General features: G+C 70.1%; 49 protein-coding genes and 1 pseudogene (1 of these 50 only partly in view). 17 read left to right on the top strand and 33 right to left on the bottom strand.

Going from position 1 to position 53,583, the window contains the following annotated elements:
• Nucleotides 1-114 precede the first annotated feature (114 nt).
• Together ACIA8E_RS17030 and ACIA8E_RS17025 are read right to left on the bottom strand one after the other, a co-directional pair.
• A complete protein-coding gene (locus ACIA8E_RS17030; protein WP_399298693.1) occupies nucleotides 115-447 on the bottom strand; it encodes a hypothetical protein in 333 nt (110 codons plus the stop codon).
• A gap of 135 nt (nucleotides 448-582) precedes the next feature.
• Nucleotides 583-1,737 (bottom strand): adenosine deaminase, encoded by a 1,155-nt coding sequence (locus ACIA8E_RS17025; RefSeq protein ID WP_399298691.1) that lies wholly within the window; start codon nucleotides 1,735-1,737, stop codon nucleotides 583-585.
• 103 nt (nucleotides 1,738-1,840) lie between these two features.
• Here ACIA8E_RS17025 and ACIA8E_RS17020 point away from each other — a divergent pair, with 103 nt between their 5' ends.
• Nucleotides 1,841-2,602 (top strand): alpha/beta hydrolase, encoded by a 762-nt coding sequence (locus ACIA8E_RS17020; RefSeq protein ID WP_399298689.1) that lies wholly within the window; start codon nucleotides 1,841-1,843, stop codon nucleotides 2,600-2,602.
• A gap of 124 nt (nucleotides 2,603-2,726) precedes the next feature.
• Here the strand turns inward: ACIA8E_RS17020 and ACIA8E_RS17015 are convergent, their stop codons facing one another.
• The gene (locus tag ACIA8E_RS17015) at nucleotides 2,727-3,680 is read right to left on the bottom strand and encodes a LysR family transcriptional regulator (RefSeq protein WP_399298687.1); all 954 of its coding nucleotides are present in this window, start codon (nucleotides 3,678-3,680) and stop codon (nucleotides 2,727-2,729) included.
• A 62-nt stretch (nucleotides 3,681-3,742) separates the two neighbouring features.
• On the opposite strand from ACIA8E_RS17015, the gene ACIA8E_RS17010 reads away from it, so the two are divergent.
• The 3 genes from ACIA8E_RS17010 to ACIA8E_RS17000 all read left to right on the top strand — a co-directional run bounded on the left by ACIA8E_RS17010 (nucleotide 3,743) and on the right by ACIA8E_RS17000 (nucleotide 6,950).
• Nucleotides 3,743-5,053: an MFS transporter gene (locus ACIA8E_RS17010; RefSeq protein ID WP_399298685.1), complete on the top strand. Its 1,311-nt coding sequence runs from the start codon at nucleotides 3,743-3,745 to the stop codon at nucleotides 5,051-5,053.
• Between the two features lie 118 nt (nucleotides 5,054-5,171).
• Nucleotides 5,172-5,855: a L,D-transpeptidase family protein gene (locus ACIA8E_RS17005; RefSeq protein ID WP_399298683.1), complete on the top strand. Its 684-nt coding sequence runs from the start codon at nucleotides 5,172-5,174 to the stop codon at nucleotides 5,853-5,855.
• A 105-nt stretch (nucleotides 5,856-5,960) separates the two neighbouring features.
• Nucleotides 5,961-6,950, top strand: a complete 990-nt coding sequence (locus tag ACIA8E_RS17000) for a sigma-70 family RNA polymerase sigma factor (RefSeq protein WP_399298681.1) — start codon at nucleotides 5,961-5,963, stop codon at nucleotides 6,948-6,950.
• A 60-nt stretch (nucleotides 6,951-7,010) separates the two neighbouring features.
• Here the strand turns inward: ACIA8E_RS17000 and ACIA8E_RS16995 are convergent, their stop codons facing one another.
• The 20 genes and pseudogenes from ACIA8E_RS16995 to ACIA8E_RS16900 all read right to left on the bottom strand — a co-directional run bounded on the left by ACIA8E_RS16995 (nucleotide 7,011) and on the right by ACIA8E_RS16900 (nucleotide 29,302).
• Nucleotides 7,011-7,328: an STAS domain-containing protein gene (locus tag ACIA8E_RS16995; RefSeq protein ID WP_399298679.1), complete on the bottom strand. Its 318-nt coding sequence runs from the start codon at nucleotides 7,326-7,328 to the stop codon at nucleotides 7,011-7,013.
• 61 nt (nucleotides 7,329-7,389) lie between these two features.
• A pseudogene (locus ACIA8E_RS16990) lies at nucleotides 7,390-7,491 on the bottom strand (Uma2 family endonuclease); the annotation flags it as partial.
• A 46-nt stretch (nucleotides 7,492-7,537) separates the two neighbouring features.
• Nucleotides 7,538-8,815, bottom strand: a complete 1,278-nt coding sequence (locus ACIA8E_RS16985; RefSeq protein WP_326817635.1) for a thymidine phosphorylase — start codon at nucleotides 8,813-8,815, stop codon at nucleotides 7,538-7,540.
• A 112-nt stretch (nucleotides 8,816-8,927) separates the two neighbouring features.
• Nucleotides 8,928-9,326 carry a cytidine deaminase gene (locus ACIA8E_RS16980; protein ID WP_399298677.1) on the bottom strand — a complete coding sequence of 133 codons (399 nt, stop codon included), beginning with the start codon at nucleotides 9,324-9,326 and terminating at the stop codon, nucleotides 8,928-8,930.
• Nucleotides 9,323-10,609 (bottom strand): ABC transporter permease, encoded by a 1,287-nt coding sequence (locus ACIA8E_RS16975; protein WP_399298675.1) that lies wholly within the window; start codon nucleotides 10,607-10,609, stop codon nucleotides 9,323-9,325. The genes ACIA8E_RS16980 and ACIA8E_RS16975 overlap by 4 nt, the downstream gene beginning before the upstream one ends.
• On the bottom strand, nucleotides 10,606-11,721 hold the full coding sequence (locus ACIA8E_RS16970; protein WP_030914597.1) for an ABC transporter permease: 1,116 nt from the start codon (nucleotides 11,719-11,721) through the stop codon (nucleotides 10,606-10,608). The genes ACIA8E_RS16975 and ACIA8E_RS16970 overlap by 4 nt, the downstream gene beginning before the upstream one ends.
• Nucleotides 11,718-13,310: an ABC transporter ATP-binding protein gene (locus ACIA8E_RS16965; protein WP_399298672.1), complete on the bottom strand. Its 1,593-nt coding sequence runs from the start codon at nucleotides 13,308-13,310 to the stop codon at nucleotides 11,718-11,720. Before ACIA8E_RS16965 ends, ACIA8E_RS16970 begins: the two co-directional genes overlap by 4 nt.
• Nucleotides 13,311-13,567: 257 nt before the next feature.
• Nucleotides 13,568-14,608 (bottom strand): BMP family ABC transporter substrate-binding protein, encoded by a 1,041-nt coding sequence (locus ACIA8E_RS16960; RefSeq protein ID WP_354393635.1) that lies wholly within the window; start codon nucleotides 14,606-14,608, stop codon nucleotides 13,568-13,570.
• Between the two features lie 138 nt (nucleotides 14,609-14,746).
• On the bottom strand, nucleotides 14,747-16,012 hold the full coding sequence (locus tag ACIA8E_RS16955; protein ID WP_399298721.1) for an amidohydrolase: 1,266 nt from the start codon (nucleotides 16,010-16,012) through the stop codon (nucleotides 14,747-14,749).
• 245 nt (nucleotides 16,013-16,257) lie between these two features.
• Nucleotides 16,258-18,072 carry an ABC transporter substrate-binding protein gene (locus ACIA8E_RS16950; RefSeq protein ID WP_399298670.1) on the bottom strand — a complete coding sequence of 605 codons (1,815 nt, stop codon included), beginning with the start codon at nucleotides 18,070-18,072 and terminating at the stop codon, nucleotides 16,258-16,260.
• Nucleotides 18,069-18,428, bottom strand: a complete 360-nt coding sequence (locus tag ACIA8E_RS16945) for a hypothetical protein (RefSeq protein ID WP_399298667.1) — start codon at nucleotides 18,426-18,428, stop codon at nucleotides 18,069-18,071. The genes ACIA8E_RS16950 and ACIA8E_RS16945 overlap by 4 nt, the downstream gene beginning before the upstream one ends.
• Entirely contained in the window at nucleotides 18,425-19,246 is an 822-nt protein-coding gene (gene ddaH / locus ACIA8E_RS16940) for a dimethylargininase (RefSeq protein WP_399298665.1), read from the bottom strand. Before ddaH ends, ACIA8E_RS16945 begins: the two co-directional genes overlap by 4 nt.
• Before the next feature lie 56 nt (nucleotides 19,247-19,302).
• The gene (locus ACIA8E_RS16935; protein ID WP_399298663.1) at nucleotides 19,303-20,562 is read right to left on the bottom strand and encodes an ATP-grasp domain-containing protein; all 1,260 of its coding nucleotides are present in this window, start codon (nucleotides 20,560-20,562) and stop codon (nucleotides 19,303-19,305) included.
• A gap of 16 nt (nucleotides 20,563-20,578) precedes the next feature.
• Complete coding sequence (locus ACIA8E_RS16930) at nucleotides 20,579-21,922, bottom strand: MFS transporter (RefSeq protein WP_399298661.1); 1,344 nt, start codon at nucleotides 21,920-21,922, stop codon at nucleotides 20,579-20,581.
• 59 nt (nucleotides 21,923-21,981) lie between these two features.
• A complete protein-coding gene (locus ACIA8E_RS16925) occupies nucleotides 21,982-23,571 on the bottom strand; it encodes a class I tRNA ligase family protein (protein WP_399298659.1) in 1,590 nt (529 codons plus the stop codon).
• Nucleotides 23,568-23,957: a cupin domain-containing protein gene (locus ACIA8E_RS16920; RefSeq protein WP_399298657.1), complete on the bottom strand. Its 390-nt coding sequence runs from the start codon at nucleotides 23,955-23,957 to the stop codon at nucleotides 23,568-23,570. Before ACIA8E_RS16920 ends, ACIA8E_RS16925 begins: the two co-directional genes overlap by 4 nt.
• Nucleotides 23,958-23,994: 37 nt before the next feature.
• Complete coding sequence (locus ACIA8E_RS16915; RefSeq protein WP_399298655.1) at nucleotides 23,995-25,284, bottom strand: SidA/IucD/PvdA family monooxygenase; 1,290 nt, start codon at nucleotides 25,282-25,284, stop codon at nucleotides 23,995-23,997.
• 30 nt (nucleotides 25,285-25,314) lie between these two features.
• Nucleotides 25,315-26,565 (bottom strand): ATP-grasp domain-containing protein, encoded by a 1,251-nt coding sequence (locus ACIA8E_RS16910; protein WP_399298653.1) that lies wholly within the window; start codon nucleotides 26,563-26,565, stop codon nucleotides 25,315-25,317.
• Nucleotides 26,562-29,054 carry an aminopeptidase N gene (gene pepN / locus ACIA8E_RS16905; protein ID WP_399298651.1) on the bottom strand — a complete coding sequence of 831 codons (2,493 nt, stop codon included), beginning with the start codon at nucleotides 29,052-29,054 and terminating at the stop codon, nucleotides 26,562-26,564. Before pepN ends, ACIA8E_RS16910 begins: the two co-directional genes overlap by 4 nt.
• A gap of 59 nt (nucleotides 29,055-29,113) precedes the next feature.
• A complete protein-coding gene (locus tag ACIA8E_RS16900; RefSeq protein WP_399298649.1) occupies nucleotides 29,114-29,302 on the bottom strand; it encodes a hypothetical protein in 189 nt (62 codons plus the stop codon).
• A gap of 213 nt (nucleotides 29,303-29,515) precedes the next feature.
• Between ACIA8E_RS16900 and ACIA8E_RS16895 the strand changes: the two genes are divergently transcribed.
• From ACIA8E_RS16895 to ACIA8E_RS16885, 3 genes are read left to right on the top strand one after another with little or no spacing between them, the layout of a single operon-like run.
• Entirely contained in the window at nucleotides 29,516-29,938 is a 423-nt protein-coding gene (locus tag ACIA8E_RS16895) for an MmcQ/YjbR family DNA-binding protein (protein ID WP_399298647.1), read from the top strand.
• Entirely contained in the window at nucleotides 29,916-30,254 is a 339-nt protein-coding gene (locus ACIA8E_RS16890; protein WP_399298645.1) for a cupin domain-containing protein, read from the top strand. Before ACIA8E_RS16895 ends, ACIA8E_RS16890 begins: the two co-directional genes overlap by 23 nt.
• Nucleotides 30,251-30,667: a VOC family protein gene (locus ACIA8E_RS16885; RefSeq protein WP_399298643.1), complete on the top strand. Its 417-nt coding sequence runs from the start codon at nucleotides 30,251-30,253 to the stop codon at nucleotides 30,665-30,667. Before ACIA8E_RS16890 ends, ACIA8E_RS16885 begins: the two co-directional genes overlap by 4 nt.
• Here ACIA8E_RS16885 and ACIA8E_RS16880 read toward each other — a convergent pair.
• Nucleotides 30,652-31,011, bottom strand: a complete 360-nt coding sequence (locus ACIA8E_RS16880; protein ID WP_399298641.1) for an NIPSNAP family protein — start codon at nucleotides 31,009-31,011, stop codon at nucleotides 30,652-30,654. The genes ACIA8E_RS16885 and ACIA8E_RS16880 overlap by 16 nt on opposite strands.
• A gap of 55 nt (nucleotides 31,012-31,066) precedes the next feature.
• Between ACIA8E_RS16880 and ACIA8E_RS16875 the strand changes: the two genes are divergently transcribed.
• Nucleotides 31,067-31,735: a hypothetical protein gene (locus tag ACIA8E_RS16875; protein WP_399298639.1), complete on the top strand. Its 669-nt coding sequence runs from the start codon at nucleotides 31,067-31,069 to the stop codon at nucleotides 31,733-31,735.
• Here ACIA8E_RS16875 and ACIA8E_RS16870 read toward each other — a convergent pair.
• Nucleotides 31,681-32,988: a cation:proton antiporter gene (locus ACIA8E_RS16870; RefSeq protein ID WP_399298637.1), complete on the bottom strand. Its 1,308-nt coding sequence runs from the start codon at nucleotides 32,986-32,988 to the stop codon at nucleotides 31,681-31,683. The two genes, ACIA8E_RS16875 and ACIA8E_RS16870, sit on opposite strands and share 55 nt — an antisense overlap.
• Before the next feature lie 22 nt (nucleotides 32,989-33,010).
• Entirely contained in the window at nucleotides 33,011-34,381 is a 1,371-nt protein-coding gene (locus tag ACIA8E_RS16865; RefSeq protein ID WP_399298635.1) for a hypothetical protein, read from the bottom strand.
• A 237-nt stretch (nucleotides 34,382-34,618) separates the two neighbouring features.
• Between ACIA8E_RS16865 and ACIA8E_RS16860 the strand changes: the two genes are divergently transcribed.
• The 5 genes from ACIA8E_RS16860 to ACIA8E_RS16840 are packed head-to-tail and all read left to right on the top strand — an operon-like array spanning nucleotide 34,619 to nucleotide 39,433.
• The gene (locus ACIA8E_RS16860) at nucleotides 34,619-35,635 is read left to right on the top strand and encodes a 3-oxoacyl-ACP synthase III family protein (protein ID WP_399298633.1); all 1,017 of its coding nucleotides are present in this window, start codon (nucleotides 34,619-34,621) and stop codon (nucleotides 35,633-35,635) included.
• 21 nt (nucleotides 35,636-35,656) lie between these two features.
• Nucleotides 35,657-37,555 (top strand): HAD-IIIC family phosphatase, encoded by a 1,899-nt coding sequence (locus ACIA8E_RS16855; protein ID WP_399298631.1) that lies wholly within the window; start codon nucleotides 35,657-35,659, stop codon nucleotides 37,553-37,555.
• Entirely contained in the window at nucleotides 37,552-37,818 is a 267-nt protein-coding gene (locus ACIA8E_RS16850; RefSeq protein ID WP_399298629.1) for an acyl carrier protein, read from the top strand. The genes ACIA8E_RS16855 and ACIA8E_RS16850 overlap by 4 nt, the downstream gene beginning before the upstream one ends.
• Nucleotides 37,808-38,266: a hypothetical protein gene (locus ACIA8E_RS16845; protein ID WP_399298628.1), complete on the top strand. Its 459-nt coding sequence runs from the start codon at nucleotides 37,808-37,810 to the stop codon at nucleotides 38,264-38,266. The genes ACIA8E_RS16850 and ACIA8E_RS16845 overlap by 11 nt, the downstream gene beginning before the upstream one ends.
• Before the next feature lie 39 nt (nucleotides 38,267-38,305).
• Nucleotides 38,306-39,433 (top strand): FAD-dependent oxidoreductase, encoded by a 1,128-nt coding sequence (locus ACIA8E_RS16840; RefSeq protein WP_399298626.1) that lies wholly within the window; start codon nucleotides 38,306-38,308, stop codon nucleotides 39,431-39,433.
• Here the strand turns inward: ACIA8E_RS16840 and ACIA8E_RS16835 are convergent.
• Nucleotides 39,351-40,100, bottom strand: coding sequence for a LuxR family transcriptional regulator (locus ACIA8E_RS16835; RefSeq protein ID WP_399298624.1), 750 nt, complete (start codon nucleotides 40,098-40,100; stop codon nucleotides 39,351-39,353). The genes ACIA8E_RS16840 and ACIA8E_RS16835 overlap by 83 nt on opposite strands.
• Before the next feature lie 160 nt (nucleotides 40,101-40,260).
• Between ACIA8E_RS16835 and ACIA8E_RS16830 the strand changes: the two genes are divergently transcribed.
• Nucleotides 40,261-40,716, top strand: coding sequence for a hypothetical protein (locus ACIA8E_RS16830; RefSeq protein WP_399298622.1), 456 nt, complete (start codon nucleotides 40,261-40,263; stop codon nucleotides 40,714-40,716).
• Between the two features lie 420 nt (nucleotides 40,717-41,136).
• Here ACIA8E_RS16830 and ACIA8E_RS16825 read toward each other — a convergent pair whose 3' ends face one another.
• From ACIA8E_RS16825 to ACIA8E_RS16810, 4 genes are read right to left on the bottom strand one after another with little or no spacing between them, the layout of a single operon-like run.
• The gene (locus tag ACIA8E_RS16825; RefSeq protein WP_399298620.1) at nucleotides 41,137-42,192 is read right to left on the bottom strand and encodes a hypothetical protein; all 1,056 of its coding nucleotides are present in this window, start codon (nucleotides 42,190-42,192) and stop codon (nucleotides 41,137-41,139) included.
• Nucleotides 42,193-42,203: 11 nt separating this feature from the next.
• Nucleotides 42,204-43,130 (bottom strand): N-acetylneuraminate synthase family protein, encoded by a 927-nt coding sequence (locus ACIA8E_RS16820; RefSeq protein WP_399298618.1) that lies wholly within the window; start codon nucleotides 43,128-43,130, stop codon nucleotides 42,204-42,206.
• A gap of 12 nt (nucleotides 43,131-43,142) precedes the next feature.
• Nucleotides 43,143-44,387, bottom strand: a complete 1,245-nt coding sequence (locus ACIA8E_RS16815; RefSeq protein ID WP_399298616.1) for a cytidylyltransferase domain-containing protein — start codon at nucleotides 44,385-44,387, stop codon at nucleotides 43,143-43,145.
• Between the two features lie 20 nt (nucleotides 44,388-44,407).
• A complete protein-coding gene (locus ACIA8E_RS16810; protein ID WP_399298614.1) occupies nucleotides 44,408-45,766 on the bottom strand; it encodes a DUF6716 putative glycosyltransferase in 1,359 nt (452 codons plus the stop codon).
• 209 nt (nucleotides 45,767-45,975) lie between these two features.
• On the opposite strand from ACIA8E_RS16810, the gene ACIA8E_RS16805 reads away from it, so the two are divergent.
• Complete coding sequence (locus tag ACIA8E_RS16805; protein ID WP_030969095.1) at nucleotides 45,976-46,959, top strand: glycosyltransferase family 2 protein; 984 nt, start codon at nucleotides 45,976-45,978, stop codon at nucleotides 46,957-46,959.
• Nucleotides 46,956-48,329 (top strand): polysialyltransferase family glycosyltransferase, encoded by a 1,374-nt coding sequence (locus tag ACIA8E_RS16800; protein WP_399298612.1) that lies wholly within the window; start codon nucleotides 46,956-46,958, stop codon nucleotides 48,327-48,329. Before ACIA8E_RS16805 ends, ACIA8E_RS16800 begins: the two co-directional genes overlap by 4 nt.
• A 148-nt stretch (nucleotides 48,330-48,477) precedes the next feature.
• Here the strand turns inward: ACIA8E_RS16800 and ACIA8E_RS16795 are convergent, their stop codons facing one another.
• Both ACIA8E_RS16795 and ACIA8E_RS16790 read right to left on the bottom strand, forming a co-directional pair.
• A complete protein-coding gene (locus tag ACIA8E_RS16795; RefSeq protein ID WP_399298610.1) occupies nucleotides 48,478-50,826 on the bottom strand; it encodes a glycosyltransferase in 2,349 nt (782 codons plus the stop codon).
• On the bottom strand, nucleotides 50,823-52,376 hold the full coding sequence (locus ACIA8E_RS16790) for a hypothetical protein (RefSeq protein WP_399298608.1): 1,554 nt from the start codon (nucleotides 52,374-52,376) through the stop codon (nucleotides 50,823-50,825). Before ACIA8E_RS16790 ends, ACIA8E_RS16795 begins: the two co-directional genes overlap by 4 nt.
• Before the next feature lie 212 nt (nucleotides 52,377-52,588).
• Here ACIA8E_RS16790 and ACIA8E_RS16785 point away from each other — a divergent pair, with 212 nt between their 5' ends.
• A protein-coding gene (locus ACIA8E_RS16785; RefSeq protein ID WP_399298606.1) for an acyltransferase family protein crosses the window boundary here: on the top strand, nucleotides 52,589-53,583 show its 5' portion. 196 nt of this gene lie beyond the right edge of the window; only the first 995 of its 1,191 coding nucleotides appear in the window; the start codon lies at nucleotides 52,589-52,591; the stop codon falls past the right edge of the window.

The raw sequence follows: 53,583 nt of genomic DNA, 5'->3' as shown, positions 1-53,583 counted from the left end.
CCCCCCCCCCCCGCCCCCCCCCCCCCCCCCCCCCCCCCCCCCCCCCCCCCCCCCCCCCCCCCCCCCCCCCCCCCCCCCCCCCCCCCCCCCCCCCCACTCACGTATGTGCGAGGGTCAGCCGCCGAGCGGAAGACCGTTGGTCGACAGACCGCTGGTGGACACACCACCGGCGGGCAGCCCGCCGAGCAGGCCCTTGGCCGGGGCGGTGGCGTCGTTGAGGATCTCGGTCTGGCCACTGCCGAGGAGCTTCGTGGCCGTGTCCTGAACCGGCAGGGACTGCGTGGCGCTCCCCAGTGCGGCGCCGGCGATCGGCAGGGCCGCGGTCGGCAGAGCGGAGGTCGCGGCGTCGAGGGGAAGCGCGGCGGCGGAGGCCGTACCGGCGGCGGCAGCGGCGAAAGCGGCACCGAGAGCGGCGACACCGAGAGTCCTGGCAGCAGACTGCTTCATGTGAAATTCATCCTTGGGGAAGGGGATGCGAGCGGCTCTGCAAACTAGCCAGCGCGCTACCCGTCCCGCAAACATGGCGGACGCGGCAAACGGCCGGGATCTGATCTTCCCGGCCGTTTGTCACAGAAGCGTGATTCAGCCCGCGGAAGCGGAAGATGCGCTGGTCGCAGCGGTCTGCTCGAAAAGCCATTCCGACTTCAGCTCGGCGTATCCAGGCTTGATCACGTCATTGATCATCGCCAGACGTTCATCGAAAGGAATGAATGCTGATTTCATCGCATTGACTGTGAACCACTGAATGTCGTCGAGCGTGTATCCGAAGGTCTCGGTCAGCCGCTCGAATTCCTGGCTCATGCTCGTACCGCTCATCAGCCGGTTGTCCGTATTCACGGTGGCCCGGAAGTGCAGCCTTCGCAACAGCCCGATCGGGTGCTCGGCGTACGAGGCGGCGGCGCCGGTCTGGAGGTTGGAGGTCGGGCACATCTCCAGCGGGATGCGCTTGTCCCGTACGTACGAGGCAAGACGGCCGAGCGTCACACTGCCGTCCTCGGCGACCTCGATGTCGTCGATGATGCGGACGCCGTGGCCGAGCCGGTCGGCGCCGCACCACTGGAGCGCCTGCCAGATCGACGGCAGACCGAAGGCCTCGCCCGCGTGGATGGTGAAGTGGTTGTTCTCGCGCTTGAGGAACTCGAAGGCGTCGAGGTGACGGGTGGGCGGGTAGCCCGCCTCGGCACCCGCGATGTCGAAGCCCACGACGCCCAGATCCCGGTAGCGGTTGGCGAGTTCGGCGATCTCCAGGGCGCGGGCGGCGTGCCGCATCGCGGTGAGAAGGGCGCCCACCCGGATCCGGTTGCCGTCCAGCCGGGCCCGGCGCTCACCCTCGCGGAAGCCCTCGTTGACCGCCTCGACGACCTCTTCGAGGGTCAGCCCGGCTTCCAGGTGCTGCTCGGGGGCGTACCGCACCTCCGCGTAGACGACGCCGTCCGCGGCGAGGTCCTCGGCGCACTCCGCGGCCACCCGGACCAGGGCCTCGCGGGTCTGCATGACGGCACAGGTGTGGGCGAACGTCTCCAGGTAGCGCTCCAGCGAGCCGGAGTCGGCCGCCTCGCGGAACCAGATGCCGAGCTTGTCCGCTTCGGTCTCGGGAAGGGCTTCGTAGCCCGCGTCACGGGCCAGGTCGATGATCGTGCCGGGACGCAGACCGCCGTCGAGGTGGTCGTGGAGCAGCACCTTGGGGGCGCGCCGGATCTGGTCGGGGCCGGGCACATGGAGGGTCGGGCTCATCATCTGGGCACTCTAGCGCCTACGCGCGTAGAGCGTCGCACGCCGATACGTAACAGTGACCGCGAATACGGGTGGAGTACACCTGCCCTTCTGACACTGTTCTGTCATGGCACAGCGCGCACTCCCCCTGCCTGCTGCGAGGCTGGGACGGGCCGTGAAGACGGCCGGAGCACAACCTGCGGTCAGCGGCGTGGTCCTGCTGCTCCCGGACGGCGAGGCCGACTCGCACCGCCGCCCCTCCTCTCTGTCGTACGCGCTCCAGTTGCCGCTCGCCCGCACCCTGGCCCGCGCCGGCCAGGACGACGGGCTGGCCGCGCATGTCGTGCACTACCGCTGCCGCGGCTGGAACGCCACGGACGCGCAGTTCGCGGCGGACGCCGAGTGGGCGGTGGAGGAGGTCGTACGACGGTACGGCGACGTCCCCGTCTGCCTGGCCGGGCACGGCATGGGCGGCCGTGCGGCGCTGCGCGCGGGCGGCCATCCAGCGGTCAACTCGGTGCTGGCGATGGCCCCTTGGCTGCCCGAGGACCCGTCGGCGGAGCAGGAGCCGGTGAAACATCTGCTGGGCCGCCAGGTATTGCTCGTCCACGGCACGAACGACGCACGCTCCGACCCCGAGTTGTCGTTCCGCCTGGCCCAGCGCGCCAAGAAGGCCAATCGGAACACCTGCCGCTTCGAGGTCCACTCGGACGGCCACGCCCTGCGCCAGCACCGCGCCGAAGTGGTGGCGCTGGCGGTGGACTTCATACGGGGATCGCTGTTCGGGCGGACCTACGCCCGCCCGGTCGCCGACGCCCTGGCGGCGCCCCCGCCGCTGGGGCTGCGGATGCCGTTGGCCGCGGGGTTCGGGCGGTCGTTGAAGTCCTAGGGCGCGCGGGACGCCCGAGGTGTCAGGGGCGGCAGAGCAGCACTCCCCTCGAAAGGGCTTCACGCCGCGGCCCGATCCTGGACACCCGGAATGCGCTGCATGACTTCGCACGCACTACCGCCCGTCAGTCGGGCAGCAGATGCCCCCGGCGCGACAGCAGGAACTGTTTGAACGCCGCCACCGGGGGTGTGTCCGGGTGGCCGTCCAGCCAGGCCACGCCGATCTCGCGGGCCGCACGCGGGGCCGTGACCGTCAGTTCGACGACGCCCGGGCGGGCCACCGCGGGCGGCGGCAGCAGGGCCACGCCGAGGCCGGCGGCCACCAGGCCGCGCAGGGTCTCCGCCTCCTCACCCTCGAACGCCACGCGGGGCGTGAAGCCCGCCTCCGCGCACAGGTCGTCGGTGATCCGCCGCAGGCCGTACCCCGGTTCCAGGGTCACGAACGCCTCATCGGCGGCCTCGGCCAGGCGGACACGCCTGCGGGAGGCGAGGCGGTGGTCGTCGGGGACGACGAGGCGCAGCCGCTGCTCGTCGAGGCGGCGGGTGACGAGGTCGGGGGCGTCCGGGACGGGCGAGGTGAGGCAGAGGTCGAGGCCGCCGGCCCGGAGCCGCTCGATCATCGCCTCGCCGTAGTTCTGCACGAGCTGGAATCGCACGCGGGGGTGGTCGGCGCGGAAGGCGCGGATCAGCGCGGGAACGGTCTCGGAGCCCATCGTGTGCAGGAAGCCGAAGGCCACCTTGCCCGCCGTCGGGTCGGCGTCGGCCCGTACCGAGTCCGCGGCCCGCTCCACCTCGGCGAGGGCCCGCTCGGCGGAGCCCAGGAAGGTGCGGCCCGCGGGGGTGAGGGAGACCGTACGGCCCTTGCGGGCGAACAGGGCGACGCCCAGGTCCTGTTCCAGCCTGGCCATCGCCCGCGACAGCGTGGACTGCGGGACGCCGAGCTCGTGCGCGGCGCGGGTGACGTGCTCGTGGCGGGCCACCGCCTCGAAGTACGCGAGCCGCGGCGCGAGGACCGCGCGAATGTCTTCTTCGTAACTACTCGGTGACAGCCGAGGCTGTGAGCTGCGTTCATGCACCATGGGATTGATTATCGCAAGTTCGTGCATTGGACGCATGAATCGGAGCGATCTACTTTCGAGGTATGCCTCCTGCCAGTACCAAGGCGTCCACCCTCACGCTGGACGCCTCAGCCCCGTCATCACCCGTCGTGCCCGCTGCCGCCGCCGTTCCGGGCCGGCTGGAGCCCGGCGGTCCCGGCTACCGCCGGATGAGCTTCGCGCTCTTCGCCGCCGGTGTCGCGACGTTCGCACTCCTCTACTCCACCCAGGCGCTGCTGCCCGCCGTCTCCGCCGGTTTCGGCGCCTCGGCCGGCCAGGCCAGCTGGACGGTCTCCGCGGCGACGGGTGCGCTGGCACTGTGTGTGCTGCCGATGAGTGCGCTCTCCGAGCGGTTCGGACGGCGGCAGCTGATGACCGCGTCGCTGACGGTCGCCGTACTGGTGGGCCTGCTCGTGCCGTTCGCCCCCTCGCTCGGCTGGCTGATCGCCCTGCGCGCCGTCCAGGGCGCGGCCCTGGCCGGGCTGCCCGCCTCCGCGATGGCGTACCTGGCCGAGGAGGTACGGCCGAAGGCACTCGTCGCCGCGATCGGACTGTTCGTGGCGGGCAACAGCATCGGCGGCATGAGCGGCCGCATCCTCACCGGCTGGATCGCCCAGCTGTGGGGCTGGCGGGCGGCCCTCGGCGCGGTCGGACTGCTGGCCGTGGCCTGCGCGGTCGTCTTCCACTTCATGATCCCGAAGGCCCGTAACTTCACGCCCGGCACGCTGAACCCCAAGGCCCTGGCGAAGACGGTGGGCGGACACCTCGCCGATCCGCTGCTGCGCAGGCTGTACGCGATCGGCGCCCTGTTCATGACGGTGTTCGGCGCGGTCTACACGGTGATCGGCTACCGGCTGATCGGCGAACCGTTCAATCTCCCGCAGGGCGTCATCGGCTCGATCTTCCTGGTCTACCTCGTCGGTACGGTGTCGTCGGCCGCGGCCGGCCGGCTCGTCGCCCGGCTCGGCCGCCGGGGCGCGCTCTACCTGGCCGTCTCCACCACGGCCACCGGTCTGCTGCTCTCGCTCGCCGACCAGCTGACCGCCGTGCTGCTCGGCCTGGTCCTGATCACGGCGGGCTTCTTCGCCGGGCACGCGGTCGCCTCGTCGTCCGTGAGCCGGACCGCGACGAAGGGCCGAGCGCAGGCGTCGGCGCTCTACCAGTCCGCGTACTACCTGGGCTCCAGCGCGGGCGGCACGCTCGGCGCGATCGCCTTCCACGCCGGTGGCTGGGCGGGCACGGTGTCGATGGGACTGCTCGCGGTCCTCGGCGTCGTCTCGATCACGCTGTACGGGTCGCGGGTCGCCCGCGCCGAACGACGCCGGCTCGTACCGGTGGCGTCCGTACAGAACTGAGACATAGGGCGCACAACCATCCACTCCCCGACGCGCGTCTAGCAGGCGGAACCACCGCACAGCGCGCGAAGGGGAGTTGGCGTACATGGGAGTCGTAGGGAACATACGGGGAGTCCGGATGCGGCGCGCGGTCGCGCTGTCCGTCGCCGGACTGATGGCAGCACCGGCGCTCGTGCTCGGATCGGGCGCCTCCGCGCAGGCGGCATCCTGCACCACGTCCACCGGGCCGTACCAGAAGCAGGTCGAGAAGTACCTGCACCGGACGGTCGACGGCAAGCAGTCGTCGGCCGACTGCAAGGCGATCCAGTCGTTCCAGCGCACCTACGGGATCACCCCGGACATCGGGTACGCGGGGCCGATCACCTGGCAGACGATGAAGACGCTCACGGCCCAGAAGGCGGCCGGCAAGAACCCCGACAAGGACAAGAAGTGCCCCACCAACAAGGGGCGCATCGCGTGTGTGGACCTGACCCGGCAGCTGAGCTGGATCCAGGACGGCGCCAAGCTGAAGTACGGTCCGGTGCCGATCCGCAGCGGGCGGAACGGATACGAGACCCGCACCGGGGCGAAGAAGATCTACCTGCGGCACATCAAACACTGGTCGTCGCTGTACCACGTGTGGATGCCGTACTCGCAGTTCTTCGACGGCGGGCAGGCGTTCCACTCGGTCGGTCTGAAGATGTGGAACCCGCCGGGGTCGCACGGCTGCGTCAACATGCGGGACGCGGACGCGAAGGCCTACTGGAATCTGCTGAAGAACGGCGACGACGTGTACGTGTACGGGCGCAAGCCCGGAACGTGACCGGAACACACGCCGCTTCGCTCCTTCCCACCCCCGTTGTCAGTGCCCTCCTGTAGCTTCCGAAGTGCCGAGTGAGTGGTGTCTCAGTGCAACAGGGGTGGAGCAATGAGTGATCTGACGGCAGCAACGGACATCGACAGCCGTCTGGAGGGACACCGGGTCGAGCTGACCGGTTACTGCTACCGGATGCTCGGCTCGGCCTTCGAGGCGGAGGATGCCGTACAGGACACGCTGGTGCGTGCCTGGCGCAACTTCGAGAAGTTCGAGGGCCGTTCCTCGCTGCGCTCCTGGCTGTACCGGATCGCCACCAACGTCTGCCTGGACATGCTGAACGCGGGGAAGAAGCGGGCCCGCCCGGTCGATCTGACGGGCCCGACACCGCTCGCCCAGGCCGCGCTCAACCCACTGCCGGAGAACATCTGGCTGGAGCCGATGCCGGACGGGCGGATCCTGCCGTCGGTGGCCGACCCGGCGGAGGCCGCAGTGGCACGGGAGTCGGTGCGCCTCGCATTCGTCGCCGCGCTGCAGCATCTGCCGCCCAAGCAGCGGGCCGTGCTGATCCTGCGCGAGGTGCTGGCCTGGAAGGCGAGCGAGGTCGCCGAGCTGCTCGACACCTCGGTCGCCTCGGTCAACAGCGCCCTGCAGCGGGCCAGGGCGACCCTCGGCGAGAACGGGGGACTGACCGCCGACACCGCGGACCCGCTCGACGAGGAGCAGCGCAAGCTCCTCGAGCGGTACGTGGCGGCGTTCGAGGGCTACGACATGGCAGCGCTGACCGCGCTGCTCCATGAGGACGCCGTGATGACGATGCCGCCGTTCGACCTCTGGCTCCAGGGACACGACGACATCACCGGCTTCATGGTCTCCCTCGGCGCGAGCTGCGAGGGCTCCCGCCTGGTGGCGACCGTGGCGAACGGCACCCCGGCGTTCGCCCACTACAAACCGAATCCGGACGGCCCGGGCTTCGTGCCATGGGCGGTGCAGGTCATCGACATCTCGGACGGTGCGATCACCGGACTGCACTGCTTCCTGGACACGCCACGCTGGTTCCCGCTCTTCGGTCTGCCGGACCACCTCGAGGCCGACGCGGCGTGAGGCGCGGCATACGGCTGCGGGCTGCGCCGGAGGCGGACTGAGCGGTGCGGGGCCGGGGGCTCAGTCCCGGCACCGCTCCTCCACGTTCACGACGTCGGCCAGCCCCACCAGGTCCAGCAGCTTGCGCAGTTCGGGCGGCACATTGCGCAGCCGCAGCCGCCTGCCGCCCGCCCGGCGCGCGACGAGCCCCAGTCGCGCTATCGCCTCGACCAGGACCAGATCCACCTGTACGACCCCGCCCACGTCGCAGTCCACCCCGGCGTCCGGCTCACGGGCCCTGCCCCCGGGGTCGTACAGCAGGGACTCCAGCTCGGCGCAGAGCGCCGGCACGTCGGGCCCGGTGACGCGACCGGCGATGACCAGAGCCTTCGGGGTCATGGGATCCACACGAAGGAGACCGCCGCAACGGCCGGAACTCATCGCTGCGCGACGCGGCTTCTCAGCTGACCGGGAAGACCCCGGTGTCCAGATCCGGCCGGAACGGCTCCGGCAACGTCAGCCTCTCGCCGTACTCCACCGCGTCCAGGACCCGGACGGGACCGGCGGCAGTCCACCGGTCCCGTTCACCCGTACGAGCAATCCGCAGGTCAGGCGATACGTTCCCGCACCACCGGGGTGGCGGTGAACTCCGTGCCGGCCGGGGCGATGTCGAACGACCCGGGCAGGGCCTTCAGCGCGTACTCGAACTTCTCCGGGGTGTCCGTGTGCAGCGTCAGCAGCCGCTGGCCCTTGGTCACCGTGTCGCCCGGCTTGGCGTGCATTTCGATGCCCGCGCCCGCCTGCACCGGGTCCTCCTTGCGGGCCCGGCCTGCGCCGAGGCGCCAGGCGGCGACGCCGATGTCGTACGCGTCGAGACGGGTCAGTACGCCGGAGGTGTGGGCCGCCACCACATGCTGTTCCCGGGCGACCGGGAGCGTGGCGTCCGGGTCGCCGCCCTGGGCGGAGATCATCCGGCGCCAGACGTCCATCGCGGAGCCGTCGGCCAGGGCCTTCTCCGGGTCGGCGTCCTTGAGTCCGGCCGCGTCGAGCATCTCGCGGGCCAGGGCGAGGGTGAGGTCGATGACGTCCCTGGGGCCGCCGCCGGCCAGGACCTCGACCGACTCGCGGACCTCCAGGGCGTTGCCCGCGGTCAGGCCGAGCGGGGTGGCCATGTCGGTGAGGAGCGCGACCGTCCGTACGCCGCTGTCGGTGCCCAGCGCGACCATGGTGGAGGCCAGTTCACGGGCGTCCTCGATGGTCTTCATGAAGGCGCCGGAGCCGACCTTGACGTCCAGGACCAGCGCGCCGGTGCCCTCGGCGATCTTCTTGGACATGATCGAGCTGGCGATCAGCGGGATGGCCTCGACGGTGCCGGTGACATCGCGGAGCGCGTACAGCTTCTTGTCGGCGGGGGCCAGACCGTCACCGGCGGCGCAGATCACGGCGCCGGTGGTGTCCAGGACGTCGAGCATCTCGGCGTTCGAGAGGTGGGCGCGCCAGCCGGGGATGGACTCCAGCTTGTCGAGGGTGCCGCCGGTGTGGCCGAGACCGCGGCCGCTGAGCTGGGGCACGGCGGCTCCGCAGGCCGCGACGAGCGGGGCGAGCGGCAGGGTGATCTTGTCGCCGACGCCGCCGGTGGAGTGCTTGTCGGTGGTGGGGCGGGAGAGCGAGTCGAAGTTCATCCGCTCGCCGGAGGCGATCATGGCGGCGGTCCAGCGGGCGATCTCCGTACGGTTCATACCGTTCAGCAGGATCGCCATGGCCAGTGCGGACATCTGCTCGTCGGCGACCTCGCCGCGGGTGTAGGCGTCGATGACCCAGTCGATCTGCTCGGGGGTCAACTCGCCCCGGTCGCGCTTGGTGCGGATGACGGAGATGGCGTCCATGTCCTGGGAGTCCTTCCGGCCGGTACGTACGCAGGAGTCCCGAATGACTCTACGCGCATAGAGGGTGGATACGGGTGTGGCCCTCCCAACGGACGGGAGGGCCACAGCGGTTCTACTTCAGATGGTCCGGGCCGAAGGCCTGCGGCAGCATCTCGTCGAGCGTGCGGAGGCCGTCCGGGGTCTCCAGGACGAGCTCCGGTCCGCCGAACTCGTACAGCAGCTGCCGGCACCTGCCGCACGGGACCAGGATCGAGCCCGTCCCGTCGACACAGGTGAAGTGGGTCAGACGGCCACCGCCCGTGGCGTTGAGCTGCGAGACCAGGCCGCACTCGGCGCACAGGCTCAGTCCGTACGAGGCGTTCTCGACGTTGCAGCCGACCACCGTGCGGCCGTCGTCGACGCGCGCCGCGACGCCTACCGGGTAGCCGGAGTAGGGGGCGTACGCCCGGGACATGGCGTCCCGGGCGGCGACGCGCAGGGCGTCCCAGTCGACGTCAGCGGCCGCGGTCACTTGCCCTGGCCCTTCCGGTACCGCATGCCGTCCGCCTTCGGCATCCGCAGCCGCTGCGCGGAGAGCGAGAGGACGAGCAGCGTGACGATGTACGGGGTGGCGCTCACGAACTCGGTGGGCACCGTGTCCGTGGCGAGGTACCACACCAGCACAGCTGCGGCGATGACGGCGCTGACCGTGCCCTGGACGAAGCTCTTGCGGTAGAGCTTCCAGGCGGCGAGCACGGCCAGCACGACGAACAGCAGGAGCAGCAGCGCGTGGACGGACTCGCCGCCGTTGCGCAGCTGGAGCGCGTCGGCGAAGCCGAACAGGCCCGCTCCCATGGCGAGTCCGCCGGGCCGCCAGTTGCCGAAGATCATCGCGGCGAGACCGATGTATCCGCGGCCGCCGGTCTGGCCCTCGTTGTAGATGTGCGAGGTCACCAGGGAGAGGAACGCACCGCCGAGTCCGGCCATGCCGCCCGAGATGATCACCGCGATGTACTTGTAGCGGTAGACGTTCACGCCGAGCGACTCGGCGGCGACCGGGTTCTCGCCGCACGAGCGCAGCCGCAGCCCGAACGGGGTCTTCCACATGACGAAGAAGGTCACGACGAAGAGGACCGCGGCCAGGATCGTCAGCAGCGACACATTGGTGATCAGACCGCCGATGACACCGGCCACGTCGGAGACGAAGAACCAGTGGTGCTTCTCGATCGAGTGCAGCCAGTCCGACAGGCCGGGGATCGTCACCGAGGTGATGTCGTCGGCAGGCGGTGACTGCTTGGGGCTGCCACCCTTGGCCGCCGCGTCACCCGTGTTGAACCAGAGCTTGGCGAAGTAGGTGGTGAACCCGAGCGCCAGGATGTTGATGGCGATACCGGAGATGATGTGGTCGACGCCGAAGGTGACGGTCGCGACGGCGTGCAGCAGCCCGCCGAGCATGCCGCCGATGACCCCGGCAAGCACGCCGAGCCAGGGGCTGGTCTGCCAGCCGGCCCAGGCGCCGAAGAACGTGCCGAGGATCATCATGCCCTCGAGGCCGATGTTGACCACACCGGCTCGCTCGGCCCACAGGCCGCCGAGACCGGCGAGCCCGATCGGCACGGCCATCGCGAGCGCCGCGCTGATCTGCCCGGCGGAGGTGACGTCCTGGGCGCCGGTGATGGCGCGCACCGCGGACAGCGCGAGCAGCGCGCCCGCGACGATCAGCAGGACGACGGGGAAGGAGAGGCGGGTGCGGCCGCTGCCACCGGAGACCTTGGGGGCCGCGGGTGGCGTGGTGGAAGTCGCCGTGGCGGTCACGCCGACACCTCCTGCTGGTCGGAGTTACGGGCGGCCTGTGCGGCGAGTTCCGCGCCGACCTTGCTCTGCTGGCGCTTGAGTCCGTAGCGGCGGACGACTTCGTACGCGATGACGACGCACAGGACGATGACGCCCTGGATGACGCCGACGATCTCCTTGTCGTACCCCTCGAACTCGAGCTTTCCGGTGCCGCGCTCCAGGAAGCCCCAGAGCAGCGCGCCGAGCGCGATGCCGACGGGGTGGTTGCGGCCGAGGAGGGCGATGGCGATGCCGGTGAAGCCGATACCGATGGGGAAGTCGCCGCTGTACTCGTAGCTGTCGTTGAGCAGCGTCGGCATGCCGATGAGGCCGGCCACCGCGCCGGAGATCAGCATCGACGTGACGATCATCTTCTTGACGTCGACACCGCTGGCCTCGGCCGCGGAGCCGGACTGGCCGACGGTACGCAGATCGAAGCCGAACCGGGTACGCGAGAGCGTGAACCAGTAGGCGATGCCCGCGACGACCGCGACCACGATGAAGCCCCAGACGGGCGTCGGGGTGGTCGGGAACTCGAAGAAGTGCGAGGACTCCGGGAGCGGCTTGGTGGAGATCTTCGTGCCGGCCTCGTCGAGGTGACCGAGGCGGCCTTGCTGGAGCAGGTAGCCGATGACGGCGGTCGCGATGGCGTTCAGCATGATCGTCGAGACGACCTCGCTGACACCTCGGGTGACCTTGAGGACACCGGCGATGCCGGCCCACATCGCGCCGACGATCATCGCGGTGAGGATGATCAGCGGGATCTGGAGGGCGCCCGGCAGGGTCAGCGCGCCGCCGACGGCGGCGGCGAAGAAGGCGGCGAGGCGGTACTGGCCGTCGACGCCGATGTTGAAGAGGTTCATCCGGAAGCCGACGGCCACCGCGAGACCTGCGAGGTAGTACGTCGTCGCCTTGTTGAGGATGTAGACCTGGCTGTCCGACTTCACCCCGTAGTCGAACATGATGCCGAACGCGCTGAACGGTTCCTTGCCGGTGGCGGCCAGCACGAGAGCGGTCACCAGGAACGCGACCACGATCGCGAGTACGGGGGCCGCGATCCCCAGGAGCAGCCGCTCCTTGTCGAACTTCTTCATCGGTCCTCTCCCCCGTCCCGGGGGTCGGTGTCGGCGGAGTCCGGACCGGACTCCGCATCCGTACCGGACTCGGCCGGCGCCTCGAGATGGCCGCTGGCCGCTCCCGTCATCGCCGAGCCGAGCTCTTCCGGGGTGATGGTCGCCGGGTCGGCGTCCGCGACCAGCCGGCCGCGGTACATGACGCGCAGGGTGTCGGAGAGCCCGATCAGCTCGTCCAGGTCGGCGGAGATCAGCAGCACTGCCAGACCCTCGTGGCGCGCCTCGCGGATCTGGTCCCAGATCTGCGCCTGCGCGCCGACGTCCACGCCCCGGGTGGGGTGCGCGGCGATCAGCAGCTTCGGGGAGTGACTCATCTCGCGGCCGACGATCAGCTTCTGCTGGTTGCCGCCGGAGAGCGAGGCCGCGGTGACCTCGATGCCGGGGGTGCGGACGTCGTACTCGCGCACGATCCGCTCGGTGTCGGCGCGGGCCGCCTTGAGGTCGAGGAACGCGCCCTTGCTGTTGGGCCGCTCGGTGACATGACCGAGGATGCGGTTCTCCCAGAGCGGGGCCTCCAGCAGCAGTCCGTGCCGGTGGCGGTCCTCGGGGATGACGGCCATACCGTCCTCGCGGCGCTTGCGCGTCGGGGTACGGGAGATGTCGGCGCCGTCCAGGGTGAGCACCCCGTGGTCCAGGGAGCGCATCCCCATGACGGCGTCGACCAGTTCGGACTGGCCGTTGCCCTCGACGCCCGCGATGCCGAGGACCTCGCCCTTGTGGATGGTGAAGGTGATGCCGTCGAGCACGGCACGCACCACCCCGTCCGGGTCGGTGGCGGTCAGCCGCAGGTCGTCGACGGTGAGCATCGGCGTGTCGGTGACGGTCGACTCGCGGGTCTCCGGCGACGGCAGTTCGCTGCCGACCATCAGCTCGGCGAGCTGCTTGGTCGTGGTGTTCGCCGGGTCGGCGGTACCCACCGTCGTACCGCGCCGGATCACCGTGATCTCGTCGGCGACGGAGAGGACCTCGCCGAGCTTGTGCGAGATGAAGATGACGGTCAGGCCCTCGGCCTTGAGCTCGCGCAGGTTGTCGAAGAGTGCGTCGACCTCCTGCGGCACGAGGACGGCGGTCGGCTCGTCGAGGATCAGCGTGCGGGCACCGCGGTAGAGGACCTTGAGGATCTCCACGCGCTGGCGGTCGGCGACGCCGAGGTCCTCGACCATGGCGTCCGGGCGGACGCCGAGGCCGTACGCGTCGGAGATCTCCTTGATCCGGGCGCGGGCCCGGTCGCCGATCCCGAACAGCTTCTCGGAGCCGAGGACGACGTTCTCCAGGACGGTCAGGTAGTCGGCGAGCATGAAGTGCTGGTGCACCATGCCGATGCCGCGTGCGATGGCGTCTCCGGGGTTGTGGAACGAGACCTGCTCGCCGTCCACCGCGATGGTGCCCTCGTCCGGCTTCTGCATGCCGTACAGGATCTTCATCAGAGTGGACTTGCCGGCGCCGTTCTCGCCGACAAGAGCGTGGACGGTGCCGCGGCGCACGGTGATGTCGATGTCGTGGTTGGCCACGACCCCGGGGAACCGCTTGGTGATGCCGCGGAGCTCCACGGCATGGGGACTGCTGGACGCGTTGATGACGCACTCTCCTTGGCAGGAGCGGAGGGCGGAGGCGGTGGGGGCGAAAAAAGGTACCGCGTCCGGCGGACGCTACGCGCGTAGCGCCACCGAATCGTTGGCCACCCGATAGCGGGTGGCGGACGGTGTCGGTACGACTACGGAGACGTGCTGCCGAAGGCCGTACGCGAAATCGGGGCCCGGGCGAGCAACCGAAGCAGCTCCCCCCGGGCCCCGATCGACGGGCTGGATCAGGTCGTGGTCTTGACCGTGATCGTGCCGTCGACGATCTTCTTCTTCGCCTCGTCGAGCTTGGCCTGGATGTCCGCGAGGTGGTCACCCGTGGTGGTCAGCGAGACGCCGCCCTTGGCCAGGGAGTACGTCTGGACGCCGGTCAGCGGCTTGCCGTCCTTGACGGACTTGATCAGGTCGTAGACACCGGCATCGACGTTCTTGACGACCGAGGTCAGGATCGTGTCCTTGTACTTCGCCAGCGCCGGGTCCAGGGCCTGGTCGGAGTCGACACCGATGGACCAGGCACCCTTCTGGCCCGCGACGGCCTCGATCGCACCGGCACCGGAACCGCCCGCGGCGGCGAAGATGACGTCCGCACCCTTGTCGAGCATGCCCTTGGCGGCGGCCTCACCCTTGTCGGGGCTGCCGAAGCCGGACAGGTCCGAACCGGTGGACAGGTACTGGATCTGCACCTTGGCCTTCGGGTTCGTGTCCAGGACACCCTGCTGGAAGCCCGCGGCGAACTTCTTGATCAGCGGAAGGTCCACACCGCCGATGAAGCCGACCTGGCCGTCCTTCGACTTCAGCGCCGCCGCGACACCGGCGAGGTACGAGCCCTGCTCCTCGGTGAAGACGATGGAGGCGACGTTCTTGGCGTCGGAGACCGAGTCGACCAGACCGAAGTTGACCTTCGGGTACTTCGGGGCGATCTTGTCGACCGCGTCCTTGTACGCGAAGCCGATCGCGATGACCGGGTTGTAGCCGCCCTCGGCGAGCGACTGCAGGCGCTGCTCGCGGTCGGCCGGGGTCTCACCGTTCTTGGCGGTGAGCTCCTTCGTCTGGGCCTTGAACTCGGCCTTGGCCTTGTCCAGGCCGCGAGCGGCGGAGTCGTTGAACGAGTTGTCGCCACGGCCGCCCACGTCGTAGGCCATGCCGATCTTCATCTGGCCCTTGTCGGAGCTGGTGCTCTCGTCGGACGACTCGCCACACGCGGTGGCGGTGAGCGCGAGAGCCGCAGTGACGGCACACGCGGCGGTGATCTTGGATACCCGGCGCAAGGGAAGGCTCCTTCAAACCTGACCGAAGCGCCTCTTCCGGCGCTGGTTTCGCCGCGATCGTAACGCGCGTAGATGTCAGATAAAGCCCTGTACGGAAGCCGTTATCGGATCGTCGCGAACCGGCGGCGACCTGTCCGGTTACGAACGGTTGCCGTCGAGCAAAGCCGCGGCGGTGAACAGCTCCACGCCAACAGTGATCGCCTCCTCGTCCGCATCGAAGTCTCCGCGGTGCAGGTCAAGACGCCGGGTGTCTCCGGACGTACGCACTCCGAGCCGTGCCATGGCCCCGGGAACGCGCTCCAGATACCAGGAGAAGTCCTCCCCGCCGAGGCTCTGCTCGGTGTCCTCGATCGCATACGATCCGCGGCGCCCGGCCATGGCGGCGGCCAGCAGCTCGGTCGTCCCCGGGTCGTTCACGACCGGCGGGACCCCACGGACGTAGTTGATCACAGACTTGGCCCGATGCATTCCGGCCACCTCGTCGATGGCGGCATGGACCAGATCCGGCGCCTCCCGCCACGCCGCCAGATCCAGGCAGCGGACCGTCCCGGACAGTTCGGCGTGCTGCGGGATCACATTGCACGTGTGCCCGGCCACCAGCCGCCCCCAGGTGACCGCGAGCCCCCAGCGGGCGTCGACCCGGCGGGCGAGCAGCGCGGGCACCTCGGTGGCCACCTTCGCGGCGGCGGTGACCAGGTCGGTGGTCAGATGCGGACGGGCGGTGTGACCGCCGGGTCCGTCCAGGGTGACCTCCAGTCGGTCGCAGGCCGAGGTGATCGGCCCGGCCCGCAGCCCGATCCTCCCCACATCGACCCTCGGGTCGCAGTGCACCGCGATGATCCGCCCGACGCCTTCCAGCACCCCTGCCTCGATCGCATCGGCCGCCCCACCGGGCAGCACCTCCTCGGCCGGCTGGAAGATCAGCCGAACGGGGTGCGGCAGCAGCCCCTGCCGGTCGAGCTCGGCGAGGACGAGCCCGGCGCCGAGGACGGTGGTGGTGTGGATGTCGTGCCCACAGGCGTGCGCCCGGTCGGGGACGGTGGACCGGTAGGGGACGCCGGTCTTGGTGTCCGGGATGGGCAGGGCGTCGATGTCCGCGCGCAGGGCGAGCATGGGCCGCGGGTCGCCCGCCCGCCGGCCATCGCCCTCGTCCGAGCTCCGCACCACTCCCGATGTGCCCACGTCGCAGATCAGCCCGGTCCCGGTGGAGAGCACCCGGGGTTCGAGCCCGGCCTTCTCCAGCCGGGCCTTGATCGCCGCGGTGGTACGGAACTCCTGGTTGCCGAGCTCGGGGTGCATGTGCAGATCACGCCGGAAGGCGATCAGCTCGGCCCGCAGGGGTTCGGGCAGCGTGCCGGGCAGGGCGGCTTCCTCGGGCAGCTCGGGATCGGACTCGCGGGACATCGACTGGTTCACCTGTTGAAGGGTAGGCCCCTTGCCCCCTCAACTGGCCACAGATCAACAAAAGTTCAGCCGCATAGAGGAACAAAATACGGCGTCGGAGCGTGTGCTGTGAGATGGAGGTGGGTAAACTCACCCGTTTTCCCCCGAAGGTGTGCGCCGCGACCCGCCTGCCGGACCTCAGCGGGATGCGCCCTCGCACAGGGGGAGTCGCTCACGGTGACGCGGCTCCCCCTGATGGATCGCTGTCAGTCCTCGATGTAGTACCAGTTCTCGGGACTGATCATCCCGAACGGGTTGACCGGCTCGAAGCCGCCGAGCTTCTTGGACACCTCGAAAAGCCGGATCGGGAAGTTGGGCGTGAAGATCACCGGGGCCTGTTCGGCGATGTAGTCCTGGTACTCGTACAGCGCGTCCGGATCGTCGGTGGTGACGGAACGCTCGATGAGTTCGTCGGCTCGGGCATCGGTGTAATGGCCGAAGTTGCCGCCCGCGTCGGTCCGGAACAGGATCTCGCCGCTGGGGTGGTGATACACCCAGCCGCCGTTCCAGCAGCAGATCTCCCAGAGGCAGGGCGAATCCGGCCCGGGTACGCACGGGGCGTCCTCGGCCACCAGGACCGAGCCGTAGACCTCCTCCAGCCGGAGCTCGATGCCGGCCAGGGCCGCGTCCTTCTTGAACTGCTTCATCAAGGCCGTCAGGGCCGGGCGGCCCTCCACGTAGCGCAGCAGGATGCTGAGCCGGTACCCGGCGGGGATGCCTTCGCCCGCCTGGCCCGGGCCGGTGCCCGGGTTCACACAGACCGCGGGGGTGACGCTGGTGTCCCAGCCGTTCTCCGTCAGCAGGGCCCTGGCCCTGTCCACATCGAAGGGCAGCGGCCAGGCGCCCTCGCGCTGGCCCCGCGAGACCAGCCCGGTGACGGGGTAACGCGGGACCGGTCCGTTCTGTCGGTAGGCGTACCCCTGGTAGATGTCGCGCACGGCGGAGTCCTGGTCGAGGACGCTCTGCAGGGCCTGCCGGAAGTAGGTCCGGGCGAAGATCTTTCCGGTGACGGTCGGGTTGTTGAAGTTCAGCGACATGTAGCGGATGCAGTACGCCGTCTGCGGGACCAGCGTGTAGTGGTCCGCCAGAGGGTGCGGGCCGCCGACCGTCGGGTCCTCGGTCGGTTCGGAGGCGAAGCTCAGCGGGAGATAGCCGACCTGGACCGGGCCCGCGCCGTCCCGGCCGGCGCGGAGCATCTCGAACTGCTCCTCGTCGGAGTAGGTGGGTATCTGCCGGAACTCGTCGAGATACGGCTTGTTCGGCCCCGAGTAGTGCGGGTTGGGCACAAAGGTGACGACGCCTTCCAGCGTGTAGCTCTTGAGCCGCCACGGTCCGCTGACGACGCTCCAGATGGGGCTGTCCGCCCACCGGGTGCGGTGCTCGTTGCCCTCGTCGCAGATGTCGCCCTGTTCCGCCATGAGGTACGCGTAGACGGCTTCCACGTCGGCCAGGCCGCCGCGGGCGTTGGCCGGACCCTCGGCGGTGCGGTCCCAGGCCGTCGGAAGCGGGGTGATCATGCTGAGCTGGTTCTTCAGCACCCACTGCTGGGAGTAGACCTTGTCGAAGGTGAAGTAGACCTCGTCGTCGGCGGACTTGCCGTAGTCCGTGAGGTTGTCCGGGAAGTAGCCGGGCACGTATTCACCGTATCGCTCGCCCTTCACCTTCATCAGATTCACCCAGAGCAGCACGTGGTCCGCGCACATGGTCTCGCCGTTCGACCATTTCCAGGGCTTGATCCTGACCCGTACCGTGAGGCCGTCCGCCGACCAGCGCGGCGGCTCGGCGATGCTCAGGCCGTAGTCGACGTCGGGGGTGCCGGTGCTGCCGAAGTAGTAGAGCGTGCGGTACATCAGCGCCTGGAATTCCAGGATGTTGCGGGTGCCCATGCGCTCGGCGGGGGTGAAGGGGAAGATCACCGCGGGCGGGAAGCCGGGGGCACAGGCCCAGGTGACGACACCCCCCTTCCTCGGTTCCCCGGCAATTCCCGCCGCGCCCCGTGCCGTGTCGAGTGAGGTCGTCATGATGCGGCTGCTCCGTCCGGGACTTCGGCGAGTTCTTCGAGGATCGAGACTCCTTCGGCGGCGTGGTCTCCGTAGCGCTCCCAGGTCTCGGTGAGCCGGACCCGGCCGTCCGCAAGGACCGTGGGCACGCTGCGGCAGCGTCCGGAGACGACGGCGCCGTCACCGAGCACCACGCTGTAGGCGAACCGCAGGCTGCCGTCGGCGTCGCACAGACCGGTCAGGGTGCCCCGGCGGGTGTCACCGCCGGAGAACTGCCCCCACAGCAGGTCACCGGACTGCCGGTAGACCGCGACCCGCGCGGACTCACCGCGGTCCTCGGTGACCGGGGAGAAGTGCCGGCCGTCGTAGTCGATCATGACGCGGCGTCCGCGGCCCGGAGTTCGAGCGTGCAGCACTTGGCGCTGCCGCCGGACTTCAGGAGTTCGGAGAGCTCCACGCCGACGGGCACGTACCCCCGCTCCCGCAGCTGGGCGGCGAGTCCGGTGGCCTGCTCGGCCATGACCACGTTCCGGCCGTCGGAGACCGCGTTGAGGCCGAACACCTCGGCGTCGTGGTCCGTGGCGAGCACCGCGTCGGGGTAGAGCTCCGCGAGACGGGCCCGGCTGCCGGCGGAGAAGGCCGCCGGGTAGTACATGATCTCGTCGTCGTCGAGGACGGCGAGCGCGGTGTCCAGGTGGTAGAAGCGGGGATTGACCAGAGTCAACCCGACCACCTCGTGCCCGAACAGCTCACCGGCCTCCTCGTGCGACCGCAGGACCGTACGGAATCCGGTGCCCGCGAGCAGGCGCTTGCCGGTGAACAGGTAGTCGCCCTCGCCCTCGTTGACGAACTCCGCGCGGTGCACCCGGTAACCCCGCTCCGCGAACCACTCGGCGTAGGCCGGGCCTTCGGAGGCGCGCTGTTCGTGCCGGAACTTCGCGGACAGAACCGTCCCGTCGACCACCGTGGCGCCGTTGGCGGCGAAGACCATGTCCGGCAGACCGGGCAGCGGGTCGATCAGCTCGACCTGGTGTCCGAGTCCGGTGAGGATCTGCCGCAGCCGTTCCCACTGGGCCAACGCGATGCCCGGCTCGGTCGGCTTCTCGGGCCGCATCCAGGGGTTGATCGAGTAGGTGACGTCGAAGTGTGTCGGCCGGCACATCAGATAGCGGCGCGGACGTGCGGTACGCAGCATGAACGGAACCCTTCTGGGGTGATGTCCGCCTGGCGGCGGATGGGCGGCGTGGAGGGTCAGTCCTCGGAGGGGTCGTCCTCGAAGGTGACCGTGATCTTGGAGGCGAATTCGGTCATCCGCCGGTACGCGCTCTCCTGCGAATCCCCGGTGGTGCCGAGGAAGCCGAGGATGGTGTTTCCGTCCGGGGGGCGGCGGATCAGGTCGCCGGGCCGTGCGGTGATCTTGAGCAGGAACACGTCGTCCGACCCGCTGACGTCCGCGGGCACGTCGACGTGCCGGACCACGCCGGCGTCGCACAGCAGGCACATCGAGGTGATGTGCGTGCCGGTGGGCCGGTAGTGCCCCACCTGCGGCCTGACTCCCCTGCCGACGTCGGCGACCGCGCGGACGGGGTCGTAGCCGGCGGTCACCCGGGCGATCTCGTCCAGTCCTCCGCCGCCCACCCGGGCGGCAATTTCCAGGATGTACGGCTTCCCCCGGTGGAACCGCACCTCCGCGTGCATCACGCTGCGGCGCAGCCCCTGTGCGTGTGCGGCGGCCTTGACGACCCGGTGCACCTCGGTGAGGTCCTCGGGGGACAGCGAGGTGGGCGCGTGGTGCACGTCGTCGTCGAAGGTGTCGCCCTCGGTGGTGATGCGGTCCACCACCGAGCCGAGATAGAGCTCCTCGTCCCAGGCGAGGGCCTCGATCAGGAATTCCCGGCCGTCGAGGAACGACTCCACGATGAGGCTCTGCGGTCCGAGGTCCACCCCGTCGGCCTCGGAGACCGCCCAGAACATGTCCTGGATGCCGTCGATCGCCTGGGCGAAGCGGAGTTCGAGTTCCTGCGCGTCGTCTATCCGGAAGACGAAGTTGCTGCCCGCACCCATCGTCGGCTTGAGGATGACGGGGTAACCGAACGCCTCGGCCGCCGCGCGGGCGTCGGCCTCGGTCTCGGCCAGACGGAACTGCGGGTGCGGCACACCGTGGCGGGCGTGGGACCGGCGCATCAGGTACTTGTTGCGGCAGTTGACGGCCGCCTCGACCCCGATACCGGGCAGTCCCAGCGCGTCCGCGACCGCTGCCACCGCGATCACCGCCGACTCGGAGAACGTGATGACACCGTCGAACTGTTCCTCGGCGTGCCATGCGCGGGCCTGGTCGATCATGTCGTCGATGTGTTTGGTCCCGACCAGCCGGTAGCGCTCGGCCGGCCAGAAGTCCGGTGTCCCTTCGCCGTTGAGCACGTACAGCTCGACGCCGAGATCCTCGACCTGCTGGTAGCGGGAGTGGTAGTACGTCAGGTACTGACGGGTCTCGATGGTGAGCAGCTTCATGGCAGCCTCCTCTTCGTCACGCCGTGACATCGCTGGGTGGGACAGTGGCGGGGACGGGCGGGACCGCGGGTGCACCGGGACTCGTGCGGGCCCCGCGGATGGAGTTCGGGCGCAGGTACAGCGAGACGATGACGGCGACCGTGGTCAGCACACCGAAGGCGCCCAGCGTGGAGTAGCCCTGAAGAATCCCGTACGTGTCGCAGACGTGGGCGACCAGGATGGTCAGGACGACGCTCATGGCCAGACCGAATCCGTTGGCGGCACCGAAGACCCGGCCGCTGCGCTCGCCGCTGACGGTGCGCATGAGTTCGGTGCGGGCCGGCAGCCGGCCGAAGGCGAAGGTGAAGCCGCCCAGGAAGATGCCCGGCAGCAGCGTCCACATGGCGATCGGCTGCACGAACGCGAGGGCCGCGCAGCCGCCGTACCCGAGCAGGATGAGCAGCCGGTAGTCGACGCGGTCCTTGAGCCTCTTGAAGCAGAAGACCGCACCCAGCATGCCGATGCCGGCAAGAGCATCGGCGATGCCGAGGGTCCCGGCGCCCTGCTTGAACCGGTCCACGACCGCCACCAGGAGCAGGGTGTTGGCGACGGTGACGATCACACTGCCGATGCTGAACAGCAGGCCGAGACGGACGATCGGGCCGCGCGTGGCGGGGGCCGGTACCACGGCGGCCGCCCGGTCCGCCGCCTGATCGGTCCCGGCCGGCTCGACGGGGTCGGTGTCGGCGGTGTCGGCGGTGTCGGCGGTGGCAGGAGCGGTACGGGGCTTGCTCCCCAGCATGAACAGCAGCACGGCCGAGGCGATGAAGGTGGCCGCGTTGAAGAAGAACAGTGGTTTGGTCCCGAAGAACTGGATGGCGAAGCCGCCCAGCACACCGGAGAGCATCGAGCCGCCCTGGAAGGCAATCTCGTAGTTGGCGTTGAAGCTGCCCAACCGGTCCGGGTGCGCCCGCTCCTTCATCAGGGCGAGACTGGCCGGCATGAAGAGCGCGGACAGCACGGCGAGGATCAGGCTGACCACATAGGCGGCGTTGCTGCCGTCCTTGCCGAACAGCAGCCACACCGGCAGGAACAGAGCGGTCAGTGCGCTGAGGACGTCCGCCGTGACACAGAGCTTCCTGCGGTCGAAACGGTCCGCCCACCGGCCGAACAGCACCGAGAGCGCCACCTGCGGGGCTGCTACGAGGACGTAGATCCAGCCCACCGACAAAGTGGTGCCGGAGGTCTTGTAGACCAGCAGGGACGCGGCTATCAGTTGGATGTTGTTGCCGAGGTTGGTGACGAAGACCGCCGGCAGGAAGAGCCGTTCGGCACGCAGGGAGGCACGGTCCGGTGCGACACCGGACAGCGAGGTGGTCATCTGTCTCTCACTCCAGGTTGGGGGACGGAAGGAGCCGTCGCTCGGTTGGGCCCGCCACGTCAGCCCAGGCGCGGCAGGCTGAACGGGTTCACGGTCATGGCGGGCCGGGCGGACGGGTCCAGCACGACCCCCCGCTCGCGCACCAGGCCTGCGGTGTCGATGAGGATCGGGGCGACGCCTGTCAGTACGGCCGTCACCTGGACCAGGAGATCGCCGAGGGTGTCCCCCGCGGTGTCCGCCCGGCCGGCCACGGCGGCCTGCCGCAGGCGGGCGATCTGCTGCACGGTGGTGTCGGCGGCCTGTGCCGGGCTGAACGTGGCCAGCGTGTAGGCGGACCGGTAACGCGCTGCGATCGCCGCCGCCCGGCGGCGCCCCTCGTCACTCACCGGCAGCGGCCCGGCTCCGGCTGCGCCGACGAGCGCGTCGAGGGCATCGGCCAGCGCGTTCCACGGCCCGACGAGCCGGTCCCGGGCGAGGTCCCGCGCCGAGTCGTAGCTGAAGTTGGTCCGCTGGTACTCGGGAGCCGTCAGGGCGAGAACGAAGCGGGCCACGTCGCGCGGAGCGCTCACCAGCAGATCACGGCTGTTGATCAGGTGGTTGCGGCTGGTGGAGAACTTGGCGTGGTCGAGCTCGTAGAACTCGTTGCACACGTTGCCGACCGGTGTGATGTAGCGGTCGCCGTGCGCCAGCAGCATCACGAGGTCCATCAGGGCCCAGTGGTACACGTTGTCGAAGCCGTGGAAGTAGACCAGTTCGGCGTCCTCCTGCGCCCGCCAGTGCGCGTCCACCTCCGCGGCCGGCTCGCCGGTCCGCCGGGCCGCTGCCCACCATGTGGCGTAGATCGAGGCGGGCATGGCTTCGATCCAGGGGTAGAGGATCTGCCCGGGGGTCTCGTCGAACGGCGCCTCGATCCCCCACTCGCCCGGCACCGTCACCGGGATGTCCGGCAGCGGCCGGGCCAGGATCTCGCGAACCAGCTGGGCCGCGTGCGGCCGCCAGTGGGGGGAGACCCGCGCGAAGTGCTCCTCGATCCGGTCGCGATACTCCTCCGCGGGCAGCACCAGGACCGTGCACGCACGGTGGCTGACCGGCTCGTCGGGATCGAGCGTGGAGTACGGGCGCAGCAGCTCGGTGAAGTTGTTGGGGTGCCCGCACCCCTCGCAGGCACCCGCGCTGCTGGAGGCGAGGCAGACCGGGCACTCGCCGCCCACCAGGCCGTCGTACAGGAACTGTCCGCTGGTCTGTGCGTACGGCAGACGCACGGTGCGCAGCCGCAGCCGGCCGTCCCGGTGCAGGCGGGTGACGAAGTCGAGCACGGTGGCACGGTAGGTGTCGTCGATCGGGGGCAGGCCGACCATCGAGATGCCCATCGCGTCCAGCGACTTCTCGATCGCGGAGGTGGCTCCGGCGGTCAGCTCCTGCGGGGTGACGCCCTTCCGGCGGGCGCTGGCCAGTACGTAACTCTGACTGTCGTCGGTGCAGGTGGTGAAGGTGACCGGCCGGCCGAGCGCGCGCAGATGGCGGGCGTAGATGTCCGCGGAGAGATACGGTCCGGCGAGGTGGCCGACGTGCAGGTCTCCGTTGGGGGTCGGGGTCGCGGCGATGAGGACGGCGGGGCGCCCGGCAGCCGGGGTGCGGTCGGCGGTCATGCGGTGGCCACGCTTGAGGCGTCGGCGGCGGCCCGCTCGGTGAAGTGCGCGGCCATCTCCTTGTCCCACCAGATCGCGTACATCTCGAAGTCCTCGTCCCCGCTGTTGACGACCTGATGGCCCTGGCCGGGCACGAAGTGCACGATGTCGCCGCGCCGGAACGGGATCCGGTCACCGTCGACCAGAAGGTCGGCGGAGCCGGTCATCGCGATCCAGATCTCGTGCTCATGATGGGCGTGGGCACCCGACTCGGCGCCGGGCGCCACGACGCACCACGAGCCCTCGAAGGGGGCGTTCAGCAGGGGCCAGGGCAGCAGCCGCTGCGCGGCCAGTCCGTTGTCGGGCTTCAGCGCCTCGCGGTCGAGCGGGCGGATTTCCATCTTCATGTTCTCTCCCGGGTGGGCGGGGCGGCCGGTGGTGCGGTCAGGCGGCCGCGACGTCGGAGACCAGCGGGGACACGGACCGCCGTGTCATCAGGTCGGAGACGATGTCGGCGGAACGGGCGGCCAGCACGCTCAGCAGGGAGTCGGCGATCCCGTGCGTGGCTTCGTTGACGCCCTGGAGGTAGCAGCTCGCGTCGCTGCCCTCGGGCAGCCGCAGCGCGTAGTTGCGGTCGACCCGGATGTCGTCGAGGCCGAACGACGCGCACATCTCGCGGATCATGCGGGGCATGCCGCTCTCGAAGCCGGTTCCGAGCATGACGACGTCGCACCGGAACTCGGAGGTGCGGCCGGTGCGCCGGTCGCAGAGTCCGAGGACGATCTCGCCGCCGTCCGTGCGGGCGGAGACGACGTCGGTCATCGTGACCATGTGCAGCCGCTCGGTCCCGGTGAGCCGCTCGAGATACGTCTGGCGGTAGAGGGTTTCGAGCATCGCGGGTGCCAGACCGGCGTAGTTGGTGCGGTGCATCTCGCGCAGCAGCTGGGCACGCGCCTCGGGCGGCGACTCGTGGAAGGTGTCGACGAACGAGGCGTAGAAGATCTCGTTGGTGAACTTGCTGCTCTCGTAGGAGTTGAGGCCGATCGAGCGCATGATCATGGTGCATTCGGCGGCCGGGAAACTCTGGTGCGTCGTCCAGAGCATCTCGGCGGCGCTCTGCGCGGCGCCGATCACGGCCACGCGGCGGGTGGTCTCCGGGTCGAGCGCGCCCACGGCGTGGGCGAACCCGGTGCTGTGGATGACCCGTTCGGCCGGCAACCGGTCGAAGACCTCCGGTACGTGCGGGTCACGACCCGCGCCGATGACCAGGTCACGGCAGGTCAGCGTGGTGCCGTCGGCCATTGTCACCGACCAGTGGTCGATGCCGCCCGCCGCGTCGCGCCTCGGCTCGACGGACGCGACCTTGCGCCCGTACTCCACCTTCGTGGTGGCGAGGGAGTCCGCGACCCAGGACAGGTAGCCCGATATCTCCAGCCGGTAGGGCGTGGCGCTCCCCAGGTTGATGAACTCGTCGAGCCGGCCCACGGAGTGCAGGTAGTTGACGAAGGAGAAGGCGCTGCGTGGGTTGCGCAGGGTGACCAGGTCCTTGAGGAAGGAGACCTGGCTCTGGCTCCAGGGGAGCAGCATGCCGCGCTGCCAGACGACACCGTCGTGCTGTTCGACGATGAGGGTGCGCTGCGGGGTGTCCGGTACGAGTTCCTCGAGGGCGACCGCCAGGGCGAGATTCGCCGGACCGGCGCCTACGAGGAGCATGTCGATGTCGAGTTCGGTCACTGTCATCTCCTGTGTCGAAGCGGTGGGGGGTCAGCCGAGTTCGAGCCGGACATCGGCGGCGGCCTGCGCGGCGTCGAGCCGGTCGGAGCAGTCCGCGGGCCCGTCGGCCTCACAGACCAGCAGGGCGTAGCGGCAGAGGTTGGCGTAGCCGCGCGGGGGGAGCCGCAGCACGGCGCCGGCCGGGACGATCTGCTCGGCCTCGACCAGGCCGTCCAGGCTGCCGGGGCCCGGCAGGCTGGCCGCGGCGACCGTGCCGTCCTCGGGCGGGTAGCAGAACCGGATGCCCACCGATGTCTTGCGGGTGGGTACGGGCCGGACCGGGATGCCCGCGGCCACGTCGACAGCGACCCGGGCCGGGTCGATGCCGCTGGCCAGCCGCCCGATGTACGGGATGAGGTCGCCGCCGAGGCGGGCGTTGACCTCGACCACGGCGGGGCCGCGGTCGGTGAACTTGATCTCGGTGTGGGTCATACCGTCCTGGAGTCCGAGCGCGCGGTGGGCGCGCTCCAGGGTGTCCAGGAGCGCCGGGTCGGTCAGCAGCGGGTCGTCGGAGGAGACCAGGTGGCCGGTCTCCTCGAAGTAGGGCTCCAGGCCGAGTGACTTGTGGGCGATGAACAGGGGCTGGTATCCCCCGTCCTGCACGGCCCCGTCGATGCTGATCTCCGGCCCGGTGAGCATCTCCTCGACCAGTACGCCACCCTCGTAGTCGGGGTTGCCCCCGCGGCTGGCCTCCTCGGCGGTGGTGAACGCCGCGTCCATGGCCGCGGCGTCCGGGACGCGGACGACCCCGATGCTGGCCCCCATGCCCCGAGGCTTGACCACCACCGGCCAGCCGAAGTCCGTGGCGGCGACCCGGGCCTCGGCGGCGGTGGTGACATGGGCGTACCGGGGCTGGACCAGGCCGGCCCCGGTGAGCAGCCGACGGGTGCGGGTCTTGTTGCGGCAGTTCTCCGCACCGGCCACGGTCAGGCCGCGCAGGCCGAGTTCCTCGGCGATGTGCGCGGTGGCGACGACGAGGGTCTCGTCGTACGACATCACGCCCACCACCCGATGGGCCGCGGCGACCTCTCGGGCGGCGGCGACGAGCGCCGGGACGTCCGGGGTCATCCGGGCGGCGTCGCGCTGCGGGACCACGGTGTGGCCGGCGATGTGGGCGCGCTGCCAGGTGGGTTCGGTGGCGTCGAGCAGCCAAACCGGCCGCTGTCCCGCGGAGGACAGCAGATACTCGCGGTAGCGCTGCACGCCGCTCCCGACCACGAGAGTCAGGCCGTCGGTGGTCATCGTTTCTCCAGCCCCCGCGCCGCGACGACGCGGCGCAGATCGTCGGTGAGATCGCTCAGTGGACGGCGCAGCAGCGCGCCGAGATCCGGTCGCTCCAGCAGGCCGCCGGCCAGCCGCAGGGTGTCGGCGGTGGCTGCGTACCGCGGGTAGAGATCCCGCAGGAGTGCGGGTGCCAGCTGCTCACGGCCCGCGCAGGCGGACTGCAGTTCGATGAAGAAGCGGCGCACGTACGGTGCGGTGAGGGTGCTCTGTTCCGGCTGCCAGAAGCCGGCCGCGAGGGCCCCGACATCGTGGTGCGACAGGCTGCGGTCGGTGGTGATGGCTTCCCAGGCGGCGGCCTTGCCGGCAACCGAGGGCCGTGCGGCGCGGCAGGTGGCCGCCCAGCCCGCCGACTGGCTGCCGGGGCGGGCCCGTTCAGCCGCGTCGATCTCCGCCTCGTCGAGGGCGCCGAGGACGGCGAGCCGGTGGCGGATCCGCCAGCCGAGGTCGCCGTCGGGTTCCCCGGCCGCCACCGCGCCGGGCAGTAGGGCGCCGTTCAGCCAGCCGAGCAGTTCGCTGGTGTCGGTGACGCTGTCGATGAGGGTGCGCAGCACCAGGAGCCGGGAGCCGTTCGCCGGGCCGGGTCCGGTGAGCAGGGTGCGGCAGCTGCCGGCGAGGCCGGCGAGGGCGCCGTCGCGCAGCCCGGGTTCGAGATAGCGGTCCGCGATCTCGGTGCGGGCCTGGCGCAGCACCTCGGAAAGGATGGGGACCTGGCGTTCGGTGGTGACCAGGCCGGTGGCCAGCCGGAGGTAGTCGCGTGCGGGGAGGTCACCGTCCTGTACGGACAGCAGCAGCGAGCCCCACACCATCGCCCGGTTGAGTGGGGAGAGCCGGGGCAGTTGCGCGGCGAGCGCTTCGGTGGCGGTGGCGTCGTAGCGGACCTTGGCATAGGCGAGGTCGCCGTCGTTCAGCAGCAGCAGTTCAGGCACCGGCCGGCCGGTCAGACCGGGCAGTGCGGTGCGTTCGCCGCTGATGTCGACCCGGATCCGGTACGGCTCGTCCGCCCCGTAGAGCCCCACCTCCAGGGTGTGGGGGCGCAGCACGGGATGGCTCTCGGGGGCGCTCTGCAGGATCTCGGCGCTGACGATGCGCCCGTCGCGCGTCGTCAGGACCGGGGTGAGCGTGTTGACTTGGGCGGAGTGAAGCCATGCCTGCGCCCACTCGGTCAGGTCTTCACCGCCGGCCAGGGAGAGTGCGGCGAGGAAGTCGTCGGTGGTCGCGTTGGCGTGGGCGTGGCGCTCGAAGTAGATGCGCAGCCCGTCGAGCAGGGCCGTGTCGCCCAGCCGCGCGGCGAGCTGGCCGAGGACCGCGGAGCCCTTGAAGTAGGAGATCCGGTCGAAGGCGAGCTCGGCCGCGTCGAGATCGGGTGCCGGGCTCACCACCGGGTGGGTGGTGGTGCGCTGGTCGGCCGCGTACCCCTGTCCCTTGCGGCCGGCCGCGAACGAGGTGCGGGCGCCGGTGAACCGGGTCGCCTCGGTCACCAGCCGGTGTCCCATGTGGTCGGCGAAGGACTCGTTGAGCCAGAGGTCGTCCCACCAGCGCATGGTGACGAGGTTGCCGAACCACATGTGGGCCATCTCGTGGGCGATGACCACGGCACGGTCCTCACGGTCCGACTCGGTGGGCGCGGACTCGAACACGAACGTGTCCCGGATCAGGACGCAGGCCGGGTTCTCCATCGCGAGCACGCCGAACTCCGGGACGAAGACTTGGTCGTACTTGGCGTACGGGTACTGCACGCCGAAGAGCCGCTGGTAGGCGTCCAGGCACTGGGTGGTGATCTCGAACAGCTCGGCCTGTTCCCGTTTGAGCGCGTCGGCGAGGGAGGCCCGGCAGTGCAGACCGATCGGCAGGCCGTGGTGCTCGGCGAGGTACGAGACGTACGGGCCGGCGGCCAGCGTGGTCAGATACGTCGACTGCGGTGGGGTGGTGGCCAGTTGCCACCGGTTGGCATCGAGTCGCTCGGCCGGACCGGTGCCGATCACCTGCCAGCTCTCGTCCACGCTGACCCGCAAGGAGAGCGGGATCTTGAGGTCGGGCTGGTCGAAACAGGCGAAGACCCTGGAGGTGGCATCCACCGCGGTATGTGCGTAGAGATACGTTTCGCCGTCCGCCGGATCGACGTACCGGTGGATGCCCTGCCCGTCCCGGGAGTACGCCATGTCGGCGACCACCGTCACGGTGTTCTCGGCCCGCAGGTCCGGCAGGGGCAGCCGTCCGCCGGACAGTGTGGTGACGTCCAGGCGCCGGCCGTTGAGCTCGGCGGAGTGCAGGGTGTGGGGTCGTAGTTCCAGGAACGTCGTCGCCCCGGGCACGGACGAGGTGAACTCAAGAGTGGTGCTGGACCCGAAGATCTCGTCGCCCTGGTCCAGCGCGAGCTCCACGGCGCAGGAGGTCACGTGCAGCAGTGCGGCCCGCTCCCGTGCTTCCAGGTGAGTGAGACGTGTCATGACCGGCCTTCTCTGCCTTTCCTAGTCCAGGGCAGTACGCGACGCGGGGACCGGATCGGTCAGTCCCACTCGAAGTCGTCGGGCACATTCCCGGCCGTCACGGGCGTCGTCGAGCCGGAAGGGACCTGGTCGGCCGAAGCGCTCCCCGCCGCCGTGGCACCGAAGGCCAGCAGGCACACGAACACAAAGCAGAATTTCTTCATGGAGATCTCCCCCAAGATCGAGAAAAGCGTTTCGCGTTCCGCCACCGCATTGCCTGTGGGCACTGCCGTGCGGCGGTCGCCGTCGAGAGAGGAGACTTCCGTCGGAAACCCGGCGCGTCAACGAAGCCAGTGGTGCATAATTTCGCGATGCATATTTCCGCAGGATTAGCCTCCGGCGATCCGGTCGACAGTCGCAACCAGGACAAATCCACCGGATGCCCGCCCTCCGCCCCACCGCACCCCAGGGAGCCGTCCCCCGTGCCACCCACCGCCGAAGACGTCTGCCGCGTGGCCAACAGCCTGCCCCGCACCGAACAGGCACTGGTCCGCGACCGGATCAAGTTCCGGGTCCGGCGGATCGTGTACGCCTCGCTCTCCCGCGACGAGACACTCATGGGGTTCGCGTTCCCGCGCGACGAGCGAGCCGCCCTGATCGCCTCGGAGCCGGACAAATTCCTGCTGCCCGTGGAGTCCGACATGCGCTACAACTGGGCGCGTGTACGACTCTCGGCAGTCGATCTCCAGGAAATGGGAGAACTTGTCCTGTCCGCCTGGGAGATGGTTGTTCCAAAAAGTGTCGCGGCGGCCCATCTGGAGACCTTGCAACTTTTCCCGGAAGGGTTGTTCGGGCCACCTTCGCCAGGGAATAATCTGCCGAATGAGCGGACAGCAGATCTTTGAACTCACCGCACTGGAATCCCTTCAGGAATCGAAGGGTGAGCGCTACTCGGAATTCCTTCGGGCCCCGGCGATGAGTGCGGGCCTCTACACCCTGGCACCGGACTCCTCGGACCCGCAGCTCCCGCACCGGGAGGACGAGCTCTACGTCGTGCTGGCCGGCCGGGCCGAGCTCCGTGTGGACGGCACGGACCATACGGTCTCCGCGGGCACGGTCTGTTACGTGCCCGCGGCGGCGGTCCACCGCTTCCACGCGATCACCGAAGAGCTGCGCGTACTGGTCCTGTTCGCCCCGGCGGAGACGGTGGCCGCCGCATGATTCTCCGTATCGATCACGTCGGCTTCGCCACCGAGGAACCGGAAGCCGCCGCCGCAGCCATGTCCGCACTCGGACTCGGCCGCGAGCACCGCGGCACCGCCGAGGCGTACGGGGTCACCTGCGACTTCTGGGCACCGGGCGGTGAACGCGATTCCACAGCAATCGAGTTGGTCAGCCCGACACGCCCGGACTCCGCGGTGTCCGGGCGCGTGGCCGACGGCGGCGGGGGGCTGTACCACCTCGCCGTCGAGGTCGACGATCTGGTGGCCGAGCTGGCCCGGCTGCGCAAGGAGGGCTTCCACCCGATGGACCGGGAGCCGTGCGCGGGCGCCCGTCCCGGGATGCGGGTGGCGTTCGTCTACGCGAAGCGCCCGGTCGGCCTGATCGTCGAGCTCGTTCAGTACGACAGCTGAGCCAGCGGCCCCGGGGCGAGCGGCGCGGTCACCGCCTGGTAATCGGCGATCATCCCCATGATGACGTCCTCGTAGGGCTGCCACTCCTCGGAGGCATAGAACGCCTCGGACACCTTCAGCCGGTGCTCCGCCGAGTCGAAGACCCGGACCAGGTAGTAGCCGTCCTCGTCCGTGGAGGAGTTGCCGTGCGCGAGGACGGTGATGCCCCAGCGCCGCATCATCGGCACCGTACCCTCGCGGCTGACCCGGTCGAACTCCTCGCCGGTGCCCGGCTTCAGCTTGAACAGCCGCATCTCCAGCAGCCGGACCTCCGCGCCACCGGACTCGCTCGTCGTCATGTTCACTGGTGCGTCCTCTCCTTGTCCTGTCCTTCGTCCTGCACTTCTCCCGAGGTGACCCTTGAACAGCCCAACTCTCGACCAACTCCGGTCCGCCGTCGGACGCTTCAGTCGCTACACCGCGGCGGAGGCGGCCTGGACCACACTGCGCGAGGCGACCGCACCCGCGATCGACCCCGCCGCAGCCGGCCACCGCGCCGCCCTGCTGGCCTGGCTCAACGCGGCGGGCTGCCGCATCCGCTACCCCCGCCCGGGTGAGCCGGACCCCTTCGACAGCGGGGTGGCGCACTGGTGGCAGCGCCGGGGCGGGGAGCTGCCGGCCCCCGGCGTGGCGCTGACCGAACTCGACGACGCCGGGATCGAGCAGGTGGCGTTGTGCTTCGCGGAGCTGAGTGCGACACCCGCCTCGCTGGCACGCCGGCCGCGCCCCCTGGGCCCGACCGCCGCCGCCAAGCTGCTGTACGCGCTGCGGCCCCAGGCCGTGATGCCCTGGGACGCCGCCATCGCGCAGGCCCTGCACGGCGGCCGGGACGGTGGCGCATTCGCCGGGCACCAGCGGCTCGGGCGGGCATGGGGCCGCGCGGTGCTCGACGAGGCCGGTACCGACGAGTCCTCGCTCGCGGCACAGCTCGGCGTGACGGGCCGGCCGCTCGCGAAGATGCTCGACGACTACTGCTATCTCACCCTGACCGTCGGCTGGAGCGCAGGCGCCTCGACGCCGGCCGGATAGAGCCGCTGCAGCAGCGGCCCTGCCATGAGCGTGGTCACCAGGGCCATGATCACCATCGCGGTGAAGGACCGCGCGTCCAGGACACCGAGCTGGAGACCGACATTGAGGATGATGAGCTCGGTCAGACCGCGGGTGTTCATCAGGACGCCGAGGACAGCCGCGTCGCGCCGGTTCGCGCCGGTGAGCAGGGCCGCGCCCGCCGCCCCTGCGAACTTCCCCACGCAGGCCACCACGATCACGGCCGCCACCATGATCACCCCATGGCTGCCCAGCCCCGAGAAGTTGACCGACAGGCCGGTCACGGTGAAGAACACCGGCAGCAGCAGGAGACTGGTCTGCTCGATCCGCTCGGGGACCTGGGGCGCCACGGCGTCGATCTCTTCGCGGGGCATCACCATGCCGAAGGCGAACGCCCCGAAGACCGCGTGCAGCCCGATCGCGTTCGTCGCCCACGCACTCAGGAGCAGACCGGTCAGCAGCACGGCGTGGATGAAGGCGGGGCTGCTGCTCCAGTCGCGGGTCCCGTCGAACAGCCGGCGCAGCCCGGGACGGACCACCCAGCCGAGCCCCACGACGAAGGCGGCGGACCAGAGCAGCATCCGGGCCAGCACCCACGGGTCGCCACTGCTGACCACCACGATCACCACGGCGAGCACGCACCAGGCGAGGATGTCCTGCAACGCGGCACAGGCCAGCGCCATCGCCCCGGTCCGGTGCTTGTGCAGCCCGCGGTCGGTGATGATCCGGGCCAGCACCGGGAACGCGGTGATCGACATCGCCGTACCCATGAACAGGATGAAGCCCAGCCGGCCGTGCGGGACCGCGTGCAACCCGTCGATCCACGGGTGGATCGCGACGCCGAGGCCGGCCCCCAGCCCGAAGGGCAGCACCATCGAGCTGAGCGAGATGGCGGCGACCTGCCGGCCGGCGCCCCGCAGATGGGACGGATCGACCCGACTGCCGACGCCGAACATGAAGAGCGCAAGTCCGACCTGGGCCAGCACCGACAGGTAGGGCCGTATCCCGGCGGGGAACAGTGCCTCGGTCGGGTTGCCCGGCAGCAGACCGAGCACGGTGGGGCCGAGCGCCAGGCCCGCGACGATCTCCCCCATCACCGCCGGCTGCCCCAGCCGTTCCGCCACGCGTCCGCACACGAACGCCGCCAGGATGACGACGGCCAGCCCGCACAGAACGGGCCCTACGACCGCGTCGGCCGCGCCCGCGGCCAGATACTGATACTGATCGGGGGCCATGAGCGGCTCCTCCCTTCCGGGCTCAGTCCTGCGGGGCGGCGGTCTCGTGGAGGATGGGCCCCGCGTAGGCCCCGGTGGCCGTATTGACCACCTCGGCCCCCGATTCGACGGTGGTGGCCCGTGCGTAGCCGCCGCCGTATCCGTTCGCCACGGTGAAGACTCCCCAGGCGACGGTCCACGGCCGCAGCTCCCCCGCCTCGTCCGGGAACAGTTCGACGTCCGGCCGGACCCTCTGCTGAAGGATGTACGGGCCGTCGAGTGCTCCGGCGATCAGTTCGCGCCACCCGTCGTCGGTGACGTCCGGGGACCAGCCGAGTACCACCCCGCTGCCGCCGTGCAGCAACGTCGGCTTGAGTGCGAGTTCGTGACGGTGCGCCAGGGCGTACGACACCAGGTCGGCCTTCTCGCCCGTCGGTGTGGTGACCGGTCCGGATCGGACCATGCGCGTCCACGGCAGGATCCGGTCCAGGCTGGTCAGCTCGTCGGCGCTGAACAGCGACCGGTTGTTCTCGTCCGACAGCATCGCCAGGGCGCCCTTGCCGGCGAACACCTCGGAGTCCATCGGGGTGAAGATCTTGACCTCGCCCCGGTGGGCCGCGTCGAGGATCGGGTCCATCAGCGCGGGCGCCTCGGGATACTCCAGCAGGTCCTCGATGAGGAACATGCGGGAGATGATGTCCACGGGCCGCTCGCCGAGCCAGACCCGGCCGTCCCGCACCTCCAACTGGCCTATGTGGCAGGGGTGGGCGTCGAGCCCGAGTGCCTGCCAGCGCTCGCAGAACTGCTCCATGTACGGCGCCAGGTCCGTGTAGCTGCTCGGCCAGTCGGTCAGCGCGACCACGGGGTGGTCGTCGTGCGTGAAACCGCTCTCCACCAGGATGTTGTTGACCTGCTCCCGCATGGTGTCCACGAAGCCGAGTCCCTTGCGGCGGGCGAAGTCCGCGAGCAGCGGATGCTGCAGCTGCTCGCGGCACATGTCGGCGTTGTCCATGCCGCCGAGCGCGCTGCCCATGTTGAACTCCAGCAGTCGGAAGCCGGCCCCTTCCGCGTACAGGTCCGCCCGGGTCTGGCGGGTCACGGAGGTCCCCCGGCTCCGCACGATGGCGGACACCTGGACGTCGGTCATGCCGACCGCGCGGGCGAATGCCGCCACGTCGCCGCCGAAGAGCCGGTCGGGCAGGCTGACCAGAGCATTGCGCAGGTTTTCCAGGTCGGCGTGGAGCTGCTGCTGCTCGGCCCGGCCGACAAAGAGCGGGCGGGACAGGAATCTGCCTTGGTAGAAGGCATTGAGCAGCTTCGATTCCGGCTGCTTCCCCACCAGTTCGGCAGCCTTCACGCCACGCGTGGAAACATCATTGAGATATTCCTCGGTCAAAGAAACACGATCCGCCATGCGAACCCCTCGTGGTGCGTTCGACATTTCCGGTCAACTGCGGGACGGAACCAGGGTATCCATCGATCGCAGCCCCTCCTAGGTGCAACTTTTCCTGGACCCGAGGTCCCGCATGTCCGAATTGAGATCCTGCGGAATCATGCACCGCAAAAACATGCAGGACCCGAAGTGTTGCGTGGCACCCCCAGGCTCGCGCAAGACTCGTTTCCGACCAGGCGGCCTGATATAGGGAGCCCCATGAATTTCGGAATAGTCGAATTCGGCTACGCGTTCGGCGAGACCTTGGAAGTCGCCCGTGTGGCGGGTGACTTCGTCACCGACCCGGAAAGGGTAATTCGGCTGGGGTACAAGACCTTTCACCGGGCATCCGGTGATGTGTGGGCGGTCGATCTCGCCGAACAGGCCGCGCAGGACGCGCTGAAACGGGCCGGGCTGACACCGGCCGACCTCGACCTGGTCGTACTGGCCACGTCGGAGCACCCTGAGTACCCGCACTGGGACTCCTCGGCCGCGCTCGCGCGTGAACTGGGCATCCCGCGGGTGCAGACCCTGCTCCTGAACGAGGGCTGCGCATCGGGTGTCACGGGGCTGGGCGTCGTGGCCGGCCAGTACGCCGTACAAACCGGCCTGAACCGAGTGCTGTTCGTCGCCGTCAACCGGGTAAGCGAGTTCCATCGCAACCGGATGAACGTCAACAACGCGGTACACAGCGACGGAGCCGTGGCCGTGCTGCTGGAGCGCGGCCACGCCGGCCACCAGTGGGTCTCCACCGCCCAGTTCACCGTCCCGGAACTGTGCGACTTCTTCCGCACCGACTACGGCGGCAGTGTGGCACCGCTGCCGCCGCTGAGCTGGACCAGCCTCACCGCACCGGCCGGCATCCAGCGGGTGCAGCAGCACTTCGGACGAGACCCGCGCCGTCTGCAGGCGTTCGTCCAGGATCTGCTGGACCGGGTCGGCGAGGTGATCGACGAGGCCTGTGAGCAGGGCGGGGTGCGACGCGCCGATCTGGCGCGCGTGATCTACATCAACGACGGCCAGGAGTCCATGCAGGAGATCGCCGACGCGCTCGGGGTCGCGGTGGAACGGACCAATGTCGAACTCGCCTCCGTCCACGGCCATATGGGCGCCGCCGACCAGCTGACCTCGCTCGGTGAACACATCGGGCGCGGTGAACTCGTCGAGGGCGATCTGGTGGCGCTCTGCGGCATCTCGATCGGCATGCGCTGGTACTGCACGCTCATCCGGATCTGACCGAGGGAAGCGAACACCCCGATGGACCCGAAAAGTCTGCTCGACGCACTCCGCGAAGCAGTGTCCGAAGGCCGCACCCCGGGCGCGGCGGAACGACTCACGCTGGCTGTCACGGAGGACCCCGCCGTGGTCCGCCGGGCCGGCACCCTCCTGAAGGGCCTCGCCCCCGATACCGCCGGCCTGCGCCCCGTCCGGGTGGCGCTGCAAGGTACCGGCACCCTGGGGGCTCTCCCCCATATGCTGCGGGCCTCGCTCGTCGGTGGGGGCATGTGTCCCGACATCCGCACCGGGGAGTACGGCCGCTTCGAGATGGAGCTGGCCACCGGTGCGTTCGCGGCACCGCACGGCGCCGGAGTGGCGGACCCCGGTGCGCTACCGGATGCCGTCGTCTGCCTGCTCGCGGAGGAGTTCTTCCTGCCACCCGTGCCGGAGGGCCGGGACATCAAGGAAGTGACCGGCCACGTCGAGAACCGGCTGACCGAGCTGCTCGACCTGGTCCGCTCGGCACTCGGCCGTACCGGCGCGACCCTGGTGCTGCACACCGTGCCGCTCTCCCGGCAGGTGCGCAACTCCTTCATCTCGGTACGGGGCCGCGCCGCACTGGCGCAGACCTGGCACCGGCTCAACGCCGAACTGCTCGGTCTGTCCGCCCAGGAGTCCCGGGTCCTCTGCGTCGACTTCGACGGCGCGCTGGCACACCTGCCGGCTCCGGCCCGCGACAACCGGCTCCACCGGTACGCGGACATGCCGTATACGGACAGCGCCCTGCTGCTTCTTGCCCAGGAGGTGCGCCGGGTCCTGCAGGCGAAGTCCGGGCTGTCCCGCAAGGTCCTCGCGCTGGACGCGGACAACACGCTCTGGGGCGGTGTACTCGGCGAGGTCGGCGCGCACGGCGTCCAGCTCGGTGGTCTGTACCCCGGCAACAGCTATCTGGCCCTGCAACAGGCCGCGTCGGCGCTGCGCGCCCAGGGCGTCGTACTCGTCCTGGCCAGCAAGAACGACGCGGAGCCGGTGAACGAGATCCTGACCGAGCACCCCGATGTCCGACTGCGGCCGGACGCCTTCTCGGTGCTGGCGGCGAACTGGGGCGCGAAGGCGGAGAACCTGCGAGCTGCGGCCGCGTCGCTGGGCCTGTCCACCGACGCGTTCGTCTTCATGGACGACTCGCCGTACGAGCGTGAACATGTGCGCGCGGAGCTCCCGGAGATCGCGGTGCTGGCGGCCGACGGCGATCCGGCGCACCTCAGCGACACCCTGCTGCGGCAGGGCTGGTTCGACGTCCTGGAACTCACGGAGGCCGACCACCGCAGGCCGGCCCTGTACCGCTCGCGTGCTCTGCGGAGCGAGTACTCCGGTGAGTTCACCTCGTCCGACGACTATCTGCGCGCCCTGGACATCCGGCTCATGGCCGCGGAGGCGACGGCGTTCACCACCGGCCGGATCGCCCAGCTCGCGGCCCGTACCAACCAGTTCAACCTGACCAACATCCGATTCGACGAGGCCGCCACGCACACGATGCGGGAGTCGGCCGACCATCTGGTGGCGTGCTTCTCCGTCGAGGACCGGTTCGGCGACGAAGGCCCGGTGGGCGCCGCCTGGGTCGAGTGCGGGGCCGAGGAGTGGCGGGTGCTGAACCTGGTGCTCAGCTGCCGGGTGCTCGGCCGCGGTGTGGAACTGGCCGTCACCGACTGGATCTTCGGCCGGGCCGCGGCCGCGGGCGCCCGGCGGATCACCGCCGACTTCGTGCCGTCCGCGAAGAACGGCATGGCGGCCGACACCTGGGAGCGGGCCGGCCTGCTGCCGGTGGATGACGCGGCGCCGGACGGCACCAGGTCGTTCGCCCGCGCATTGGATGCGCTGACACCGGCCGCCCCCGACTGGATCACCCTCACCTCACGGAAGAAGGAAGACGAACGATGAGCACTGAGACCGAGTCCGGCAGCGAGGCCCGCGTCGCCGCGCAGGTGATGGACATTCTCGGCGGAGTACTGAATGCCTCCCCCGAGGAGCTGGCCGCCGAGCCGGTCCTGGCCACCTACAACTGGGACAGCATGGCCACGCTGGAGGCGCTGGTGGCCTTGGAGAGCGAGTTCGGGATCGAGATCGACCTGCGGGAGCTGCACACCCAGCACACCGCGGTCGACCTGGTGAACCTGGTCAGGGCGGCCATCGATGCCCGCTGACGACTTCGCGTTCCTGCACGGCGAGTGGACCATCGCCAACCGCCGGCTGAAGACCCGGCTGGCCGACGCGGACGACTGGGAGGAATTCCTCTCCTCGGCCTCGGTGCGCCCGCTGTTCGGCGGCGCCGCCAACATCGAGGAGATCCACTACCCGGACGACGGGGTGAGCGGGCTGACGCTGCGGCTGTACGACCCGGTCCGTGATGTCTGGACGCTGAACTGGGCCACCAGCGCGGACGGCCGGCTCTTCCCGCCGGTGCAGGGCGGCTTTCGCGACGGGTGGGGCGAGTTCTACGGGGACGACGAGTACGCGGGCACACCGGTGCTCGTCCGGTTCGTCTGGTCCGGAATCTCCCCTGGGTCGGCACGCTGGGAGCAGGCGTTCTCGGTCGACGGCGGCGCCACCTGGGAACTCAACTGGATCATGGACTTCAGCCGTACCGCGTAGTTCCGCCGCTGCGGGCGGACGAAGGGAGACGAGACGGCAATGCGTATCGCGGTGGTCGGCGGGGGTCTTCTGGGCGCACTGCTGGCCTGGCGGCTCGCCACGGTGCCCCGGGACGGGGAGCGCCCCCGGATCGATCTCTGGACGGGGTCCCCGCGCAGGCGGGACCGGGATGCGACGAGCAGCTCCGGCGGGATGGTCCGGGCGTTCGAGACGTCGCCGCGCGACAGCGCGCTCGCCGCGCTGGGTCTCGCCGAACTCCGCTCGGACGCGGCCCTGCGCGACTGGGCCGAGTTCCGCGAGGTGGGCTCGGTGGTGGTGCGCTCGCCCGGCGCGGACGCCGACGCGTCGCTGCGGGCCGTCGAAGCGGTACTGCCCGGTCAGGCCGAACTGGTGGACCTGGCCGGGATATCGCGGATGTTTCCGTTCCGCGGGCTGCCGCGGGGCAGCTACGCCGTCGTGGAGCGGCGGGCCGGCCATGTGTCACCGGACCGGCTGCGGGATGCGGTGCTGGCCAGGCTTCCGGTCACCGCAGTGAACCGCCTCGCCTGCGATGTGGCGCGCGTCGACGCGGCGCCGTCCGTGTGTCCGGTGGGTGGCACCCCGATCGGGTACGAGATGGTCGTGCTGGCCACCGGCCCGTGGACGCCTGCGCTGCTCGCGCGCAGCGGGCTGGACGGGACGGGATACCGCACCAAGCAGATCGAGTACACCCGTTTCACCGGGTGGCCGGACGGCCTGGGCGTGTTCGTCGACGAGACCTCGGGACTGTACGGCAGGCCGACCGGGCCCGGAACCGGAATCCTGGGGGTGCCCACCGACCGGTGGGATGTGCGGCCCTCGGCCGCCGTCGTGGACCGGGACGGTGCGGAACGCCTGCTCGACGCGGTCCGGACCCGGCTGCCCGGAACCGGACCGTCTGCACTGAGGCCCGCGGCCGTGGGGGTGCGGTGTGTCGCGGCGGTGGACTGCTACCACGACACACCGGGCGTCACGCTGCGGGCGGTCTCTTCCGGTGAAGGGCTGTTCACCTTCACCGGAGGAAGCGGCGGAGCGGTGAAGACGGCTCTGGCGGCGAGCAGGGAGGCTACTCGCCTTCTGCTCGGTGCAGCCTCTCGTCCGTCCCCGGGTCTGCCTCCGTTTCCCGCTCCTGGTTCGTGGCGAGCATGACACCTAACTGGACCAGGTTGGAGGCATGCAGCTCGGCCTTGATGGCGGCGACGTGGTTGTCGTAGGCGCGCTTGCGCAGGCCGACCCGGCGGGCAATGTACGAACCACTGTGACCGGCCATCAGCAGGTGCTTGATGCGCCGGCGGATCTCCGGCACCACATCGGTGGAGGCCGCGTGCGGGCCGGTGACGACGAACGGCTTCCCGTGCGACCAGGCCCGGTCGTAGACGTCGGTCAGGAATCCCACCACTCCCGGGTCCGTGATCGCGCACGCACTGCTGTGCTCGGCGGACGTGGACACGACGGCCACCGTGGAATCGACGATCACCATGCGGTCGAAGTGCGAGTCGGCCACCGTCCGTACTTCGACGCCGAGTTCGGCGCCACGACGGACGTACTCCTTCATCGGTTCGTTGAAGCGCGCGACATGCTGGTAGATCGTCCGGACCCGCACTCCGCGTGACAGACACTCCAGGGTTTTGGGCAGGGCACGTTCCAGTGCCTCGGGCGAGCGGGACCAGCCCGGCTGGGCGGTGCGGATCTCGGCCGTCGCCGTTTTGGCCGCCTCTTCGATGTAGGCGTTGATCGTCATGGCAGTGGTCAGATGGACCAACGACCGCTGCCCCATGGGGTGTTCGTACTGGTATTGACGGAAGCTGTCACTCATGCGATCCCCCTCGCGCAGAACAGGCTATTTTGTAGCTCAAGTTGCTCGGCGGACGAATTCTAGAGCGCAGGGCCGGATCGTTTCACCCGTCACGGGAGAACACGTGCGAACCGCCGGCGGGCGCGCGCGGATCACCGCCGCATCCGGCGATGATGGCGCCATGCATGACTTCGATTTCCTCCACGGCACTTGGGACGTGGCGAACCGACGCCTGTCCGAACTCTTCACCGGCTCCACCGCTTGGGACGAATTCCCGGGGCACGCGGTGATCCGCCCGGTTCTCGGCGGAATGGGCAACGTCGACGAGATCCACTTCCCCACCAAGGACTTCCGCGGGGTGACGCTGCGCCTCTACGACCCTTCGTCCGGGCAGTGGAGCCTGCACTGGGCCGACACCACGACAGGTGCCCTGCTTCCCCCGGTGACCGGCGGCTTCAGCGACGGACGCGGCGATTTCCACGGCGACGACACCCACAAGGGGCGCCCTGTCCGCGTCCACTTCGTCTGGTCGGACATCACGGAGCACTCCGCCCGCTGGACCCAGCGGTTCTCCGCGGACGACGGGGCGAGCTGGGAGACGAACTGGACGATGGACCTCACCCGCACCGGGCGGTAGCGCTTGCGGCGCCGGTCCGCGGTCCCGGGAGGCGTGCACGGAGGCGCGCAGGAAGTGCGGACCGGATCGCCGGAAATGGCCGGTCCCGGGAGGAAACCCGTCAGCTCACACCGCACGCACGGGCTCCCATGCCCCTCGCGGTGGACCGCACAGCGGAAACGCATTGCCGTGATCCGGAGTTTCCCGGCAGCCTGCGGATCGGCGACTCATCGACGAAAAGGGATTCCTCCGGTGCGGCCGACGCCGTGGAGAGACTGCGCGAAAGCACGTGGCTCCGGCTTGTTCGTGGCGAGTCCGCAGGAGAGACTCAGTTGGTCGAACGATTCCGCGACCTCCGGTATGACACCGGGGCATTGAGGACGAGCACCAGCGCGTCCTTGTCGGAGAACGGGGCGGTGCGCCTCGGATGCCCCGTCGGCGCTACGCCTTCGTCACCGCCGTCGCCCGCCACGGGGCAAGCCGCTGTACGTCGCGCGCCGTCTCCGTGACTCCGCTCAGAAATCCCTGCGCGCGCGGCGAAGCCGTGTCCCGCAGCCATTCCGGGGCGATGTCGCAGACCGCGACCTTGACCTCCGTGCCGACCAGTGCGAGTGGCAGTGTGTGGACGACCGTGGACGGGAAGCTCAGGACCGTGCGGCCGATCGGGCCGCGGCGGGCGATGAGTTCCAGAGGGAGGTCCGGGCGGACGATCTCCAGGCCGGTGGCGGCTTCCAGGGCGTGGAGTTTCTCGGCGGACTCCCGGCGGTGGGCGAAGTAGCGGGTCGCACCGTGGGTCCGGGCCAGGGCGGAGACCGCCTCCAGGTACTGCTCCTGGTCGATGACGCCCGTCTCGACCAGGGATGTGCCGACCAGATCCGCGCCCCGGGTGAGCAGCGGCGGACCGAAGCGGGCACGGGTCCAGGCGAAGGTGTTGGGGGTGACCGTGATGCCGGCCGGAGCCTCGACCGGCATCGCTGTGAATACCTCGACCGTACGGGTCCTCGACGGGGTGAACCGGCGGCGGGCGGTGGCCGTGACCGGGGCCAGGACCAGATCGCGCGCGCCGGAGCTGCCGCGCCGGTGCCAGCGCACCAGCCGTTCGCCGCGCGCCAGTTGGGCGACGAACTCCATCGTGGCCGTGCCGTCGTCGACCACCGTGAGGCGGCGGGCGCGGACCATCGTGAGGAGCAGCTGCACATAGCGGGAGAACGGGTCGCCGATCACGATCCGGTCCGCCCTGCGCAGCAGTCCCGTCAGTGCGCGCAGGGTCTTCAGCGGCCCACCCGCGCCGCCGCGCGCCTCCTGCCAGCGCACAGTGGCGCCTTCGTCGCGGGCCAGCTCCACCATCCGGCGCAGCTGACCGCGCGACATCGGGTCGACCGGGGGGAGGACGACGACCGTCATGTCCGAACGGACCAGGTCGTCGCCTCCCTCTGTGTAGGCCCACTCCAGGACGTTCAGGAGCTGGACCGGGCTCTCGACGAAGGCGAGGTTCACCGGTCGGCCCGTCAGACCGCGGCCGGCTCGGCGGCCGGGGCCGCCTCGGCGACGACGCCCGCGACGCGGCGGAGCTTCTTCATCGGGCCGAGCTCGGACTCGTACACCTTCTTGACGCCGTCACCGAGGGAGGCCTCGATCGTGCGGATGTCGCGGACGAGGCGGGTGAGGCCCTGCGGCTCGACCGAGGCGGCCTGGTCGGAGCCCCACATGGCGCGGTCGAGGGTGATGTGACGCTCGACGAACGCGGCGCCGAGGGCGACGGCGGCGAGGGTCGTCTGGAGGCCGGTCTCGTGGCCGCTGTAGCCGATCGGGACGTTCGGGTACTCCTGCTGGAGGGTGTTGATGACGCGCAGGTTCAGCTCCTCCGCCTTCGCGGGGTACGTCGAGGTGGCGTGGCAGAGCAGGATGTTGTCGCTGCCGAGGACCTCGACCGCGTGGCGGATCTGGCGCGGGGTCGACATGCCGGTGGAGAGGATGATCGTGCGGCCGGTGGCGCGCAGCGAGCGGAGCAGCTCGTCGTCGGTCAGCGAGGCCGAGGCGACCTTGTGGGCGGGGACGTCGAACTTCTCGAGGAAGGCGACGGCCTCGGTGTCCCACGGGGAGGCGAACCAGTCGATGCCGCGCTTGGCGCAGTGGTCGGAGATGGCCTGGTACTCGGCCTCACCGAACTCGACGCGGTGGCGGTAGTCGATGTACGTCATCCGGCCCCAGGGGGTGTCGCGCTCGATGTCCCACTGGTCGCGCGGGGTGCAGATCTCCGGGGTGCGCTTCTGGAACTTGACGGCGTCGCAGCCGGCCTCGGCGGCCACGTCGATCAGCGCGAGGGCGTTGTCGAGGTCGCCGTTGTGGTTGATGCCGATCTCGCCGGTGATGTAGACGGGCTGACCGGGGCCGGCGGTGCTGGTGCCGAGGGTGCGCAGGCGGGAGGTGCTCATGAGGGTGTTTCCTTACTTGGTGGTGTTGTTGGTGGGGGTGGACTGGTGGTTTGTGAGAGTGGGGCCGAGCAGCCAGGCCGCGATTTCGCGGATGGCACCGAAGCCGCCGGGGGTGGTCGTGACGGCGCGAGCCGCGGCGCGTACCGAGTCGTGGGCGCTGGCGACGGCGACGGGCCAGCCGGCGAGGGCGAAGCAGGGCAGGTCATTGACGTCGTTGCCGACGTAGAGCACCCGCTCGGGCGCGATGCCCTGCTCGTCGCACCACTGCTTGAGCGCGAGGTCCTTGCGGTCGATGCCGTGCAGGACGGGGATCCTGAGCTTGTTGGCTCGGGCGGCGACGACCGGGTTCTGCTCGGTGGACAGGATGAGGAGGTCGAGCCCGGACTTGCGCAGGGCCGCGATGCCTAGGCCGTCGCCGCGGTGGACGGCGACGATCTCGCGTCCGTCGGCGTCGATGAGGACGCGGTCGTCGGTCTGGGTGCCGTCGAAGTCGAGGACGACCGCGTCGATGTCGTCGCGGGTCGGCAGCGGCGACGGGTCGAGGAGCGGCGCGAGGGCGCGGGCGCGGGCCAGGTCGTGCGGGTCGTCGATCTCCAGGACCCGGGCGGGGTCGGTGCGGACCAGCGCGGTGTCGCCGAAGAAGCGGTGGCGGTGGGTACGGAAGCCGGCGACGTTCATCGCGTACGCCGCGCCGGTCTCCAGCAGGTCCTCGGGGCGGTCCTGCCGCATCTGCCGGACGCCCTTGTCGTGGTTGACGCCGTAGGCGTGGTCCTCGACGGCGGTGCCGTCGCGCCATATGAAGCCGTGGAAGGGGGCCACGGTGACGGCCGTGTCGGCGCCTTCGCGAGCGACCGCCGCGGCCACGCCGTCGATGTCCTCGCGAGTGAGGAACGGGCTGGTGCACTGGACCAGCAGCACCACGTCGACGGTGCGGTCGTGCATCGCCTCGTACGCGTCGAGGGCGTGCAGCACCGCGTCCTCGCTGCTCGACTTGTCGCCCGCGATGGCTGCGGGACGCTGCACGCAGTGCAGCCGTCCGGAGGCCCCCAGCGCTTCACCCGCGGCCCGTGCGGCGGCGGCGATGGCCACGTCGTCGGTCGTCACGACGACGTCGGTGACCTCGCTCGACCCGAGACAGGCCTGCACCGCGCGGGCGACCAGCGGTATGCCGCCGACCTGGGCGATGTTCTTGGCCGGGACGCCCTTGGATCCGCCGCGGGCGGGAATCACGGCGAGCACGGTCGGGGTCGGGGTCATCTCTGCTCCTGAAGTGGTGTTCACAGTTCGCCCATCCGCCGGATCACGGGGGCGACCCGCTGGACTCCCTGCCGGTACGCCCCCCGCGCCGCCTCCCGGACGGCGTCGCGGACCGCGCCCCGCACCCCGCCGGTCTCGCGCGGCGCCGCGGCGCCCGGCAGCGGGTGCCCGTCCGGGGCCAGGTGGTGGCGGGCGAGGATGCCGGGGAGGTAGCCGGGGGCGGTGGCGGGTGTGTAGTACGGAGTGAGGTCGGGAAGGCGGTGCTCGGCCAGCAGCGCGTCGACGCGGGCGCGAGCGGTGTCGTAGGCCGTGTCGTACGTGCCGTCGGCGGCGACACCCTGGCCGGCCAGCCACTTCTCGTCGGGCTCCGGATGGGAGCCGCCGTCGAGCCGGTCCCACGAGGTGAGCAGGCCCGAGCCGATGAAGTGGTGGTTGCCGAGGGTCTCGCGGACGCCGAGGTCGGTGAGGATCGCCGTCGGGATGCGCCGGTGCAGGGACTCCAGCGCGGCGGTCGAGGAGACCGTGACCAACAGGTCGGTGCGGTCGAGGACCTCGCCCATGTGCCCGTACACCAGGCTGAAGTTGGGCGGCAGCCCGCCGGGAAGCTTCTCCGCGAGCCGCTGGTACGGAAGTTCTTCGATGTGCGTGGTGTGCTCACCCGGCTTGGAGCGCAGCTTCAGCAGCACCTCGCGGTCGGGGTGCAGCCTGGCGTGCTCGACGAGCCGGCGCAGCAGGTACGTCCGGTCGGCACGGGAGGCCGGTACGGAGGGCTGGGCTGCGAACACGACCGTGTCGCGGCCCTCCTGCCGCCGGTGCGGCGCGCCGCCGAGGAACGGCAGTGCGGCCTCCGTGACGGCCGAGGCGTCGGCGCCCACTCCTTCGTACACCGCGCGGAAACGCTCCGCGTCGTGTCGGGAGTTGGCGAGGACGACGTCCGCCCCGTGTCGCAGCAGCAGCCCGTCGGCGAGCTTCTCGTAGACGACACCGACATAGCCGGTGACGACGACAGGCCTGGCGGCCAGCCGCAGGGCGGCGAGGCCGTGCAGCATCGCCTGGACGGCGCCGCCGACCAGGGCGAGGACCACTGTGTCGTACCCCTCGTTCCGCACGGTGTCCAGGAACTCGACGGCCGTCACCTCGCGCACCCGGCCGGTCTCGATCCCTACGTCGCCGACCTCGGCGAGCTGGCGCGGGGTCGGGGTCGCACGGCCGCGCAGCAGCAGTCCGGTGATCTCGACCGGCCGGTCCGCTGCCGGGGGCGCGTCCGGGGCCCCGGTGGTGAGGCGGCGCGCGGTGAGCGCGCCCCATTTCCACCGGGTGTCCGAGTCGGCGAGTACGGCTACCCGGAGCGCCGTCGTCTTGCTGGTACGTGGGGGCACGTCCTAGAAGTTAGGAAGGCATTTCGATTGGCGGCCCAACGTGGCGGCAACAGATGGTTAACAGCCCACCGACTGTTGGCGAATCAGCTCCACAAATGCCCCGTAATCCTCTCGGATTCGGACCGGTTCACCATTCCGACATTCGTCGTTCACCTGCCGTCCCTCCTGGGGCCAGGGCAAATGACGAGCGCCCCCCTAGCGTGTCAAGGGTGGTTAAGCTCTCCGTAATCGTGCCGTTCTACAACGTGCAGACATACGCTCCCGACACCCTGAGAAGCCTGCGGGCCAACGCCCGCGAGGACTTCGAATTCATCCTCGTCGACGACTGTTCGACCGACGGGACCGCGGACATACTCCGCCGCGCCGAGGACGAGATTCCGGGGGTGGTCGTACGCAGACACAAGCAGAACGGCGGACTGGCCACCGCCCGGAACACCGGTCTGGACGCGGCTCGCGGCGAGTACCTCGCCTTCCTTGACGGCGACGACTGGCTCGCCCCCGGCTTCTACGCCGACCTGCTCGCCCGCACCGAGGCGCTGGGCTGCGACTTCGTCCGTACCGACCATGTCCAGGCCGACGGCAGGACCCGTACGGTCCACCGTGTCCCGCACGGCCGCAGGGGCGAGGTCATGGACCCGCGGGACGCGATCCTGCCCGCCGGGCGCACCACCTCGGTCGACTATCCGTACGCCTGGGCGGGTCTCTACCACCGCCGGCTCCTGGACCGCGGGCTGCTGCACTTCACGGACGGTCTGCGCACCGCCGAGGACCGGCCGTGGATCTGGCGGCTGCACCGCGAGGCGGATTCCTTTGCGGTGCTGGGGCTTCTCGGCATTTTCTACCGGCGTGGCGTCGCCTCGTCACTGACCCAGATCGGCGACGTGCGCCAGCTCGATTTCATTCGCTCATTTGACCAAGTCGTACGGGAAACAGCGGCGGACCGCGATGCGCAGGCACTCCTGCCGAAAGCGGTCCGTACCTATTGCGCGATCATTTCGCATCACATGAGTTCGATGGAAAGGTTCGAACCTTCTGTGGCCCGTGCCCTGAAGTCGATGAGCGCCGGAGCGCTCAAGCGGATGCCGCAGGACGTGCTGGACGACGCCCTCGACTCGATGGACCTGCAGCGCGCGACCCTGCTGCGCCGGCTGCGCCGCCGCCCCGTCACCGCGAAGGAGGTGGCGGCCGCATGAGCAGCAGCCGGACCCGTACGACACAGATCTTCTTCGCCTCCACCCTCTACGGCGCGGCCACGCTCGCCGCCGCCCTGGACGCGGGCGCCTTCGCGGACGCGGACCGCCGCATCCTGCTCGTCTCCAACAACGCGGCGATCCCGGAGACGACACCCGCCGTCGACGCGATGCCCGGGTTCGACGCGCTGCGCGGCCGGTTCGACGACGTCGTGTCGTGGAACGCGACCATCGCCCCCCACCACCCGAGCGGCTGGGCCCCGCGCCCCGACGACGTTCCGCTGTGGCAACGGCATCTGCGCCTCGCCTGGGGACTCGGCGACGACGACATCGAGATCGCCATCGAGTCGATCCAGGTCAACCCGGCGATGGCGATCGCCGAGATCTTCACCGGCGTACCGATCGATGTGTACGCGGACGGGCTGATGAGCTACGGCCCGACCAGGAACAAGATCGACCCGCTGATCGGCACCCGGGTGCGGCGGCTGCTCCACCTCGACCTCGTGTCGGGGCTGAAGCCGTTGCTGCTCACGGAGTTCGGCGTGACGTCGCAGATCGTGCCGACCGAGGCGTTCCTCAAGGTGCTCGGTGAACTGGGCGACGCCCACGATGTCGCGGCGAGCGTGCCGTCCGTGGACGCACCCGCGCTGCTGCTCGGCCAGTACCTCTCCGCGCTCGGCCTGATCAGCGCGGCGGAGGAGGAGAAGCTGCACCTGCGGATGATGCGCGGCGCGGTCGGACTCGGCCATACCCGTCTGGTGTTCAAGCCGCATCCGACGGCCCCGGCCCAGTGGTCGCAGGCCATGGAGACGGAGGCGGCGAAACTCGGCGCGGAGCTGACCGTGCTGGACTCGGGGGTGCTGACCGCGCCGGTCCTCGCCGAGGTGCTGTACCAGCGGATGCGGCCGGCGCTGGTCGTCGGCTGCTTCTCGACCGCGCTGCTCACGGCGTCCGCGTTCTACGGACTGCCGGTGGCACGGGTCGGTACGGAGACGCTGCTGGACCGGCTGTCCCCGTTCGAGAACAGCAACCGGGTCCCGGTCACGCTGGTGGACGCGGTGGTGCCGGACCTCGGCGACCGGGGCGCGGTCACGGAGGCGGTTGCGGTGGAGCCGGCCGAGTTGAACGAACTGATCACCGCGGTCGGCTTCACGATGCAGCCGAAGATCTATCCGCAGCTGCGGTCGGCCGCGGAGCGGTATCTCTCCGCGCATCTCACGGCCACGACCTGGCGCTACTTCAAGCGCAAGCGGCTGACGTCGCTGGGTCTGCCCGGCGGGGTGCCCGCGCAGTTCGCGTTCCTGCCGCGGAATGCCGCGGTGCGCAGGGTCGCGCGGCGGGCGAAGTCGTTGCGGAGGGTTGTGCGGCGGTAGGCGGCCGCGCGGCCACCGGCGACCGGGCCGGCTGACCGGGGCGACTGCCTCCTCGATCGCCGGGCGGGCTTCGGGCCCGCCCGGCGATCGACGGCAAGGAGAAGGGGGCGGGGTGCCTGGTCGGCGCCCCGCCCCCTTCGTCGTGCCGTCAGACGCGCACGCCTCCCTGGATCACACGGAGGTCCGCCGCGTTCGCCTCGGTGACCTTCCACAGTTCCTGCTGCCGCCCGTGCACATCGGCCACCGTCGCCGCATGGTCGTCCAGCAGCCCGGCCGCCCGCTCCACGAGCCGCGCCCCGAGGTGCCGGTCATGGACGGAGATACCCCACTCGGGCCGTTCGATGTCGGACAGGAAGTACGCCATCTTCGGGTGCGAGATCAGGCTGATGATCGGCGTACCGCAGCCGAACGGGATCATGCCCGCGTGCCCACGCATGCCGATGACCAGCTTGGTCCGGGCGTACGTGTCACGGATCTCGTCGTTCTCGAAGTCGTACATCGGAATCACCGGCAGCGAGATGCCGTGCTCCCGCCGCAGGTCGAAGGCGATCCGCTCGTCGTCCAGCGAGTGGGCCACGCACTGCACCTCGGCGTACTTGCCGAGCCCCTTCACCGCGGTGGCCATCTCGGCGAGGAAGTGCTCGTAGTCGTGGCCGAAGCGGAGCCCGGACCGGTCGTACGCGGCGTTGATCAGCACGGTGTCCTCGCGCTGCACGGGGTCGGTCCAGCCGTCCACCAGCTGCCGGGTGACCGTGGTCGGGCAGGGCTGGAAGCGGACCTTGTCGTGCAGCGACGTCGGCAGCAGCTCGCGGACCTTCTCGATCGAGCCGTGGTTGCGCAGCCCGAAGAACGAGGAACGCTCCACCAGCTTCCGCAGCGAGGAGAGGAACCGGTCCCGGCCGTGGCCGTACGCCTGGCCGTCGAAGGCGTTGAACCCGACCGCGTACACCATGACGGGGACGTCGATCCGCTCCAGCAGTTCGTCGGGGACGTTCCACTGCCAGCCGCTGTTGCCGTTCGGCGCGGTGTCCGGGATGAAGAGGCCGCCACCGCCGATGACCAGTCCGCGGCGGGCATTGACCCGTTCCAGTGCGGCCTCGTCGAAGAGCCGGTGGGCGTGGACGGAGTGCCAGCGGGCCGGGCCGGTGTCGCGGCCGAAGGCCAGCCGGACGCTCTCCGGGAGCAGCTTGTCCCCGGCGTTGCCCTGCCGGTCCATGTAGAAGGCGACGTGTGCGAGCTGCTCGGCGGCCGGTCCCTCGGCAGGGGCCGGAACGTCCTTGGTGCGCTTGTACATCAGCCGGTTCGCCCGGTGGGTCGGGTCGACGCCGAGCCCGTCGAGGGCGTACTGCGCGGCGGCGTCGTCGTCGCCGTGGATCCAGGCGATCTGGGCGAGGCGTGAGAAGGCGGTCGCGGCCCGGTTGGGGGCGGCGCCGGCCAGCAGGAGCTGGGCGCGGGCCTCCTCGTAGCGGGAGACGCTCATCAGCGCGTGGCCGAGCACCTCGTGCGACCAGGCCTCGTCGACGGGGATCCGGACCCCGCCGAGCAGGTCGGCCGCCTCCTGGTACTCACCGGCGCCGATGTGCGCGGCGGCGACCCGGCGGGCGCTCTCGGGGTCGGCGGTGCGCCGGACGTGAGCGGTGCCGTAGTGCACCAGCAGGTCGTGGTGCTTGGCGCCGGGCAGCGCCAGGTACGCGGCGTGGAACTCGGCGTCGGACAGTTCGAATGCGCGCCAGCGGTCCTCGGCGAGGCCGTAGCCGGCCTCGCCACCCTGCCAGGGCTTGTGCCGCCCGGTGAAGTGCAGGATCGCGGTGGTGTCGGGCACCGGAAGGTCCCCGGAGAGCCGCCGCTTGACGAAGTTGTAGCGGGCGTCGAGCTGGACGAAGTCGCCGTCGAGCACGGCGTTCAGGATGCCCTGGTCGTGCTTGTCGAGTTCGTAGGTGCCCTTGCGGCCGACGTCGTCGATCTTCGCGCAGAACTCGTCGCTCAGATACTCGCGCTGGATGACCAGCAGCCCGCTGTTGAGCTTGTGCTGCCCGTAGAAGAACTGAGGAACGGCGGCAAGACCGTCGCGCAGCTTCAGCAGTTCGCCCAGATCGTCGAGGACCACCATGTCGGTGTCCAGAGTGATCACGGTGTCGTAGTCGCGCACCCGGAACACATCGAGGATGAAGTACGCCTTGCGCACCAGGTAGTTGTCCTGGTCACCCTTGGCGTACGTGTCGTAGTGCTCGGCGTCGACCCGGCGGAAGTCGATGCGCGGGTGCAGCGCCCGGATCTGTGCGACGGATGCGGGGCGCAGCCCGTCGTGCAGGACGATGAAGTCCTCGCAGACCGCCGGGTTGGACAGGGCGAGGCTGCGCAGCAGGGCGAGGAAGCCGGGCAGGTAGTTCTCGTCCACGAAGCTCGCGAAGGCGACGCGGCGCTTGCCGGTGAGCGCGTTCGTGGGGGCGGGGGCCTGTGGTGCGGGCGCGTCGGTCGTAGTGGGCGTCGTCGTCATCGCAGTCGGATCCTCATATCGGTGACGCTCTGGGCGCGTTCCATGACCCACGCCTTTTCGCTGGTGTACTCGTGCACGGAGGTGATGGGCATCTTCATCGCGGCGGGCAGCCGGTAGGCGCCGCTCTCGTAGAAGTCGAAGCCGATCAGGTCGAGCTGCGTGCTGACGTCCAGGTAGTCCAGCAGCCACAGCATGTTGAAGCCGCTGGTGGGGATGGCCGGCCAGACATCCGCGCGGACCTTGCCGATGTCGCGCAGCGGCCAGCGCAGCGACTCGTCGCCGAGGTACTGCTGGGCGCCCGGCACCAGCCGGTTGCGCAGCGAGTACTTCCAGTCGCCGGAGACCCCGCCGAAGACCAGCCGGGTGTGGACCTTCTGGTCCCAGTTGAAGCCGTGCTTGTGGATGGTGGCGTGGATGTCGGTGCGCTTGCCGGTCGCCGACGGGTCGATCTTGTACGAGTTGAAGCGGACGACCAGGTCGTACCCATCGATCTCGGCGCCCATCGAACCGGTGCCGACGCGCTGCGAGTTGGCGATCAGGCAGATCGACTTGCCCGCGATGCGGTTACGGAACTCACCGAGCGTGGTCCATTCGACGCCGCCGAAGGTGGGGTCGCCGATCGGGCCGCGCATCCGGCTCCGGCGCTGCTCGGCGTAGAGCGCGATGAGGTCCGTGAGAAGGGCGAGGTCGCCGGCGCCCGCATTGTCACGGCGACTGCCGCCGCTGCCCGCCGCGCCGCCGACCTCCATCACGAGGCCGAGGTACTGGGCCAGGGCCTCCTGGATCTCCGGCACCGGCGCACCGGCACGGTCCTGGGTCAGAAGTGCGCCGATCAGCCGGGGCCGTGCCTCGTTCCAGTCTCCCCGCCCGTGCAGCGCCAGGCCCTCGGCCCAGGACTCGGTGACGGACCGGCCGGTGAAGGCCGCGGCCTCGGGGCAGTCGCGCTCCAGCTTCCGCAGCAGCTCGCTCTGGCGCTCCGCGCCCACCCGCAGCCCGGCCGTCTTCGCCGCGACCCCGAAGCCGTCCTCGTCGGTGAGGTCGAGGTAGCACTCGTACGCCTCGACGGCGGCGGTCTCCGCGCCCATCGCCTCCAGGGTCCGGGCCCGCAGCCGCCAGCCCGCCCGGGAGCGCTTGCGCTGGGTCAGCACGGTGTCCGTGATGAGGACCGCAAGCTTCAGCTCGTCCTCGTAACCGCAGTCCAGCGCCTTGTTGCCGACCGCGAGCAGCGGGTCGAGCAGCTTGTCGCCGAGCACCAGAGCGGAGCCCGAACCGCCCTTGGCGGGGCGCCGCAGCAGCGGGATCGGGGAGGCCGCGGAGGACGCCTGCTCCATGGTGGCGTGAGTGGCCAGCAGGTTCCGCAGGGCCTCCGCGAGCGCCGTACGCCGCCGGTCGAGCCCAGCGACCAGCTTCCCGCTGTGCGCGGCGCAGGCGCGCAGGCAGGTCTCCAGTTCCGTCGGCCGGACGGTGGCGAGGTGGGACGTGCCGCCTTCGGGCGGGACCGAGTCCTCCGCGTCACGCTGCCGTGGCCAACGGGTGCGGGCTTTCGTCATGGCGCTCCAAGCGTCTGGTGCCCGTGGGGGGAAGGGGCGTATGGAGGGGACAGATGTTCGGCAACCGTTTGAGGTTCCGTTGCACGTTAAGAAACCTGAGCGGCCGCAAGATGAACTCGCTCTGTCAGCACGGGAAACTGCTCCCCTCTCGTCCGTTTCGGGGCCTCGGAGCGGCCTAACCTGACCCTTCGCCACTGTGGGAAGGGAAGGCCGTGACCATCATTCCGGAGAATCCGGGCAGGACCGTCGAACGGGTACTTGTCGCCCCGACGCCGGCGCCGGCTCGCCCGTCGTCACCGCTGCCCCTGCCTGCCCAGGACCGCCGGCCGGTGCGCACCGGGCCCCGGCTGCGCGCTCTGGACGGTCTGCGGCTGGTCGCCGCGCTGATGGTCGCCGCCTACCACTACGGCGGCCGGGGCGGCGACATCACCAAGGCGTGGGGAACCTCCGCCGCTTCCCTGTTCCCCACCACCCACACCTGGTTCGCCTACGGCTGCCTCGGGGTGCAGATCTTCTTCGTCATCAGCGGCTTCGTGATCTGCATGAGCGGCTGGGGCCGCTCCCTGGCCTCGTTCTTCGCCTCGCGGGCGGCCAGGCTGCTGCCCGCGTACTGGGCGGCCGTCCTTCTGGTGACCCTGGTCTTCGCGCTGCCCGCGGTCGCCTACAAGGCGGTTTCACCCAGCGATGCGCTGGTGAACCTGACGCTGCTGCAGCAACCGCTCGGTGTGGACCGGGTGCTCGGGGTGTGCTGGACGCTGTGGGCGGAGATCCGCTTCTACGCCCTGTTCGCCGTGTGCGTGGTGCTGCCGGGGGCCAGCAGGCGACGGATCGTGCTGTTCTGCGCCGCGTGGACGCTGGCCGCGGCGCTCGGCAAGGCATCCGGCGAGCCACTGGCCGACGTCGTACTGATGCCCCAGTACGCCCCCTTCTTCATCGGCGGCATCGGGCTGTACCTGGTCCACCGCAACCGGCGGGACGCCACGGCCTGGGGCATCGTCGGGGTCAGCTGGCTGCTCGGCCAGCACTACGCGGTGGCCGACCTGTGGCATCCGGCGGGTCCGCACGACTTCTCGTACCGCTCATCGCTGGTCATCATCGTGATCGTGACCGCCGGGTTCGCCGCGGTCGCCGCGATCGCCCTCGGCGGCCTCGCCCGCTTCGACCGCCCTTGGCTGACAGTCGCGGGAGCGCTGACGTACCCCTTCTA

The organism is Streptomyces sp. NPDC051664 (assembly GCF_044453545.1).
Classification (GTDB): Bacteria; Actinomycetota; Actinomycetes; order Streptomycetales; family Streptomycetaceae; genus Streptomyces.
This window is presented reverse-complemented; position numbering and strand designations above follow the sequence as displayed.

Bases quoted from the DNA above. Each gene is read 5' to 3' on its own strand.
- ACIA8E_RS16795 (WP_399298610.1), bottom strand. From the start codon at position 50,826: ATGACGACGACGCCCACTACGACCGACGCGCCCGCACCACAGGCCCCC.
- ACIA8E_RS16890 (WP_399298645.1), top strand. From the start codon at position 29,916: ATGAGCGGACAGCAGATCTTTGAACTCACCGCACTGGAATCCCTTCAG.
- ACIA8E_RS16820 (WP_399298618.1), bottom strand. From the start codon at position 43,130: ATGAGCACCTCCCGCCTGCGCACCCTCGGCACCAGCACCGCCGGCCCC.
- ACIA8E_RS17030 (WP_399298693.1), bottom strand. From the start codon at position 447: ATGAAGCAGTCTGCTGCCAGGACTCTCGGTGTCGCCGCTCTCGGTGCC.
- ACIA8E_RS17025 (WP_399298691.1), bottom strand. From the start codon at position 1,737: ATGATGAGCCCGACCCTCCATGTGCCCGGCCCCGACCAGATCCGGCGC.
- ACIA8E_RS16855 (WP_399298631.1), top strand. From the start codon at position 35,657: ATGGACCCGAAAAGTCTGCTCGACGCACTCCGCGAAGCAGTGTCCGAA.
- pepN (WP_399298651.1), bottom strand. From the start codon at position 29,054: ATGACACGTCTCACTCACCTGGAAGCACGGGAGCGGGCCGCACTGCTG.
- ACIA8E_RS16840 (WP_399298626.1), top strand. From the start codon at position 38,306: ATGCGTATCGCGGTGGTCGGCGGGGGTCTTCTGGGCGCACTGCTGGCC.
- ACIA8E_RS16955 (WP_399298721.1), bottom strand. From the start codon at position 16,012: ATGTCCCGCGAGTCCGATCCCGAGCTGCCCGAGGAAGCCGCCCTGCCC.
- ACIA8E_RS16850 (WP_399298629.1), top strand. From the start codon at position 37,552: ATGAGCACTGAGACCGAGTCCGGCAGCGAGGCCCGCGTCGCCGCGCAG.
- ddaH (WP_399298665.1), bottom strand. From the start codon at position 19,246: ATGCTGCGTACCGCACGTCCGCGCCGCTATCTGATGTGCCGGCCGACA.
- ACIA8E_RS17015 (WP_399298687.1), bottom strand. From the start codon at position 3,680: ATGGTGCATGAACGCAGCTCACAGCCTCGGCTGTCACCGAGTAGTTAC.
- ACIA8E_RS17005 (WP_399298683.1), top strand. From the start codon at position 5,172: ATGCGGCGCGCGGTCGCGCTGTCCGTCGCCGGACTGATGGCAGCACCG.
- ACIA8E_RS16935 (WP_399298663.1), bottom strand. From the start codon at position 20,562: ATGAAGCTGCTCACCATCGAGACCCGTCAGTACCTGACGTACTACCAC.
- ACIA8E_RS16885 (WP_399298643.1), top strand. From the start codon at position 30,251: ATGATTCTCCGTATCGATCACGTCGGCTTCGCCACCGAGGAACCGGAA.
- ACIA8E_RS16950 (WP_399298670.1), bottom strand. From the start codon at position 18,072: ATGACGACCTCACTCGACACGGCACGGGGCGCGGCGGGAATTGCCGGG.
- ACIA8E_RS16910 (WP_399298653.1), bottom strand. From the start codon at position 26,565: ATGACCACCGACGGCCTGACTCTCGTGGTCGGGAGCGGCGTGCAGCGC.
- ACIA8E_RS16800 (WP_399298612.1), top strand. From the start codon at position 46,956: ATGAGCAGCAGCCGGACCCGTACGACACAGATCTTCTTCGCCTCCACC.
- ACIA8E_RS16920 (WP_399298657.1), bottom strand. From the start codon at position 23,957: ATGAAGATGGAAATCCGCCCGCTCGACCGCGAGGCGCTGAAGCCCGAC.
- ACIA8E_RS16815 (WP_399298616.1), bottom strand. From the start codon at position 44,387: ATGACCCCGACCCCGACCGTGCTCGCCGTGATTCCCGCCCGCGGCGGA.
- ACIA8E_RS16945 (WP_399298667.1), bottom strand. From the start codon at position 18,428: ATGATCGACTACGACGGCCGGCACTTCTCCCCGGTCACCGAGGACCGC.
- ACIA8E_RS17010 (WP_399298685.1), top strand. From the start codon at position 3,743: ATGCCTCCTGCCAGTACCAAGGCGTCCACCCTCACGCTGGACGCCTCA.
- ACIA8E_RS17020 (WP_399298689.1), top strand. From the start codon at position 1,841: ATGGCACAGCGCGCACTCCCCCTGCCTGCTGCGAGGCTGGGACGGGCC.
- ACIA8E_RS16995 (WP_399298679.1), bottom strand. From the start codon at position 7,328: ATGACCCCGAAGGCTCTGGTCATCGCCGGTCGCGTCACCGGGCCCGAC.
- ACIA8E_RS16970 (WP_030914597.1), bottom strand. From the start codon at position 11,721: ATGAAGAAGTTCGACAAGGAGCGGCTGCTCCTGGGGATCGCGGCCCCC.
- ACIA8E_RS16845 (WP_399298628.1), top strand. From the start codon at position 37,808: ATGCCCGCTGACGACTTCGCGTTCCTGCACGGCGAGTGGACCATCGCC.
- ACIA8E_RS16865 (WP_399298635.1), bottom strand. From the start codon at position 34,381: ATGGCGGATCGTGTTTCTTTGACCGAGGAATATCTCAATGATGTTTCC.
- ACIA8E_RS16835 (WP_399298624.1), bottom strand. From the start codon at position 40,100: ATGAGTGACAGCTTCCGTCAATACCAGTACGAACACCCCATGGGGCAG.
- ACIA8E_RS16985 (WP_326817635.1), bottom strand. From the start codon at position 8,815: ATGGACGCCATCTCCGTCATCCGCACCAAGCGCGACCGGGGCGAGTTG.
- ACIA8E_RS16925 (WP_399298659.1), bottom strand. From the start codon at position 23,571: ATGACCGCCGACCGCACCCCGGCTGCCGGGCGCCCCGCCGTCCTCATC.
- ACIA8E_RS16790 (WP_399298608.1), bottom strand. From the start codon at position 52,376: ATGACGAAAGCCCGCACCCGTTGGCCACGGCAGCGTGACGCGGAGGAC.
- ACIA8E_RS16860 (WP_399298633.1), top strand. From the start codon at position 34,619: ATGAATTTCGGAATAGTCGAATTCGGCTACGCGTTCGGCGAGACCTTG.
- ACIA8E_RS16930 (WP_399298661.1), bottom strand. From the start codon at position 21,922: ATGACCACCTCGCTGTCCGGTGTCGCACCGGACCGTGCCTCCCTGCGT.
- ACIA8E_RS17000 (WP_399298681.1), top strand. From the start codon at position 5,961: ATGAGTGATCTGACGGCAGCAACGGACATCGACAGCCGTCTGGAGGGA.
- ACIA8E_RS16870 (WP_399298637.1), bottom strand. From the start codon at position 32,988: ATGGCCCCCGATCAGTATCAGTATCTGGCCGCGGGCGCGGCCGACGCG.
- ACIA8E_RS16830 (WP_399298622.1), top strand. From the start codon at position 40,261: ATGCATGACTTCGATTTCCTCCACGGCACTTGGGACGTGGCGAACCGA.